The organism is Novosphingobium sp. BW1 (assembly GCF_008107685.1).
In the GTDB taxonomy this organism is placed as follows: domain Bacteria; phylum Pseudomonadota; class Alphaproteobacteria; order Sphingomonadales; family Sphingomonadaceae; genus Novosphingobium.
Window position 1 is genome coordinate 1 of sequence record NZ_VIRF01000049.1, and the last position, 41,350, is coordinate 41,350.

Annotated in this window: 34 protein-coding genes; 10 read left to right on the forward strand and 24 right to left on the reverse strand. The window is 66.1% G+C overall.

The genetic code is table 11. The annotated features are described in order from the left end of the window. Together FMM79_RS04380 and FMM79_RS04385 are read left to right on the forward strand one after the other, a co-directional pair. On the forward strand, positions 1 to 1,686 hold a 1,686-nt coding region (locus FMM79_RS04380; protein ID WP_371710803.1), incomplete at its 5' end, for a beta-3-deoxy-D-manno-oct-2-ulosonic acid transferase. Next, positions 1,683 to 2,885: a glycosyltransferase family 1 protein gene (locus FMM79_RS04385; protein WP_148626339.1), complete on the forward strand. Its 1,203-nt coding sequence runs from the start codon at positions 1,683 to 1,685 to the stop codon at positions 2,883 to 2,885. The genes FMM79_RS04380 and FMM79_RS04385, both read left to right, overlap by 4 nt. A 143-nt stretch (positions 2,886 to 3,028) precedes the next feature. Here FMM79_RS04385 and FMM79_RS04390 read toward each other — a convergent pair whose 3' ends face one another. After that, positions 3,029 to 3,643, reverse strand: a complete 615-nt coding sequence (locus FMM79_RS04390; protein WP_148626340.1) for a sterol desaturase family protein — start codon at positions 3,641 to 3,643, stop codon at positions 3,029 to 3,031. 105 nt (positions 3,644 to 3,748) lie between these two features. Between FMM79_RS04390 and FMM79_RS04395 the strand changes: the two genes are divergently transcribed. Next, the gene (locus FMM79_RS04395) at positions 3,749 to 4,519 is read left to right on the forward strand and encodes an SDR family oxidoreductase (protein ID WP_256376775.1); all 771 of its coding nucleotides are present in this window, start codon (positions 3,749 to 3,751) and stop codon (positions 4,517 to 4,519) included. On the opposite strand, the gene FMM79_RS04400 is transcribed toward FMM79_RS04395, so the two are convergent. Beyond that, on the reverse strand, positions 4,516 to 5,880 hold the full coding sequence (locus FMM79_RS04400; RefSeq protein WP_240338974.1) for a sulfatase-like hydrolase/transferase: 1,365 nt from the start codon (positions 5,878 to 5,880) through the stop codon (positions 4,516 to 4,518). The two genes, FMM79_RS04395 and FMM79_RS04400, sit on opposite strands and share 4 nt — an antisense overlap. Positions 5,881 to 6,197: 317 nt before the next feature. On the opposite strand from FMM79_RS04400, the gene FMM79_RS04405 reads away from it, so the two are divergent. After that, complete coding sequence (locus tag FMM79_RS04405; RefSeq protein WP_205466478.1) at positions 6,198 to 7,520, forward strand: capsular biosynthesis protein; 1,323 nt, start codon at positions 6,198 to 6,200, stop codon at positions 7,518 to 7,520. 204 nt (positions 7,521 to 7,724) lie between these two features. After that, positions 7,725 to 10,046, forward strand: a complete 2,322-nt coding sequence (locus tag FMM79_RS04410) for a TonB-dependent receptor (protein ID WP_148626342.1) — start codon at positions 7,725 to 7,727, stop codon at positions 10,044 to 10,046. Positions 10,047 to 10,138: 92 nt separating this feature from the next. On the opposite strand, the gene FMM79_RS04415 is transcribed toward FMM79_RS04410, so the two are convergent. The 12 genes from FMM79_RS04415 to FMM79_RS04470 all read right to left on the reverse strand — a co-directional run bounded on the left by FMM79_RS04415 (position 10,139) and on the right by FMM79_RS04470 (position 24,902). Further along, entirely contained in the window at positions 10,139 to 11,941 is a 1,803-nt protein-coding gene (locus FMM79_RS04415; RefSeq protein ID WP_162528442.1) for a hypothetical protein, read from the reverse strand. Between the two features lie 26 nt (positions 11,942 to 11,967). Continuing rightward, a complete protein-coding gene (locus FMM79_RS04420) occupies positions 11,968 to 12,387 on the reverse strand; it encodes a GtrA family protein (protein WP_148626344.1) in 420 nt (139 codons plus the stop codon). 42 nt (positions 12,388 to 12,429) lie between these two features. Further along, a complete protein-coding gene (locus tag FMM79_RS04425; RefSeq protein ID WP_148626345.1) occupies positions 12,430 to 14,013 on the reverse strand; it encodes an NAD(P)/FAD-dependent oxidoreductase in 1,584 nt (527 codons plus the stop codon). Between the two features lie 119 nt (positions 14,014 to 14,132). After that, entirely contained in the window at positions 14,133 to 15,251 is a 1,119-nt protein-coding gene (locus tag FMM79_RS04430) for a glycosyltransferase (RefSeq protein ID WP_240338975.1), read from the reverse strand. 74 nt (positions 15,252 to 15,325) lie between these two features. Further along, positions 15,326 to 16,198: a hypothetical protein gene (locus FMM79_RS04435; protein WP_148626346.1), complete on the reverse strand. Its 873-nt coding sequence runs from the start codon at positions 16,196 to 16,198 to the stop codon at positions 15,326 to 15,328. 10 nt (positions 16,199 to 16,208) lie between these two features. After that, on the reverse strand, positions 16,209 to 17,894 hold the full coding sequence (locus tag FMM79_RS04440) for a glycosyltransferase family 39 protein (protein ID WP_240338976.1): 1,686 nt from the start codon (positions 17,892 to 17,894) through the stop codon (positions 16,209 to 16,211). Continuing rightward, entirely contained in the window at positions 17,891 to 18,955 is a 1,065-nt protein-coding gene (locus FMM79_RS04445; RefSeq protein WP_371710808.1) for a glycosyltransferase family 2 protein, read from the reverse strand. The genes FMM79_RS04440 and FMM79_RS04445 overlap by 4 nt, the downstream gene beginning before the upstream one ends. A 217-nt stretch (positions 18,956 to 19,172) precedes the next feature. After that, positions 19,173 to 19,787, reverse strand: a complete 615-nt coding sequence (locus tag FMM79_RS04450; RefSeq protein WP_148626348.1) for an RES family NAD+ phosphorylase — start codon at positions 19,785 to 19,787, stop codon at positions 19,173 to 19,175. Further along, the gene (locus tag FMM79_RS04455) at positions 19,750 to 20,100 is read right to left on the reverse strand and encodes an antitoxin Xre/MbcA/ParS toxin-binding domain-containing protein (RefSeq protein WP_148626349.1); all 351 of its coding nucleotides are present in this window, start codon (positions 20,098 to 20,100) and stop codon (positions 19,750 to 19,752) included. Before FMM79_RS04455 ends, FMM79_RS04450 begins: the two co-directional genes overlap by 38 nt. A gap of 881 nt (positions 20,101 to 20,981) precedes the next feature. Further along, entirely contained in the window at positions 20,982 to 22,259 is a 1,278-nt protein-coding gene (locus FMM79_RS04460) for a replication initiator protein A (RefSeq protein ID WP_148626350.1), read from the reverse strand. Positions 22,260 to 22,437: 178 nt separating this feature from the next. After that, positions 22,438 to 23,592 carry a ParB/RepB/Spo0J family partition protein gene (locus tag FMM79_RS04465; RefSeq protein ID WP_148626351.1) on the reverse strand — a complete coding sequence of 385 codons (1,155 nt, stop codon included), beginning with the start codon at positions 23,590 to 23,592 and terminating at the stop codon, positions 22,438 to 22,440. Between the two features lie 116 nt (positions 23,593 to 23,708). Next, positions 23,709 to 24,902: an AAA family ATPase gene (locus FMM79_RS04470; RefSeq protein ID WP_148626352.1), complete on the reverse strand. Its 1,194-nt coding sequence runs from the start codon at positions 24,900 to 24,902 to the stop codon at positions 23,709 to 23,711. Positions 24,903 to 25,170: 268 nt separating this feature from the next. On the opposite strand from FMM79_RS04470, the gene FMM79_RS04475 reads away from it, so the two are divergent. The 3 genes from FMM79_RS04475 to FMM79_RS04485 all read left to right on the forward strand — a co-directional run bounded on the left by FMM79_RS04475 (position 25,171) and on the right by FMM79_RS04485 (position 26,987). Continuing rightward, entirely contained in the window at positions 25,171 to 25,488 is a 318-nt protein-coding gene (locus tag FMM79_RS04475; RefSeq protein ID WP_148626353.1) for a WGR domain-containing protein, read from the forward strand. A gap of 28 nt (positions 25,489 to 25,516) precedes the next feature. Further along, a complete protein-coding gene (locus tag FMM79_RS04480) occupies positions 25,517 to 26,131 on the forward strand; it encodes a TetR/AcrR family transcriptional regulator (protein ID WP_148626354.1) in 615 nt (204 codons plus the stop codon). A 436-nt stretch (positions 26,132 to 26,567) separates the two neighbouring features. Beyond that, positions 26,568 to 26,987, forward strand: a complete 420-nt coding sequence (locus FMM79_RS04485; protein WP_148626355.1) for a hypothetical protein — start codon at positions 26,568 to 26,570, stop codon at positions 26,985 to 26,987. Between the two features lie 74 nt (positions 26,988 to 27,061). On the opposite strand, the gene FMM79_RS04490 is transcribed toward FMM79_RS04485, so the two are convergent. From FMM79_RS04490 to FMM79_RS04505, 4 genes are all read right to left on the reverse strand, one after another. Next, a complete protein-coding gene (locus tag FMM79_RS04490) occupies positions 27,062 to 28,486 on the reverse strand; it encodes a UdgX family uracil-DNA binding protein (RefSeq protein ID WP_148626356.1) in 1,425 nt (474 codons plus the stop codon). Then, the gene (locus FMM79_RS04495; RefSeq protein ID WP_148626357.1) at positions 28,483 to 29,724 is read right to left on the reverse strand and encodes a putative DNA modification/repair radical SAM protein; all 1,242 of its coding nucleotides are present in this window, start codon (positions 29,722 to 29,724) and stop codon (positions 28,483 to 28,485) included. Before FMM79_RS04495 ends, FMM79_RS04490 begins: the two co-directional genes overlap by 4 nt. Before the next feature lie 96 nt (positions 29,725 to 29,820). Further along, on the reverse strand, positions 29,821 to 30,771 hold the full coding sequence (locus tag FMM79_RS04500) for a phytanoyl-CoA dioxygenase family protein (RefSeq protein WP_148626358.1): 951 nt from the start codon (positions 30,769 to 30,771) through the stop codon (positions 29,821 to 29,823). 84 nt (positions 30,772 to 30,855) lie between these two features. After that, positions 30,856 to 31,650, reverse strand: a complete 795-nt coding sequence (locus FMM79_RS04505) for an aspartyl/asparaginyl beta-hydroxylase domain-containing protein (protein ID WP_148626359.1) — start codon at positions 31,648 to 31,650, stop codon at positions 30,856 to 30,858. 267 nt (positions 31,651 to 31,917) lie between these two features. Between FMM79_RS04505 and FMM79_RS04510 the strand changes: the two genes are divergently transcribed. Then, complete coding sequence (locus FMM79_RS04510) at positions 31,918 to 32,982, forward strand: phytanoyl-CoA dioxygenase family protein (RefSeq protein ID WP_148626360.1); 1,065 nt, start codon at positions 31,918 to 31,920, stop codon at positions 32,980 to 32,982. Positions 32,983 to 33,000: 18 nt separating this feature from the next. Here the strand turns inward: FMM79_RS04510 and FMM79_RS04515 are convergent, their stop codons facing one another. Next, on the reverse strand, positions 33,001 to 33,534 hold the full coding sequence (locus tag FMM79_RS04515; RefSeq protein ID WP_148626361.1) for a hypothetical protein: 534 nt from the start codon (positions 33,532 to 33,534) through the stop codon (positions 33,001 to 33,003). Between the two features lie 11 nt (positions 33,535 to 33,545). Then, positions 33,546 to 33,893, reverse strand: a complete 348-nt coding sequence (locus FMM79_RS04520) for a hypothetical protein (protein ID WP_148626362.1) — start codon at positions 33,891 to 33,893, stop codon at positions 33,546 to 33,548. A 171-nt stretch (positions 33,894 to 34,064) separates the two neighbouring features. Between FMM79_RS04520 and FMM79_RS04525 the strand changes: the two genes are divergently transcribed. Beyond that, entirely contained in the window at positions 34,065 to 34,697 is a 633-nt protein-coding gene (locus tag FMM79_RS04525; protein ID WP_148626363.1) for an outer membrane protein, read from the forward strand. 118 nt (positions 34,698 to 34,815) lie between these two features. Here FMM79_RS04525 and FMM79_RS04530 read toward each other — a convergent pair whose 3' ends face one another. The 4 genes from FMM79_RS04530 to FMM79_RS04545 all read right to left on the reverse strand — a co-directional run. Further along, positions 34,816 to 36,684: an FUSC family protein gene (locus tag FMM79_RS04530; protein WP_148626364.1), complete on the reverse strand. Its 1,869-nt coding sequence runs from the start codon at positions 36,682 to 36,684 to the stop codon at positions 34,816 to 34,818. 31 nt (positions 36,685 to 36,715) lie between these two features. Beyond that, complete coding sequence (locus tag FMM79_RS04535; protein WP_148626365.1) at positions 36,716 to 38,230, reverse strand: HWE histidine kinase domain-containing protein; 1,515 nt, start codon at positions 38,228 to 38,230, stop codon at positions 36,716 to 36,718. A gap of 128 nt (positions 38,231 to 38,358) precedes the next feature. After that, the gene (locus FMM79_RS04540; RefSeq protein ID WP_240338978.1) at positions 38,359 to 39,702 is read right to left on the reverse strand and encodes a surface lipoprotein assembly modifier; all 1,344 of its coding nucleotides are present in this window, start codon (positions 39,700 to 39,702) and stop codon (positions 38,359 to 38,361) included. A gap of 15 nt (positions 39,703 to 39,717) precedes the next feature. Beyond that, the coding region (locus tag FMM79_RS04545) for a transferrin-binding protein-like solute binding protein (protein WP_205466480.1) at positions 39,718 to 41,350 on the reverse strand (1,633 nt) is incomplete at its 5' end.

Genomic DNA, 41,350 nt, shown 5'->3' on the forward strand with positions numbered 1-41,350 from the left:
GATGCCACGGCAACCCCGGCCCCGCCCGCGCTGTCCCACGTGGCATCGGGCGAGGCGCGCGCCCGGCTGTTCGAGAGCACCTGCTCTGCGCGGGTCGGCGGCGCGTTCTGGCTCCCTCCGGCCGGTCTCGAGCGCGCGCCCGGCGTAGTCCTGCGCCCGCGAGCGCTGTCCGATCTGCCCCGGCTCGCCCCCGAAGCGCGCACCGAGGCCGCCCGCACCCACGGCGCGCTGTGGGTCGCGGCCGACACCGCCCTGCACCCCGCGCTCGAAGCGCTTGCCAATGGCGCGCGCGCGCAATGGCGCGGCGAGGTAGATCCCTGGTCGGTCCTCCCCGGCGCCGGGCACCTGCACGCCCATGGCGACGACGATTGGATCGCGCTCGCCCGCATTGCCAGAGTTCCCGTCACCGTGCTGTCCCCCGGCCTCTTCGGCGTTCCGGGGGACAGCGACGAGGCACTCGACGCCCGTGCCGCGCAGCTCCTCTCGATCCCCTTGCGCGATCCTTTCGGCGACGGCGAACTCGCCACCGAAGCCGCCCTTGCCCTGCTGGCCGACTGGCGCCAGGTGATCGACGCGAACCGGGGCGTCAAGGGCCAGGCGCTGGTCGCCGCCTGCGGCATGGCCTGGTGGAAGCGCACCGAAATCCGCCGCTTCCTGTGGACGCCCGAGCATCGCCTACGCATCCTCTCCGATCCCCGCAAGGCGCTCGCTGCCGCGCACCGGGCGGGCGGCGCGCTCGCCATCTGGCCCTCGCGCGTGTCGGCCGCGCTGCTGGCCGAGGCCCGCGCCAAAGGCGTGCCGCTGGTGCGTGTGGAGGACGGCTTCGTACGCTCGGTGGGACTTGGCAGTAACCTCGTGCCGCCCTCCTCGATCGTCGTCGACCGGCGCGGCATCCATTTCGATCCGACCGGCCCCAGCGACCTCGAGGACATTCTCGCAACCCACCCCTTCCCGCCCGAAGTGCTAGAACGGGCCCGCGCGCTGTCGGACACGATCATCGCCGCTGGGATCAGCAAGTACGGCGCGGGCAAGGAAGGCACTGCCCTGCCCGAGCGTCAGGTGGGACGCCGCGTGGTGCTCGTCCCCGGCCAGGTCGAGGACGACATGTCGGTGCGCGCTGGCGGCCACGGCCTGGCCTCCAACCTCGAACTGCTGCGCCGCGTGCGCGCGGCCGAGCCCGACGCCGAGATCTGGTGGCGCCCCCATCCCGACGTCGATGCCGGGCACCGCGTCGGCGCGATCGACGACACTGCGGCCCGCCGATACGCCGACCACATCGTACGCGGCGGCAGCATGGCCGCCCTTCTCGATGCGGTGGACGCGGTCCATGTGCTGACCTCGCTCACCGGCTTCGAAGCACTGATGCGCGGGCGGGAGGTCACCTGCCACGGCACCCCCTTCTACGCCGGATGGGGCCTCACCCGCGACCTCGCCCCTACCCCTGAGCGGCGCGGGCGCACTCTCACGCACGATGAACTCGTCGCGGGCGTTCTCATCCTCTATCCACGCTATCTCGATCCCGTAACGGGCCTGCCCTGCCCGCCCGAAACACTCGTCGCGCGGATGGCGGGCAACCGCGCGGTCAACCGCCAGAGCTGGATCGCCCCGGTGCGCCGCGCGCAGGGGCGCGCGATGGCCGCCTTGCGCCGCCGCCTGCGCCATCGCACCGGGAGCCGGCGCCCTTGACCGATCTCATTCTCGACATCTCGCGCCTCATTTCGCGCGTCCGCCACGTCACGCCCTCAGGAGTGGACCGGGTAGAAATGGCCTATGCCCGCGGGCTCCTCGCCCACTACGGCGAGGAACTGAGCTTCGCCGCCGTCCACCCCGTCGGTGCCTATGGCCGGTTGCAGCGCGCGGCTGCACTCGCCTACCTCGACGAGCTGGAACGGCGCTGGGCCGAGGACCACGAGAGCGCGCGCCAACGCTCGCTCATCTCCGTCCTACCCTGGCTCAGGGCGCTGCGCCCCGTCCGCCCCGATCCCGCGCCGGACGGGGCGGGCGGGGTCTATGTCCAGGTCTCTCCCCACCACCTGACCCGGACCGAGCAGGTGCGGCGCATTCTTTCGCGCGAACGCACCCGGTTGCTGGCGCTGGTCCACGACCTCATCCCCATCGAATTTCCCGAGTACGCCCGGCCCGGCGGCGCCGCGCTGCACGCCCGGCGCATGACCACGCTCGCCCGCCACGCCGACGCCGTCATCGCCAACTCGGCCGCGACCGGCGCGTCTTTTGCCCGCTGGACTGAGCAGCAGGGCAAAGCCGTGCCCCCGATCCACGTCGCGCTGCTGGGCACCGAGCCCGTCGCACAGGCCCCCGCCCACACCTTTGCCGACGCCCGGCCCTACTTCCTGTGCCTGGGTACGATCGAGCCGCGCAAGAACCACCTTCTGCTGCTCCACCTCTGGCGCCAGATGGCCGAGACCCTTCCCGCCGAGCAGGTTCCCCGCCTCGTCGTGGTTGGCCGCAGAGGCTGGGAGAACGAGCAGATCCTCGATCTTCTGGAGCGCTGCGACGCGCTCAAACACCATGTCACCGAGATCAACGGCTGCCCCGATAGCGAACTGGCCGCGCTGCTGCGCGGCGCCCGCGCCCTGCTCATGCCCTCCTTTGCCGAGGGCTACGGCATGCCCATCGCCGAAGCGCTGAGCGTGGGCATGCCGGTTCTGGCCAGCGACATCGCGGCGCACCGCGAAGTGGGAGGTCCCGTCCCCGATTACCGCGACCCGCTCGACGGGCCGGGCTGGTGCGCGGCAATCCTCGATTACGCGGCGTCGGGGGAACGCTATCAGGCGCAGATGCAACGCCTGCCCGACTGGCACGCCCCCGACTGGAGCGCGCATATGGAGATCGCGCGCCGGGCCATCGAAAGCTTGCGCAGTTGAAGAAGGAATTAGCAGTCCCGAGGGCCATTGCCCTCGGGTTCCCCAAACGGTCTGACGCACCCTTCGCGCGCCGCCGTGGCTGTGGAAGGCAAGATCGCCCATTTGGGGGGCGAGGGGCGATCGCCCCTTAAGTCAATTCACCTCTAGCGCTTCAACGAGCGCACGTCGCTGCCGAAGACACGGTCCCAGAAGATCGCGGTGATGGCGTAGTTCGCGTGCTTGTCGATATGGTGGTGGCGCATGTGATGGCGCTTCAAGGCCTGGCCCAGGCGCCCGCGCATCGGCCACTGGTGGCAGGCGTAGTGCACGAGATCATAGGCCACGTAGCCCATCATGAAGCCCAGGAACGGCCAGGCGCTCGCCCGGCCCATGACCAGCGCGAAAACACCCCAGACGCACAGCGCAATGGGAATGCTCAGTATCGGAGGCATAAGATTGCGCAGCCGATCGTCGGGCTGTTCGTGATGGTTGCCGTGGATCAGGAAAACCACCCAGCGGATTGGCGCAATCTGCGTCTGCCAGTGGAACAGGTAGCGGTGCATCGCGTACTCGAACAGGCTCCACACGGCGAGGCCGAGCGCCACAAGGCCCAGCCCCGTCAGCGGGCCGACCGCCCCCCACCCGGCAAGTCCGATCAGCGGCAACAGCACCGCCCAGGTCAGGCCGAACCAGAATGCGGACACCACCGTAAGCCGCTCCAACCAGGCATTCTGGAAGAGACGCAGGCGTGTATGGTTTGAGACGGGACCTTTGTTCATTACGCCAAGTCTGGACAGAAGCGCAGTGTCGCTGTCAAGCGATAACAGCTTGTGTTCGGGCAGATTGCTATTGGACATACGGATAAGTTCAGAAGTGACAACAAATTGATTTATATATCTGATCCCAAAAGGATTTTTCTGACCGGCGCATCCGGGCACCTCGGGCGAGCCCTCGCCCGCTTGCACGCCGTGCCCGGCGTAGAACTCACCTTGTGGGGACGCGATACCGACAAACTTGAGGAAATCGCCCGGACCTGCCGCGAAGCCGGCGCCAAGGTGGGCATCCTCGCGCAGGATCTGGAGGATACATCGGCCTCGCTGGCCGCGCTGCGGGCCGCAGATGCACGGGCTCCCATCGACTTGGCCTACCTCGTCGCCGGGCTCGGCGACACCTGCGCGCCAGGGCAACTGGTCGAGCCGCCCGAGCAGGTCCTGCGCCTCGCCCAGGTCAACTTCGCCGCGCCCGCCGCCTTGGCAAGCGCGCTCGCCGCGCGCATGGCCGAGCGCGGCACAGGGCGCATCGTCCTGATCGGATCGGCGGCAGGCCACCATGCGCTGCCCTTCGCCGCATCCTATGCAGCCAGCAAGGCCGGACTGGCCCGCTTCGCGCAGGCGCTGCGCATTGCCGTGGCACCGCGCGGCGTCCAGGTAACGCTCGCAGTGCCAGGCTTCCTTGCGACACCCGGCCGGCGCGAGGCTTCGGGCGCTCCCCCCATGCTGCTGGAGGTGGACGAAGCCGCGCGGCGCATTGCGCAGGCTGCCCGTGAAGGACGGGGTACCTACGTAACCCCGTGGATCTTTCGCGTTCTCCACCTCGTCGACCGCACGCTGCCGGGCCCCGTGCGTGCGCGTCTGCTGCGCGCCATGGCGCCCTAGGTTCGGGCCCCGTCCTGTTCGCGCCCGAGCGCGCCTTCGAGGATCGCGTGATGCAGCGCCGCCGGGGTGATGTCACGGCGGCTGTTCGCTCCGGGCACGACCTGCCCCGAGGCATCGAAGCGCAGCACGACATAGGGCGTGTGGCGCGGCCCGCCCGGTTCGCTCGCGCCCGGAATGCTGGGCCGGTGATCGCCGAAGAAGACCAGCATCGCAGGGCGCTCCAGCGCGGCAAGTCCGTCGGTCAGTTCGCTGAGCATCGCATCGCTCTTGCCCACAAGCTCGCGATACCCCTCCACGAGATGCTCGGCCCGGTTGCCCTTGGCCGACGACCAGGGTCCGTGGTTCTCGATCGTGACCGCATAGAGAAAGGAGGCGCTCTGCGCACAGCGGGCCTGCGCCAGCAATTCACGGGTGATCGCGGCATCGCTGACATAGCGCCCTTCCCCCGGGCCCGGCGGATCGAAGTGCGCCTCGCCCACCAGCTCGGCGAAGCCACCCGCGGGCAGTATCCGGTCACGGCCATAGAAACGCATGTCGTGGGGGTGCACGAAAAGGCTGCGCCAGCGCTCGGGACCCAGACGCTGCGGTAGCGCGTAGGACGCCTCCCCCAGCGCGGTCAGGAAGGGATCGAAACGGCGAAACCCCAGCGCCTCTTCCTCGCGACCGAACAGGACGGCGTATTCAGTGCGCATGGTGTAGGCCCCGAACCCGCTGACCTGCAGATCGCCCCACTGCCAAGCCTGCGCGCGCGCCGCGGCAAGGCCGGGAAGCGCCATGGCCCGGTCCCCGAACAGCTCGGCCGGGTCGGCAAACGATTCGCATTGCACGGCCACGATGACCTCGGGCGCGGGCAAGTCCGGCGCGGGATGGTCCGGGTCGGCCTGCGCGGAGAGCCGTTTGGGCGCCGGGCACGGAGCCGGGTCGGCGCTGGCCCGCCAACGCAGCCAGTGCAGCAGCAAGGTGGGCAAAAGGCCATGGCGCGCAACGTCCGCGACCGCATCCGGCTCGGGCGCCAGTGCGCGGAACGAGGGCAAGCGCAGGATCGCCGCTAACGCCGCAAAGCTGCCCAGAGCCAGGCCCGCCCCCCACAGATGCACCGCCGGATCGGGCACGAAGAGCCAGGCCAGCGCCACCAGCAGCGCCGCGGCCACCAGCCCGATCGCCAGCTTCTGCCAAACCTTCAGCGCGGAGAGGTAGAACTGCGGATGGCGAAAGATCGCCCCGATCAACGCGAGGTCGGAGAACAGCAGCGGCTCACCCAGCATCGCCCGCTTCGCGTTCGAGGCCAGCGCCAGCAGCGCCTGCAACGCCAGGGCCAGCACCGCGGACACAAGGACACTCCCGCAGAGCGCCAGAAACATTCCGCAAACCATGGCGCTCAATAAGAGCAGCAGCGCGCTGCCTCGTGCCGAACGCCACGGTCGAGGGGGCGCCTCTCGACGCGGGCGTACCAGAGCGTCGAGCCAAAAAACAGCAGTCAAGAAAGCCGACCCGCCCAGAATCGGAGCTACATGAGTCATCTGGCGGCAGAGGAAAAAGTGTCGATCATCGTGGCCAAGCTGGTGCGATCTGTTTGACGCTTGGTCAAGGCCGCAGCGCACTGTCCCCGTCTAATTCGGTGAACCGTTTGTGACGGTTCTTGGTTTCACAAGATGAGAGGCGTAACGGAAGGGCAGACATGTATATCTCGACCCAGAAACAGGCCACGGATTGCGACGTGGCCGAGCACGCCCCCCGAGGACGGGACAGCGCGCAGGCGACCCCATCGCCCCCGGCCTCACCTTCCGAGCCGCGCAGCGTTCTCCTCCTGCAAGGGCTCATGGGCCCCCTCTTCCGCCGCCTCGGCCAGGAGCTGCTGCGCCAGGGACATGCCGTCCACAAGGTCAACTTCAACGGCGGCGATCGGCTGTTCTGGCGCCTGCCCGGCGGGATCGAATACCGCGGCTCGCTGAGCGACTGGCCCACGGCGCTGCGTACGATCCTTCAGGAAAAGGCCGTGACCGACGTCGTCCTGTTCGGCGACTGCCGCGTCCACCACCTTGCCGCGACCGCGGTCTGCCGCGAACTGGACATTCCCGTGCATGTCTTCGAGGAAGGCTACATCCGGCCCGACTGGGTGACGCTCGAACTGGGCGGGGTCAACGGCCACTCGCTGCTGCCACGCGATCCCGAATGGTACCGCGCGACTGCCGCCACGCTGCCGCCGGTACCCGAGCACAAACAGGTGCCCTCCTCGTTCCGCCGCCGCGCGCTCGAAGGGCTGCTCTACAACTGCGCCGACGTCTTCACCCGCCGGGCCTACCCGCACTGGACCAACCACCGCCCCTGGCACCCGGTGGTCGAGGGTATGGGCTGGCTGCGCAAGCTCCTGCGCGGCAAGGGCAAGCGCGCGCGCGCAACGGCGCTGATCGAACGGCTCGAAGCTGCTCCGACGCCCTACTTCCTGTTCCCGCTCCAGCTCGACAGCGACGCGCAGATCCGCCTGCACTCCCCCTTCGCAGGGGTCGCCGACGCGCTGCGCCTGGTGCTCGAATCCTTTGCCCGCAACGCGCCCGCCGAGGCCCGTCTCGTTGTCAAGGAGCATCCCCTTGACAACGGCGTGCGCAACTGGCGCGAGGAAACCGCCAGTCTTGCCGCGCTGTTCGGCATTGCCGACCGGGTCGACTACATGGGCTGGGGCGACATCGTGCCGGTGGCAGCCCGCGCGCGCGGCACGGTCACGATCAACAGCACCAGCGGCACGCTGGCGCTCGCGCTTGGCATCCCTGTGGTGGTGCTTGGCCATGCCGTCTACGACATCCCCGACATCACCTTCCAGGACGGGATCGACGCCTTCTGGACCAACCCGGTCGCCCCCGATCCCGAGACGTTCGCGGCCTTCCGCCGGGTGCTGATTGAACGCTGCCTGATACCGGGCGGGTTCTTTTCGGATGAGGCGCTGGACAAGGTGGTGCGCCACGCCGTCGCCCGCTTCGAAGGCAAGGGCCTGCTTCCCGAGTAAGCAGGCCTGCAAGGCCCACCGGCAACACGTTGTTCTGCCTAGATACTTGCCTAAAAGCGATTAATTAGCCTGTTAAGCTTCTTGCGTTTTACTATCACGCATTATAATCTTGTTGCTTACCCCCCTCGAATCGCCTAAATGCCGGACAGCGCCAAGTAGAGCGCAAAGGACACGCAAAGTGTCCGGTTCAAGGAGGGGTTCCTGATGACTATTTCCCGTGCATCCGCACGCCTGATGGCGCGCGCTAGCGTGATTTCCTGTTCCACGGCTCTGGCCCTCGCGGCGCAGCCGGTCCTCGCGCAGGACGAGGGGCAGAGCGCTCAGGTGCCTGAAACCGTCAGCTCGACCGAGATCATCGTCACCGCGCAGAAGCGCGCGCAGGCCCTCTCGGACGTCTCGCTCTCGGTCGCAGCGGTCAACACCGAACAGCTTGCCGCCAACAACACCGTCTCGCTCGAAGGCCTGCAGACACTGGTCCCCTCGATCAGCTTCGGCAACGACTTCAACTTCGCCAAACTCTTCATCCGCGGCATCGGCCTGTCGAGCTCGCTGCCCGGCGTCGACCCCTCGGTGGCGCTGCATGTCGACAGTGTGGTCGTCTCGCTGCCCCAGGCCCAGCTCGGCTCGATGTTCGATCTTGAACGCGTCGAAGTGCTGCGCGGCCCCCAGGGCACGCTCTACGGCCGCAACGCGACCGGCGGCGCGGTCAACCTGATCACCGCCAAGCCGACCGACTACCTCTCGGGCTATGTGCGCCAGACCATCGGCGGCGATGCCTTCCTGCTGCAGACCGACGCGGCGATCAGCGGCCCGATCACCGATGGCATCCTCGCCCGTCTCGCCGTCCAGCGTATCGACCGCGAGGGCTATGGCTACAACGAGTACACCGGCAACGACATCGACAACGCCAAGCAGTGGTCGGTGCGCGGCCATCTCATGCTGCAGCCCACCGAGAAGCTCTCGCTGCTGCTGACCGGCGAGCTGCACACCGAGGACGACCACGCGCTCGCCATCAAGTTCCGCGAGCTGTCCTTCCCGGGCACCACCGTGCCCAGCCTCACCGCGCTCGGCCAGCGCACCAACGCCGATGGCAGCCAGGCGAGCTTCGCCCGCAAGGTGCGCAACCTCAACACCAACTTCGATCCCATCAACGACCGCAAGCAGTACGCTTTCACCGGCATCCTGAACTACGATGCCAGCGACGTGATCTCGGTGAAGTCGCTGACCTCGTATCGCAATTTCCGCGCGTACTTCTTCCATGACTTCGACATGTCGAGTTACCTTGGCTACCCGCTCGCCGAAACCGGCCCGGTCCAGACCAGCGCCAACCACTGGCAGCCGGTGTGGCAGGACCAGTTCAGCGAGGAAATCCAGGCCAGCATCGAGACCGATCGTCTGCACGCCATCGTCGCGGCCTTCTACCTGAAGGAAAACATCCGGATCGAGAACCATATCGGCTTCGATGTGCTCACCAACTCCGACCCCTTCCGCGTCCAGTTCGATGGCAAGCTCGGGGTCGAGACCTGGGCGGTATTCGCCAACGCCACCTATGACCTCACCGACGAATTCTCGGTCAAGGTCGGCGGCCGCTATTCGTGGGAAAAACGCCACCTCGCCAACAACACCGGCATTGGCACCGCGGCGACCGGCTTCAATCTCGATGCGCTGCAGTGGGACACCAGCAAGTCGTGGACTGACTTCTCGCCCTCGGCCGGTTTCGAGTACCGCCCGAACGACGACGTGATGCTCTATTTCAACTGGTCGCGCGGCTTCAAGTCGGGCACCGCCGAGATCGGTTCGCGCCGCGTGCCCGGTGCCGAAACGCCCTTCGTCAACCCGGAGAAGGTCGAGGCCTTCGAGGGCGGCATCAAGTATTCGGCCGGAACGCTGCAGAGCAACCTCGCGGTGTTCTACCAGAAACTCAAGAACGGGCAGTTCCAGCGCTCCTTCCCGATCCCCAACCCGCCCTTCTTCGCCAGCACGCTCGACAACGCGGCCGCCTCGCGGGCCTATGGCGCGGAAGTCGAGTTCCGCTGGCAGGCGACCCCTGCCCTCATGCTCGATCTCTCGGGCGCCTACCTCAATTCCAAGTTCACCAACTTCTTCTCGACCGACCCGCTCGATCCCAACCTGTTTGGCCCCGGCGGCAGCCAGGTCGCCCCTTCGGACCTTTCGGGCAACTACACCCGCATGAGCCCAAAGTGGGTGTTCAACTTCAACCCGACCTACCGCATCCCGCTCGACGATGGCGCGAGCGTGCAACTGGGCACCAACATCGCCTACCGCGCCAAGCAGTACCACACCGAGTTCAACGACGACCGCCTGGCGCAGGATGGCTACACCATGGTCGATGCCAACGTGCGCTACCGCCACTCGGACGGGAAGCTCTCGGTCAACGCCTGGGTCAAGAACGTCTTCGACAAGCTGGTCTGGGGTGGCAGCTATGCTGTTGCGACAAGCCGCACCATCGGCGGCACGCTCATGCCCCCGCGCACCTACGGCGTGACCGTCGGCTACGAGTTCTGAGCTGACGCGAAAACATGGGAAGAGCGCGGCGGGGGGTATTCCTGGCCGCGCTCTTTGCATTCAGGGGCAAGGGGGGAACACGATGTGCCCCTTCAGCGGACCTGATAGAGACGCAGGCCCCCCAGGCGGGGATCGCGCACCGGCTCGAGCCAATCGATACGTTCCCCCTTCGAAAGGCGCGCCATCATGCCCTGCGGCGCGGCACCTGCGTAGGTTCGCGGCTCGGAGATGCCGGGGCAGAACAGGACGTAGTCGCTCCTGCGCGCCTCCACGATCTGGCGGGCCAGCGCCGGTGAGGCCATCCAGAAGCGTATCACGTCGTTCATCGCGATCTTGTTGCGGTGATGGCTGCTGGCAAGCACCGTGGCATCGGTCGAAAACAGCAGTGCGGGTCCGAGGTCGAGCGGCGCCATGATGTTACGTCCCCCTCCGCGCTGGTCGAGCAGGGCTCCAAGCGCGTGCAAACGCGTCGGCGCAAGGCAATCTTCCTCGCGCTCTGCCGTGCGCTCCCGGATCGCCTCGTGCGTGTCTTCGGACGGGATGAGGCTGTTCAAGAGGAGCAACGGGACGAAGGGAAGCAGGATGGCGCTCGTCGTCGCGAGGATGCGCAAGGGAGCGATGCTCAACTGACGTGCGCGCGAGAGAAGCCGGTCGACCACGTAGCTTGCAGGCGCAATGGCAAGGATCATCGCGACACCGTCGGCCCGCGCGACAAGCCAGGAAATCGCGACGGCAAGGCCGAGCAGCCCGCCATACATCGCCCAGTCGCCCCGCTCCTCGCGCCGCGTGCGCCACAGCAGCACCAGCCCCCAGACCGAGATCGGCAGAAGCGCCACCATGGTCACGATCCGGCTCCAGTCCTGGCGCCAGATGGGAAGACCCTCGGATATCTGTTCGTACCAGTAGCGATGGACGAGCGGCGGCAGGTCGTTGAAGGCCCCGGTTACACATTGCGGCGCCGGAACGGCCAGCAGAAGAGCACACACAGAGCCGCTGATCGCAAGACCTGCAAACCGTGTGAGAGGCCCGCGTGCCAGCGTGCGCGTAAGCCAGATCCCCAAAGCCGCAGCGGCGAAGGTGGCGAGATGATAGGCCGAGACGGCATCGCACCAGATCTCGAGCCCCTGCGGCAGACGGGTTGCGAGCCACAGCAAGCTCGTCGTCAGCGCCAAGGACAGCGCCGCGCTCTCAATGCGGGTGCCGTCCCTGTCGCCCTTGCGTTGAAGCAGCCAGCCCAGCCCCAGGGCCGTAAGCGTTCCGACCACCATTGGCAGGCCCTCGAGCGAAATGGTGAGCCAGATTGCTCCCGAAACGCCCGCGATTGTACCCCCGCGCCGCGCCACGGGCAGGAATACGCCCAGCATCATCGCGCCCGCGCAGACCATCTGCCAGGCATGGTGATCGACGCGGTAGACCTGGAATTGAAGGATCACGGACAGGGTGATCGGTACCATCAGGCACGCAAAGAAGGCCGCACGGCGTCCCAGCAGGCCGTCAACGAACCGGGCAACCACCGACAGCAGAACCAGCAGTGTCAGGAGCGGGACAATTGCCGCAGCCACGATTTCGGCCATCGCCATCCCCACAAATGGGCGCAGCATCTCGATGACAAAGGCAATCGGCAGATCGACCAGGCGCGACCAGTGCATGGGAGCACCCTCGGGCACATTCATGCGGTACTGCGTAACGTCGAACCAGCCCTGCCCATTGAGCCAGTCGCGCACCTCGACCATGCGGAGCAGATCGTCCGGGTCCTGGAAACGCATCTCCAGGACCCGTCGCCAGGACACCGTGCCCAGCACGAGAAGACTGAAAAGCCAGGTCGGCAGGGCAACGCGGGCAAAGAGGCCCGACCGCTCCTGCGCACGCAGGGCCATGCCTTCAGCTTGCGGCATCACGCTCAAACTCTCATTCCCCTGGTTCAGATCGCGCGCGGGATCGGGCGAAACACGACATGCTTGCGCAAGAGCCATGTCAACTGGAAGCTCAGGACGATCGCGGCGAGCTTGGACAGCCGGGCGTCCCAACCCGCCAGACCGCAAAGCCAGACCGTGGCCCCGGTGACGCCCAGCCCCACCAGCGCTGAGACCAGGAAACCGGACTGCTGGCGTAATCGCCCTGCCCCCTTTGCCGCCAGTCTGTCGGCAAAGATCATCCGGCTCGAAGCCAGCCAATGGGCAAGGATACCTGCGGCATAGCCAAGTACGGCAGCCAGCGTTGCAGACACCGCCAGCTTCAACAAGACGAGGAACACGCCCATGTCGACCGCCAGCGCGGCAAGACTGACCAGAGCGTAGCGCACGAAGCGGCTGCGTCCCAGGCGCCGGACCTGCGTCCTCATCGTGTCAGGCGCTCCCCCTGCCATGTCCCCGAATCCGCACCCTCAGGCCGCGCGGTTGATCGAGCGCGGAACGGCCCGTTCGGAATTGAGCGCGGCAGCGCGGTCAGGCGCGATCGTGGCTTTGCCCTTGGCGCGAAGAAGATCCTCGATCGGCGTGCGTTCGCCCTCTTCGCCGCTCTCATGGTATTCGGCATCCTCATTGACGCTCCACACGTCGTGGATGCGCTCGCCCGCGACGATGTTCTCGACCGAGAGGATCGCGGTCATCATCGCGTGATCCTGATTGTTGTAGCGGTGCATGCCGTTGCGCCCGACCATGTGCAGCGTCGGGTAACGCGCTTCGAGTTCGCCGCGCATGGCCGCAACGTTCTCGGCGTAGCTGTCGTCGTAGACCGGGTAGGCCTTTTCCTGGCGCACCACGCAGCCGCCCACGACCGTCTCGGGATCGACGAGGCCCAGGATCTGCATTTCCTTCTTGGCGAGTTCGACCAGTTCCTCGTCACTCGAGGACCACAGGCCATCGCCTTCAAAACAGAAGTACTCAAGACCCACGCAGGCGAGCGAGGGGTCGGGCACCATCTCGGGCGACCAGCTGCGGAAATTCTGGATGCGCCCGACCTGGACCTGCGAATCGTGGATGTAGATCCAATTGTCGGGGAAGAGGTCGTCCGAACGGATCATCAGGGCCACGGTCAGGAAGTCGCGGTACTTGAGCGCAGAGGCTTCCATGCTCGTTTCCGGCAGCGGGTGGAGGCGCGAGGCGAGCTCGCGCATGGGAGCCGAGCTGATGACGTGGCGGGCGTGGATCGCGGTCTCGCTTCCGTTCGCGCGGGTTGCGGTCACGCGCCAGGTCCCCGCCTCGTCCTGCGAAAGCTGCTTGAGCGAATGGCCCATGAGGACGGTGTTGCCCCCGGCCACCACGTGATCGCGCGCCGCGTCCCACATCATGCCGGGGCCAAGGCGCGGATAGCGAAAGGTCTCAAGCAGAGTCTTGGCCTGCCCGTTGGAGCCATCGTTGGGCCGCTTGTTGAGCCCAAGTGAACGCTTCAGGCCATCAAGCACCGCCTTGCCCAGGCTCAGGCCCTTAATGCGCTGGGCCGCCCAGTCCGCCGACATTTTATCGCAGGGCATCCCCCAGACCTTCTCGGTGTAGGTCTTGAAGAAGATCAAATAGAGTTTCCACCCGAACTGGCTGGTGGTCCAGTCCTCGAAGCTGCGGATGGTCTTGTTCGGGAAAAGCCTGGCCTTGGCGTAGCTTGCCATGCACAGGGTCGAGCGCCAGATGCCCAGGTTCCACAGCGCCTCGAACGCACGCAGCGGATAGCTGTAGAACTTGCCCTCGTAGTAGATGCGGCTCATGCGCGGGCGCTGGATGAAGTCATCGGGCAGGATCTCGTTCCACAGGTCCACCACTTCCTGGCTCTTGGAGAAGAAGCGGTGCCCGCCGATGTCGAAACGGAACCCCTCGTATTCGACGGTGCGGCTGATGCCGCCCACGTCCTTTTCGTCCCGCTCGATCACGGTGACGTCATAGCCGAGCTTGGTGAGCTGATAGGCCGCCGTCAAACCCGCCGGCCCTGCCCCGATGACCGCCACATCGACAGTCGACTTCGCATCCTGACTCATAACGTCCTCTGTGCCGCAATCCATGGTGCGACCCTGCGAGATTATCCTTAATTTATCCTTAAATAGCGCAGTGCTCCGGAAATATCCCTGCAGGCGTCGGCACACCTCGCCACGCCAGATCACGGCCCGGCAGCATGCCCTTGGAGCAGGCTGCGCAGGCAGGACGCCAGTTGCCGCGCGACCAGTTTCTCGTCGACAGCGGGCATCTTCGCGGCGTGCGCCGCGACGTGCGGCCCGCGCACAGGATCGCGCAAGTCGCGGGCAAGCGCTACCACCTCCTCGGCGAGCGCGCGCGGGTCGGCCGGGCGAACGAGCCTGATGGCCGCCCCGGGCTCCACGAGCTCACGCGCGGCGGGACTGTCGCGCGTGATCAGCGCACGCCCCGAAGCAAGGATCTGGAACATCTTGTTGGGAATGACCCGCCCCGCCTTTCCTTCGCCGGCGAAAATGCCAAGGCAGATGTCGGACGTCGCGATCAGGTCGGGCAGCTCGGTGTAGTCGACCCAGTCGATTCGGCGCAGGTTCCGAAGTCCCTGCCGGGCAATGCGGGCATCAATTGCCGCGGCTTCCTGTCCCGTGCCCACGATCGTGAAACGGCATGCGAGACCGTCGCCCCTGGGGGGCGATGCCTCAATGAGATCGATCGCATCGATCAGCGTTTCGAGCCCATGAAGGGCGATGAATTGTCCGTAGAACAGCACCTCGACGGGTCCGCTGCGCGCGGGCATGGGAGTTGGGCGGAACAGCGCGGTTTCCGCGCCCACCCAGACCGAGGACAGCTTGTTCGGCGGCGCTTTGTAGAGATCGCGAACGTACGCTGCATGGGCGCGGGTATCCATCAGGACCTTGTCGGCGAGGCGGACCGAAGCACGCTCGAAATGGTAGAGTGCCCGCGCCCGCCAGCTTCCCTCCGGGAGGAGTTTGCGATCGATGACGATGGTGTCGTAAAGCGAGATGAACATGTCCCAGCAGATGCGTGCACCGCGCAGCCGTGCGAATGGCAAGAGCAGAACCACATCGAGATTGCCGAGGTAGGGCACAAGGACGATATCGTGGCGCGGCATGCGCAGATACGCGAAGATCAGAAGCGGATAGCTGGCCAGCCAGGCCCAGGCGATCCGCAACCTTGCCCAGAGGCCCCGCACGGTGCTCTTGTCCTCGATACCCTGCCAGGGGTTGCGATTGACCAGCGTCAGGTCCGGATCGATCCGCCGCGCCGCATCGATAAGCAGGCGCACGCGCGGTTTTCCTGTGTCATAGGTCCCCCAGATCGCAAGCCGCATCGGCCTCGCAGGGCCATCGTTCGAGGCTGTCACGGCAAGGGCCTCCGATCACGTACCACCCAGACCAGGGCGATCAGCCCGCTCAGCAGAACCTGCACGATGCGATCCACCCCCACCGCCAGAAAGGCCGCAGCTCCCGACAGGGTCAGGCTTGAAGCGGCAAGGGCGGCCAGCGCCTCGCTGACGCCCAGGCCTGCGGGCACGATGGCCGCCGCCGAGCCCGCGATGGTGGCCAGAACGAAGGGCATCGTCTCCACCAGGGCAAAGACAACCCCCAGAACCGCAAAGGCCAGCTTGAGCCGCAAGGCCAGAAGCGCCAGACCGCTGACGCGGTAGAGCAGCATCGTGGCGGCAAAACGCGCCCCTGCAAGCGTCGCTAACCAGGCCAGCGCGAGAATGCCCCCACCTGCTCCCAGCCCCAAAAGCGCCCAGCCTGCAACGGCATTCAGGCGCACGACGGCAAGTCCCGCGCCAAGGGCCCCTGCCGCGATCCACAGGACCGCCGCCAGCAGGACCAGTGCCGATCCGCGCCCCAGGCCGACCCCCGCCTTGACCAGGCCGCCCGTGCGCACGATCGCCCCGCCCGGAATAGGTAACAGTTCCGCGATCGTCGCCATCGCGCTGGTGCCGAGCGCCATGGAAAACGGGATCGAAGTTCCCCCCGCGCGGGCCATCAGTTTCAACCCGAGCGCGCTGTAGCCCAGCGAGACCGGCGCCAGAACCGCGAGCAATACAAGCGCCCGGGGATCGAGCGCGCGCAGCGACAGCCCCATCCGGCTTGCCGCCCAGATGCAGCCCCCCACGAACAGGCACAGCGCCAACACCAGCACGGGGCGCCCTACGTGCCGTGAGCGGCTCCACCAGGCATCGAGGGCCGCGATGTCAGGGATCCGGCGTATCACCACGCGCAGCTCAGAACGGCATGAAATAGGGCTTCGACGGCGGCGGCGAGGCCGGCACATCGAGCCTGTCGCCCCAGACGAGGCGCACGCCCGGCGTGTCGGAGGCAAGCCTGTGCACGCCGCGCGTCAGGCGCACGACATCGTCGCGGGCAAGCTCGCGCCCATCGAGGCGCAGCGCGCCGCCGCGCACGGTATAGGTGCCGGGCACGTGTACGTGCCAGTCCTGCGGACCTGCACCGGCCGCGACATCCCGCCCCGCGAGCCAGAACGGCCCCCAGAAATGGATATAGCTTTCGCGGATGGCGGCAAGGTCCTGCGGGAGGAGAGCGGCCACCTTGCCCTGCGTGGTGACCGCCTCCTCCAGCGCCGCGTCGTTGGTAACGAACAGCGGGACAGGACCACGTTCCATGGCCTCCACCATGGTCTCCGGATGTCCGTTCAGGTACTTCGCAATGCCCCAGGGGGTCATGAAGATGTTTTCCTTGGGAAAGGCGCCCAGCATCGCGCAGCTGTCAAAATAGGCGACCCCATCGGGAAACAGGCGCATGGCCTCCTTCTGGATCTGGCGCTGGCGGGCGAGCGTGCTCTCCGGCTCGGTCGCAAGAACAAACGCAGCACAGGCCAGCATTGCGCCTGCCATCAGCGGTGCGCCGTAGCGCCGGACCAGCAAAGCCAGCACGGGACTGGCGGCCACGGCGACCGGCGGCATCATGAAAACATAGTAGTAAGGCGCTGTATTCTGATAGAAAAATAGGGTCGTAAGCGGAAGCCAAAAGCCGGTGAGAGCAATCTTCCGTGCCGTGGGGCGTTCGCTCCACCAGATCGCGAAGGGAGCAAGAAAGGCCGGGATTGCCAGCAGTGGAGAACTGATCGCGAACCACACGATGAAGCGGCGGTAGCCGAAGGGATCGCTCAGCGTGAACATGCTGCTCCCCGCATTCGACACCAGACTTTCGGCTTCGTGTGCACTGCCTTGGGCCAGGCTCGCGGCATGGAGCAGATAGACCAGGCCCGCGCACACGACCACGCCCACAGCCAGCGCGGCAAGCTTGAAGAGATCCTCGCGGCGATGTCCCCTTTCCGTCCAGACCAGCCAGGCGATGCCTGCGAATACCGGTGCGTAAAGGACGGTCTTGATCGTCAGCACCGTCGATATGCCCGCAAGAATGGCAGCAAGCGCCAGTCGCATGGGGGCCATGTGGGCACGGGCAAAGATCCAGGCCGAGCCCATCAGCAGGGCCGCGGCCGGTGGATCGAAGCGGAACGAAGTCCCGTGCCGGAAGATGAAGCTCGCGCTCAGATAGGCCAGGGCGCACAGGAGGCCTGTCGTCCTGTCGGTGAACCGCCCTGCGAGCCCGGCAATGCAGGCCAGCGTCACCAGTTCACAGCCAAGCATGAACAGGCGGATGAGGATGACATGATCGACCCCTGCCCCAGGCAACGCCGTCACCCAGACAAAGGCCTGCGTATAAAGCGTCTGGAGAGGGAGGCTGAGCGTGCCGTTAGCCAGTTTGACGACCTGGCTGTAGTGAAAGAATTCATCCCAGTTGATGGCCCGCAGGACGACAAGCGGCAGTTGAAGTATCAGGGTCAGGACCAGGGCCCCGAGCACCCATTTCCAGCTGCGTTCATACACAGCCGAAGCTACGATGGAGGACGCGGGCATACGCGGCGCGCGCGCAATGTCCACGCTCACGCCCTCTTGCGCTCGGGCGTGAAGGGGTGATCTTCCAGAGGACCGTGCACCGGCGGCATGGCGAGGGTCTCCTCGATGCGGCGCAGATGGATCAGGTTCAATTCGATAAGCTTGCGGTTCGCTGCGATGAGATCGGCAAGGACGCCCATCACCGAAACCACCGCGCCCAGGACAAGCAGGGCCCCACCCAGCACGAGCGACTGGACGTGCCCATCACCGTCGCCTGAGAAGAAGGCGACGAGGAAGCGCAGGATTGGGATCAGTCCGACAAGGATGATCGCAAGTCCGCTTCCAACAAACACTCGTAGCGGGTTGTAGGTCGTATAGGCGCGGGCCATCGTGATGCCGGTGTTCGCGATGAAGTAGGGAATCGATTTGAACAGCCGGGATGGACGCAGCGTGGCGTTGGTTGCAACAGGCACACTGTGGATCGCGAGACGCTTGCGACCGGCCTGAATCAGCATATCCGTCGTGTAGCTGAATTCGGTAGTGATGTTGATGGACTTGGCTGCATCCCGGCTGATCGCGCGAAATCCGCTGACGGCATCGCGTACTCGGGTTTGTGACAGACGCTGGACGATCGCGCTTCCCAGGATCTGCAGGCTGCGCTTCACAGGGCCGAAATGCGCGTTCTTGGCAACGTCGCGGTCGCCTATAACGATATCGGCCTCGCCATTCAGCACCGGCAGGACGATCTTGATGATATCCTCGCCCGCGTACTGGCCGTCGGCGTCGGTGTTGACGATGATGTCGGCCCCGGCACGCAGAGCGGCGTCGATGCCGGATCGAAAAGCCGCGGCAAGGCCGCGGTTGGCGCGATGATGCACGATGTGATGCACTCCTGCAGCCCTTGCGATCTGGGCGGTATCATCGAGGCTGCCATCATCGATCACGAGGATTTCGATCACGTCTATTCCGGGAATGGCGCGCGGCAGGGCGGCCAGGGTGCGGGGCAAGTCTGAGGCCTCGTTGTAACACGGAATCTGTATGATCAGTTTCGTCACGCACCCACCCTTGTCATGCCTTCTGGAAAACAGATGACCTGTTCCGTGCAAAGGCACTTGCCATGAAGCGAGTTAACGAAGTGTAAGCCATAAAATCGAAGTCGCTCTGCCGTTCTTCGCATATGTCCCCGGACATGAGGGCATTCTGTCCTTGCAGATCCTTCGCAAGTCCCTTCGCCGATTGCCAGGTGGGGGGCCATCGCGTGGAATCGCTCCCGATGCAATCGTTTGCTTTGCTACATGGTCTCCGATCGTTATGAGACTTGAGAATAGCTTATCGGGCTCTGGCGGGTTCCTCGAGCACTTTCTCGGGATCGAGCAAGGTGAGGGCCGCGCCCTTCCCTTCGGGATGTTCCGGCCCATTTCCGGTCGCGTGCCAGTCCCACAGCACAACACACGTACCACCACGATTTTGCGCAGAGGGTACAAGTGCGCCCTGGGCTCCGGCGGCGATGAGCTGGCGGGTGAGGGCCCAGCTTGGCGGTATCCTGTTACGCGTCGCCATCGCCTTCCAGGCGGCGGTGCACGCGTGTTCAACCATTTCGTTGCAGGCACCGCCCTTGCCATCGGTAAGATCGACCAAGGCGCTGGCGAGGAGGCGATAAGGGGCCAGGGTCCCAGGTTTAGGCAGGCCTTGGTAGAATTCGGCAACCGCCGTTGCGGGGTCGCAGGCAAGGTAGAGTGCTGGAATACCTCTTGCATTCCAGCGTCCGCCATAAAGCCGCGCCCCTTCTCCGGAACAGGGGGCGCGTTGAAAACGAATCGTGAGCATGCGCCACAAGGCTATCTCGCGCGCGAGCAGGGGATAAGATGGGTTTTGGGAAGTCACGTGATCGGTGGAGGCGAACGGTTCAGGAATAGACGCCTTCGCTATGCCGTTCGAGGTCATCGAGAACCTCCTGGGCGAGACCATCCTCGACAAGCTCTTCGGGTGTCTTGCCCCAGCCCGGGAGTGGTTGGTGCTTGAACCAGATGATGGCCCGATCCTCATCACCCGTGAGCGAGGCGGCCCTGGTGATGATACGGGCAATCTGACCTAGCTTTTCCTGCACGGCCGGACTGGCTGGGCGCGAGGTCATCGTGTTGCGGTTGAGATGCGCGAGCTTCGAGAGACGAGTCATCGGCAAGCGCAGGCGTTCGGCCATAAGCCGTGGGGCAATGAGATCGCCATCCCGAATGTCGTCAAGAAAAGCTGCAAGCATGGGGGCACTCCTTGCTCGAATATATGCACTCGCATGTGTTTGGGCAAGAACGTGGGATGGTCTGCGTTCACGGGCTTGTCTCTCGGTCGGGCGCCCTCCCCCTTTTCATCTAATCCGCATGAGACTTCGGAGAAGTTAGAGGGGTTAAGGAAACAGGTTAGATAAGGTTAGACAGGCTCCTTGTGAGGTTTGCACGGCGTTGCTCCATGAGTCGCGTTCACCCGGTTGTTCCTGATGTGTCGGACTGGCGTTCCCGGCGTGTCGAGAGTGGCGTTCCCGATAGGTCGAAGCTGTGTTCCCGAAGGGTCGAAAGCGGCCTCTGATGTGTTCCTGGAGTGTCGATGCTGCGAATCGGGGCCTCCAATTTGAAACTCTTTTTCGAAGAGGTGTTCGAAGGTCGTTCAATTCGTCGGCCAAGGCCGAGGCAAGCTTCGAGCCAAGGCAGGAATGACCAGGTGGACGCGACACTTCGGGAACGCACGCAACGCTACCTTTCGGTTGGCGATGTGATGGGAGATTGGCAACCATCCGCCGCTGGCGGATACTACTCTCGTCATCAGGACTGGAATCGGTCGCAATGGAATTCGGGAAGCGCGTTCGCAGGCGATCCGAGCTGCGACATCGACATGGGGGCGTCAGGGTGGCCCGAGCGGTTGGGATGTGGCGGAAGGGGGGCGTGCCGAATGCTCGCTTGCTTGCCATTCTACCCGTTTGTGAAAGTGACGGGCCTTTGGTGAACGGGGCAGGGGCCCCTGCTGGACGCCGAGCGTATCGGAGGAAAGGTGGGTGGAAAGCGCATTGCCGCCCGGCGATGCCTTCGCTGGACGTTCCCGAGGAGACGATGTGTGGGAGGGGGCTCATGATCGAGGAGCCCCCTGCCCTCACCCGCGCAGCTGGTTCTTGTGCTTGGCGTGGTGGCGCCGGACCCAGCCCACGAAGGCGCGCTGCCAGTTGGCCGGAGTGCGTTCCGGGTCGGCGGCGACCCACCTCTCGAAATCGGCGTGAAGGGCGTGCAGGTCCCAGCCCGGACATTCGCCGCGCAGGGTGTCGATCGTCTCATCGGTCATGAAGCCGCGCGTTGCGTTATCGGAGAGGCCGGTGATGGTGGATCGGATAAGGCGCGAGGCGTCGAAGACCTCGGCCGTCTCGCGGGTGTGTTTCCTGGAGGAAACTTGCCCTGAGCCTTGCGACGAAACCGGGACAGAGGCCTTGGCCGGGCGTGCGGCGTCCGTTTCTTTCGTGTCCGCCGTTGTGGCAGGGGTAGAAGCGGGGCCGGGGGCGACATGCCGCGCCGGGGAGGGCTGGAGGTCGCCGGCGCCGTTTTTGTCGTCGACGCGGGTCATGCGCAGCATGGCTTCGCCATCGCGCGCGGTCTCGACGGCGAGGGCATAGCCGGGAAGCTCGTTCTTCTCGGCCAGCTTGAGCATCTCGAACTTGAAACGGCGGTACTGGCCTTCCGCGCCGGACTTCTCGAAGAGGACGGGCATGGTGATGGCAAAGCCGGTCTCGCCAGCCCCGCCTGCATGCTTGCGCGCCACGCGGTAGAGCCAGCGCTCGCGCCCGCCCGTGATGTCGAAATAGGCGCGGTCGATGGACAGCACGCCGCCCTTCATCATCACGCCCTCCCAGAACCAGTTGGACAATTCCAGGGTCATGCCGCGTGAGCGCTCGGTCTTTTCATCGACCAGCTGGGTCCAGCCATCGAGCCAGGAGAAAGTTGCCTCGCGCCGGTTCTCGGCACGGATGTTGGTCTTGATCGTCGTCGCGACAAGCCGGTCGAGGGCCTGTCCCAGCAGTTCGTAGGCGCGGCCGGTGGTCGGACGCCCAATCGCGCGCAGGAGATCATAGGGCATGATGTGGAGCTTGCGGGGTACATCGTTGCGGCCTCGGCGCTGCATGTCGGCCAGGACGCTCGCGCAGTAGATAAGGATGTCCGCGTCCCAGATCGTGGCCATGCCGTACTCGGGACTGGCGGAGACGTGGACGCGCACCTGTCCGTCGGGACTTGTGTAGTCGATCGGTTTGACCCGCTTGGACTTGGCGAGACTGAAGAAGGGCCGCTCCATCATTTCGCGCTGGTCGCGCAAGGGGAGGTCGGCGATGTAGGGAAGGAACAGGTCGAACTGTTCGCTGACGGGGGCCTTGGGCGCGCGGGTCATCGACGGGGGCCTTGTGCGCTGGAGGGATGGGGGGAGTTGCACGAAAAGGACGGCGTGAAGGGACACGTCACGGGCTTGGTCCGGGCAGGAGAGGGGGAAGCGCGCCGGACTGCCCGGACCGCCCTCGTCTGCACCAAAAAGTTTCCTGGAGGAAACATCGCGTCCCGTTTCCTTCGCCTCAGCTGACCGAGATGCCGTTCTTGCGCAGAACGTCGAGCACTTCCTTGAGCGCGTCGGCCAGCTGATCGTCGCCGGCTCCGCTGGCCATCGGCAGCTGGATCGTCACACCCTGCCGGGTCACGTCCTTCACCGCGAGGATCGTGCGCCCATAGGGGCCGAAAACTTCCATGCGAAAATCCTTTGCTGCCAGCGGTTGCCCGCTATCGGCGAGGTCGCTCGCGGCCAGCAGCCGCTTGAGCGTGACCGGACCGGGCAGGCCTGCGCGACCTTCCGAGCGGGCCTTGGCGTTCTGCGCGGCGATGGCCTTGGCTTCCTTGCGGATAGCGCGGGCGCGGGCCTTGTCGTCCAAGGCTCCGGCCAGGCGATAGGCAGGGTTCAGCGTCAGCTCGGCCGGATCCGCGAAGGCGGCGAGGACCTCGTCGGGGATGGTTGCGGCCTTCAGCATCTTGGAGAGCCAGCCCTTGGACAGCTTGAGCCGCTCGGCCATGCGCACGGCCTTGCCGCCATAGTGGATGGGGAGGGCCTCGGCGTAGTTGCGCGCACGCTCGATGTCGGTGATGTCCCGGCGGGCGCGGTTCTCGATGTCGGCGAGGCGGAAGGCGGCCTCGTCATCAAGCTCGGCGACCTGGGCCAGCAGCTTCATGTCAGGATAGGAATGGGCGCGTAGCCACGAGATCGCAAAGTGGCGTCGGGTGCCCGCGATCAGCTCGTAGTCGTGGTCGGGATCGCCCGTGACATGGCGCACGACGGCGGGGACCTTCTGGCCCCCTTCGGCAAGGATCGAATCGATGAGGTCGCGGCAGCTATCTTCGGAGAGCCGGGCCTGGTTACGCGCATTGCCATCCCATACCCGCACGCGGGCCGGGTCGAGCAGGAGCTGAGTGACCTGGCGCACTTCGCCGCTCGCCACGCGGGCGAGCGCATTCTCACGGCCAAGCAAGGAAAGGCCGGCGCGGGTGCTGGAGCGCGGGGCCGGAGAGATCGCTTCGCCTTCAGCCGGGGCCACAGGATCGGGTGTATCGGACGGCGGAGCCTGCCCGTGCTCATGCGCTGAAGGTGCAGGGGAGGGTGTGTGCGCGTCGGCTTTGGTCTCGGTGGTGTCGTCCTCGCCCGAGAGCAGGCTGGCGAGGTAATCGGATTGCTTGCGGGCCATGGGACTACCTCCGGGCGTAGGTCAGGGCAGGGAAGGGCGAGCGGGTGAGGTCGAACATATGGTGAACAGTAGCCCTGTAGGAAACCGTTTTCTGCAAAGCGGCGATGAAATTTGCGTCACCCATTGACCACGGCCTCCGGGCTGGCGGGGGCCGCCAGACCCCATCCCCGGCGCACGAGCGCGGCGACCTGGGCCATGGCTTCGTCCAGATTGGCGCGGCAACGCTTGTGCGTGCGGACAGAGCCGATCGGGCGTTCCAGTTCGTAAACGGTCATCATGCGCAGCGCCGCGTGGCTGATCTCCGCGCTCTCCAGGATGGAGACGGGAAGGAGGGCGGGGCCGAAGGTCTGCTCCATGATCTGGCGCACCATCGCGTGGCTGGGATCGTTGCCATCGAACTTGGAGCACAAGAGGCGCACGAAGTCATAGTCGACGGTAAGGCCAGCCTGGGAGAGCTGGCCAGTCACCTGATCCATCATCGAGAGGAACTGGACGGTTGAGCAGAAGTCGGGCGTCGTCGCGGCGAGCGGCACGATCAGCGCGTTGGCCGCCTGCATCACGGCGAGGCTGATGGTGCCGAGCGCCGGGGGCGGATCGAGGATCACCACGTCGTAATCGCGGGCGAGGTCCTCGAGGCCCTGCTTAAGCTTGCGAAAGCGCGAGGCGAGCACCGAGCCCCCGTCCGCGCCGCTTGCGGCCAGCTCGTACTCAACGTCGAACAGTTCGAGGTTGGACGGGATCAGGTCGACGTTGGGCCAGGGGGTCTTCTGGACCGCGTAGAGCAAATCGGTCTGGGTGGGGTCGATCGAGAGGTAGGGATAGAGCGTCTGCTCGCGCGTGATGTTGAAGTGCGGGTTAAAGCCGAACAGCGTGGTCGTGGTCGCCTGGCTGTCGCAGTCCACCACGAGGACGCGGTAGCCCTGGATTGCGAAATAGTGGGCCAAGTGGGTGGTGACCGTGGACTTGCCCACGCCCCCCTTGAAGTTCTGCACCGCGATCATCGCGGGGCGGTCGAGCGGCGCGCGGGCAGGGCTTGCGCCCAGCACCTCGCGCATGTGCTGGAGCGCCTCGATCGAATAGCCGGGACGACGTCCGTTCTCGGTCGGCGGGGGAGGGGGAAGACGTCCGTCGTCCTCGGCCATGCGGATGCGGTTGGTAGAACAGCCCAGCAGTTGCGCCGCCTCGGCAATGCCGAAACGGATGTTGAGCCCCTTGCGGCTGTCGGGCAGGAACGCCTGCTTGCGCAGACGCTCGATCATCCGCTCCCCGGCTTGGGCCATTTCGGAGAGGCGTTCGACTTCTGAATGCATTTGACCCTCTGACAGTTCTTTTGAACGTTCGCAGAGGGGTATTCGGAAAATTTCGTTCAGTCTAGGTTTCGGCGCGCGAAAGCGTGCAATTTCCGGCCCATTCGGGCCGCACAATCGCATACGAGCGGCAAATCGAAGGAAGAAGGGCTGACAAGGCGCACGTATGGCTTCACGACACGGCGCTGATCGCCTGCGTGAATCAGGCGGGACACGATTGATTCGATTTTTGCGTTGGACGCGCGCGCAGGCGTGCCCTCAACTTGCGGCGATGGATATCGAACGCACTCTTGACCGGCTGCTCGCGCCCGAAGGCGGGTCTCTTGCGCTGGAGGCCCGCGCGCCGGAGCGCGGGCTCGCGCGGTCCTGGCGCATGGTGGTCGATCGTGACCTTTTCGGGCGCATCTGCCTTGTCTGGAGCTGGGGCCGGATTGGAACCCGGGGGCAGGGCAAGAGCCTGTCTTTTGCCGATCCACAGGCCGCGCGTGGGCCTTTGCGCGCCCTGTTGCAGCGAAGGCTTCGCGCGCCGCAGCGCATCGCAGTGGCCTATCGATCGGTTGAGGCGGGCCAGCATCTTCACTGGATTTAGCGGGTCGGGCCCCTATATACCGATTGGTATGAAATGTTCGCAAAGCCCTGCCAAGTCGCGCGGTCGACCCCGGGAATTCGATCCCGAGGTGGCTCTGGGCTCGGCGCTCCAGGTGTTCTGGAAGCATGGCTACGAAGGCGCCTCGCTGGCCGAACTGACCGAGGCGATGGGCATCACGAAGCCCAGCCTCTATGCCTGCTTCGGCAACAAGGAAGCGCTCTTCAAGAAGGCGCTCGACCTCTACGAGCGCGACAAGCTGGCCTATATCCGCGCTGCGCTCGAAGCGCCTACCGCGCGCGGGGTGGCCGAGCGCCTGTTGCTCGGCTCGCTCGACACCTATTGCGGTTCGGCCGAACGCCAGGGATGCCTGGGCGTCATCAGCCTGCTGTCCTGCACCAATGAAGACACCTCGATTCGAGACCACATGATCGCGCGGCGCCAGTCTTCGGATGCTGCACTCGTTACGCGGTTCGAGGAGGCGAAGGCCCAAGGCGACCTGCCCGAAGGCAGCGATCCCGTAGGCCTGGCCCAGTGCCTTTCCACGGTGCTGCAGGGCCTCGCCGTCAAGGCCCAGGGCGGAACCTCCCGCGGCGAACTGAAAGGTGTCATTGAGGCTTTCCTGGCGATGTGGCCGGGGCTTTAAGCGCGGGGGACGCGATTTTCTGAAAATCGGCGGCTGTTCATGGCCTTCAATCCGGCGCGTTACGCTTTCTATACCATGTGGTATATAAAAATCGGTTGACCGTACACCCTGGCTTAATATATACCGGACGGTACACAAAGAGTCCGCTCGACGTGCACTGCAACAGGGGAAGAGCCGATGTACCCAGTCCACCATCGCCAAAGCTCGGGCTAAGGCCCCCGGCACGAACCCGGCGTGCCCCTTCGTGGCTCGCACGAATTCATTTCCGATATCCGGCCCAAGCGGCTGTCGCCTCTTCGCGGTGACGGGTCTCTCGGTCTGATCGACGTCCCCCACTCCCGGCCTCCCTCGCGCCGTGGAGGGCCCTGACGCGCGCCTGTCCCCCCCGCCTTACCCACCAGGCGCGCGTCGGGCTTTCATTCCAGGAGCACTCACCATGGCTTTCCTCGATTGCCGGGATGCGGCGCTGCACGCGCTGCCCAATTTCGCAGAGCTTGATCCGGACGGAGCCCACCGGGCCGATCTTGCATCCCACTTCGACGCCATGGAGCTGCGCGTGGTGCAACTGGCGCATGGCGATACACTGGAGAGCTTGCGCCCGCAGCGCCCGCGCGGGCGGCTCGCCCGCCTTGTGCTGGGGCCAAGGCCCCCTCCGCGTCAGCTCGCCAATCCTCGTCTCGAAGCCCTGCGCCGCCTGGTCGTCCAAGCCTGGCACAAGGGTTTTCTCCTTCCCGCATCGGTCCTGCACGAAGCCGAGGCAGCGGGCTTCAGCGACACTCAGATCGGCGTGCTCGTCGACAGCATAGGCCGTGCGCGCAGTTGTCCGGCCGGTCTCCCGGGTTCCTCCCGGGCGTAGCCTTGCGGCGTCTCGCGGCCGGGGCCGGGCCAGATCCCGTCGATCCGATCGCTCCCCGGCGGTCTGCGTGGACCTCAGGCAGGCGTGTGCAGGCGATTTTCTCGTGCAAGGTGGGCTGACACCAGGGCGAGATCCGCTTTGAAGCGTTCGGTCTCGCGCGTGCTGGCAGCGCCGTTGAGGCGCAGGAGGTAGCTGGGATGGACGGTCAGCCACATCGGCGTGCCATCGGGGAGGGGGATGGGGCAGCCGCGTTCCCGGCCGATGGACGGGGTACGCCCGAGAAGAGCCCGCCCCGCACTGGCCCCTAGCGCGAGAATCGCACGCGGGCGCACCAGCGCGCGCTCGGCTTCCAGCCACCAGCGGCAGTGGTCGATCTCGTTCGCGGTGGGGTTCTGGTGCAGGAGGCGCCTGCCCTGGCGCTCGAACTTGAAGTGCTTGACCGCGTTGGTGACGTAGGCCTGCGCACGCGCGATCCCTGCGCGCGTGAGATGGGCATTGAGCAGTTCGCCCGCAGGGCCGACGAACGGGCGGCCCGTGCGCTCTTCGGTATCGCCCGGCTGTTCGCCCAGAATCAGCAGCGGCGGATCGAGCGGGCCTTCGCCCAGAACGGGGGCGGTGCCGTTGCACCCGATCGGGCAGCGGCGGCACTGTGCGATACCGTCTGCCAGAGCCTCGCGGGTCGTGGGGGCGGGTTCGTCGGCAGGCGGGGCGCCGGTTGCGATCATCGCCGCCTCGCGCTGTTGCGCCCCGGCGATGAGCGCGGGGATCTGCGCGGCTTCGGGCAGGTTCTTCCAGTAGCGGCGCGGCATTTCTTTGACCATGGCTCCGACCTTGAGGCGCGCCGGGTTGAAGATCGAGCGGTAATAACCCAACCACAGGTCTTCGGTCGCATCGTGGGCAGGCACGTCCTCGCGCCGTGCCGGAGGGGCTTCGTTCAGGCTTTTCCCGTCCCAGTGCAGGGTCAGGCGCGGGGTCAGGATCGACCAGCGCTGGCTGGCGAAACGGTCACGGAAGAAGGCCGCGTTGGCGCGCTCGATCCGGTGATCGGGCTCGAACCAGGCGAGGTAACGGGGCGGGCCCGTGTCCTCGGGCATCGCGCGAAAGCGCAGGAAGGCGCGCATCTTGTGAATGTCGCGCCGAACCTGCCGGACAAGGCGGTGGAGCGCGCCGGCATCGGGATCGGCGGGATCGCCCAGCAGGCGGGGCTCATCCTGCAGCCGCCACAGGATGCGGTAGAGGAGGTCAAGCCGCGCGCCGTCGCGGTGGAGTATGGCAAGATGCGCCTGATCAAGAAACGCCCGGTTGGCGCGGACAGTCCGGGCCGAAGTTGCCGGTGCGGGTGAGAAGGTATGGGCAGGGGGCGCCGCGAACAGGTCCTCGCTCTCGGCTGCGTCGCGCCAGGACACCTCGTGCGGGGCATGGCCTTGGGAGACAAGGCGCCGAGCTTCATCGCGCCACGCCTCGAAGTCGTCGGGTTCCTGCAGAGTAGCCACGATCATGCGAAGAGTTCGAGTTGTTTGGGCTTGGGGGCAAGCTGCGCGCGCAGGTCCGCGCGATCGAGCAGGGTGACCGGGCGCCAGTCGGTGGTTGTTACGAACGGGCGCAGCTTGCGCACCGAGACGGTGAGGCGCGCGACATCCTCCAGGCGCAGCGTGCGGTGGCGGCGCGCGGCAAGGATCGCGTCGACCGCCTTGGTGCCCAGGCCCGGCACGCGCAGCAGCATCTCGCGCGGGGCGCGGTTGAGATCGACCGGAAAGACCTCGCGGCTTTCCAGCGCCCAGGCCAGCTTGGGGTCGATGTCGAGCGGGAGCATGCCCTCCGGCCCCGCCGCGCGGCGCACATCGCTGGTGGAAAAGCCGTAGAAGCGGATCAGCCAGTCGGACTGGTAGAGGCGGTGTTCGCGCAGCAGCGGCGGACGTTTCAGGGGAAGCACGGCGCTTGAACTGGGGATCGGACTGAACGCCGAATAGTAGACCCGGCGCAGACCGAAACCGCGGTAGAGCGTGCTGGCGCGTTCGACGATCTGGGTGTCGTTTGTCCCATCGGCTCCCACGACCATCTGTGTCGACTGGCCGGCCGGGGCGAAGCGCGGGGCGGAGCGGTAGCGCGCACTGGCATCCTTGCCTGCAACGATCGCGTCGCGCACGGTGCCCATGGCGCCCTCGATCTGCCGGGTCTTCTTGTCGGGCGCGAGGCGGGCCAGGCCCTGCTCGGTCGGCAGTTCGACGTTGATGGAGACGCGGTCTGCCCAGCGTCCCGCGCGTTCCACCAGTTCGGCTTCGGCCTCGGGGATGGTCTTCAGGTGGATGTAACCGCGAAAATCATGGTCCTCGCGCAGGCTGCGCGCGACTTCGATCAGCTGCTCCATCGTATGGCTGGCGGTGCGCACGATGCCCGAGGACAGGAACAGCCCCTCGATGTAGTTGCGGCGGTAGAAGGAGAGGGTGAGGTCCACGACCTCGCGCGGGGTGAAGCGCGCGCGGCGCACGTTCGAGCTCTTGCGATTGACGCAGTAATGGCAGTCGAAGATGCAGTGGTTGGTCAGCAGCAGCTTGAGCAGCGAGATGCACCGCCCGTCCGGCGCATAGGCGTGGCAGATGCCCATGCCCGCGGTCGAGCCGAGCCCCTTGCCGTCCCGGCTGTCACGCTTGGCAGTGCCGGACGAGGCGCAGGAGGCATCGTACTTGGCGGCATCGGCGAGAATTTCGAGGCGTTCGAGGACGGAAAGTTGCGACATATCGTTCTTGATATGTTCTTCTTTTGCCGTCTGCAAGACGCTTGCGATGATCCGAGGGGAAAGGGGGGCTGGCCAGCTCTGGGAGCCCGAGGGTGCCTAGCTGGCCAGGGCCTGTCCAAGCTTGCCGATGAGACGGCGCAGGCCCTTGCGTCGGCGCGGCATTTTCACCATTTCGCCCAGGTAGGTACTGGTGCGGATAACGCCGTCGTGGATGCCCACCGGCTCGCGCAGGTGCAGGCGCCCCACCGCCTCGTCCGAATAGGCCGGGGTGTAATAGATGCAATCCTCGAAGTAGTAGTGCGTCACCTGCGACCATCGCGTGCGGCGGGGGTCGGTCTGCAGGCTGCCGCCATGGAGGAGGTTGGCGCTCCAGATCAGGGCCTGGCCCTTGCGGGCGAGGAAGGGCTCGGGGCGGAGCCCGTCGGCTTTGGCCAGCGCGTCCCACGCCCGTTCGTAGGGAGCCTGGGCGCTCTCGGGAATAGTGCCGAACCCGCGGCGGGCGATCATCGCGTTGGTCATGATCGGCCAGCGGTGCGAGCCGGGAAGGTAGAACACAGGCCCGTTCTCGGGCGTGATGTCCTCCATCGCCAGCCAGACCCCGCACATGAAGCGCTCGGGCAGGCTGGAGAAATGGACCGCGTCCGAATGCGCGCCCTGCTGGGTTCCGACCGGAAAGTTCAGGGTCTGGAACGGGAAGGCGGGGCGGCCATAAAGCGTGCCCAGAAGATCCAGGATGGCCGGGTTCGCGGCGATGGCACGCACATCGTCATGGAAAGTCCAGGCATCCTGGATACGTCGCTCGCCCTGGGTCTTGTCGCTGTCGGGATCGGACAGCTCCATGCCCGCGTAGCGCGGCCCCAGGTCCGCCTGAATACGCGCGATCCGCGCGTCGATCTCGGTATCGGGAAAATCCAGGACGGCAAACCCGCGCGTGTGCAGATCCTCGGCGATGCGCCGTTCCCCGGCGGTCAGCCCCAGGCCTTCCACCTCCTGCGCGAAGAGGGGGGATTCGATGAGAGGAATGCCCGGAAGCGGAGTGTCGTTCACGGGCAGGGCCTTTCTCCTTGAATAAACGGCCAAATAGCCAATAAAGTCGCGTTTCCCAGTTGTATAGATATCCCGCAGGAGCCGCTAAAGGGGCGCTCGTTCGGACGCCGACACCGTGGTCTTGCTCCCCGCGCGATCAATCGCCTTGCGGATATCCTGCACGAAGCGGGAGTGGCGCACGCCCTTGAGGAAGATCTCCTGGATCAGGTTTCCGCGCCAGCGGCAGGGCCGCTTGATCTGGACGAGGAGGATATAGCGGTCCTCCCCGGTCTCGTTCCAGACCTCGTGGTTGAACATGTCGTCGAACAGGAACGACTTGCCATCGTCCCAGTGGAGGACGTGGAGAGTCTCGCCTTCCTCGATGTGCATGCGGCACTTTTCGCGCTCGGCCGGGGCCTTGAGCGGAAGGTGCCAGGTCAGCATACCCTTGGTCATGCCCCAGTGGCGGGGGATATGGCCGCCCGCTTCGAGCACCGAGAAGTTGGCGGTGACAAGGCCGGGAATGCGTTCCAGCAGGGCAGCGGTAACGGGCGCGCGCGCGGCGTTGGCCTTCATGGTGTAGCCATAGCCCTTGAGGAAGAAGGCCCGCCAGCGCCGGTCGGCCGCGATGCGCCCATGGTCGAACGAGATCTCGCCGAGCGAGGGAATGTCCTCGGCGCGAATGCGCAGAGCCTCATCGCGGATCGCCTCCCAGTTCGCTTCCATCTCGGCGATCCAGGGGAAGCTGGCCGTGTCCTGAATGGCCGTGTCCGGGATCTTGGAATGGCGCAGGATGGTGCGGTCGATGGCCGGGCGCAGTTCCTTGCCGATCTGGAACAGGGACTTGTTGACGAACGGGACCTTCCACCCGCGTGCATTAAGAGTATCGTTCCAGCTCAATTACTTGCTCCGACAGATGCTAGCCTGTTTCGATCAGCCTCTATAGGCTTCCTACGCGAAATTGCACGGTATTGAGAGCGTCCGAAGCCGCATCTTCGCCACGGCGGCGTGACGAACCGTGGCATCCGGGCGATGAATACCTCGAAGTGGTCCAGACACACGTCCAATCCTCTTGCCATTGCCGGGAGGACGAGCGAAACGCACAGGCAGGGCGCCCCCGCCCGTGCAGCGATGCCGGGGGCGCGAGAGACGCTGACGGATACCACGATGACGATCTTTGCCCGGGCCCGGGCTATTCTGCTTGCTCCTTTCTGGACGCTGCAACTGGCGACCTCGGCCAAGAGCTTTCTCGACCATCCGCTGATCGGTTCGCCGCGGCTCAACCGCCTGGGGCTGCACCGTGCCCGCGTGCGCGCGGCCGATATCCTGTGCCGCTGGCGGCGTCGGCGTCTGGCGCGGCACGTTCCGGCCGACTGGCGTGCCGCGTTCGACCGCGATGGCTTCGTAGCGATCGAGAACGTGGTGCCCGTGGCCGAGTTTGCCGCCCTGCGCCGCGCGCTGCTGTCCTACGAGGCGCCCGCGCGCGAAATGCGCCAGGGCGATGCGATCACCCGGCGCATCGCGATCGACCCGCAGATGCTGGAGGCCATCCCCGCGCTGCGGACGCTTCTGTCAAGGCGGGATCTGCGCGCCCTGTTCCACTACGTGGCGAGCTTTCGCACTGAACCGCTGCACTACATCCAGACCATTGTGAGCCATTGCGGAGAGGGCGGCCCCGACCCGCAGGAGACGATCCACGCCGACAGCTTTCACGCCTCGATGAAGGCCTGGCTCTTTCTCAATCCGGTGCGCGCCGAGGATGGTCCTTTCACCTATGTACGCGGTTCGCATCGTTACACGCCTGCCCGGCTCGACTGGGAGTATCACCGAAGTCTGCGCGATCCTGTGAGCATCGACCGGCTGTCGGCCCGCGGTTCGCCGCGCGCGGGGCCCGAGGATCTGGCCAAGATGGGCTACGGCGCGCCCGAAGGGCTGGCCGTTCCCGCCAACACGCTGGTGGTGGCCGATACCGGCGGCTTCCATGCCCGCGGTGCGGCGCAGCAGGCGGGCGAGCGGGTCGAGATATGGTCCTATTCGCGGCGCAATCCCTTCCTGCCCTGGCTGGGCGGGGACGCGCTCAGCCTGCCCGGCCTCGCCGAGCGGCGGGTGGGCTGGCTGTGGTCCTTCCGGGACCGTTTCGCCGCGCGCATCGGCCAGCCCTGGCAGCCGGTCGGCACGCGCCGCGCCATCGACGCACGGGTCGAAGAAGAGGGCGCGAACGGCGCGGCCTGAACCGCGGGTTCGGCTCGCTCAGCTCTCGGCGGCGATCAGGCGGTAGGCCTGTGCCATCCGGGCATTCAGAGTCTCGGCATCGAGCACAGCCTCTGGCCGGTAGGTCAGTCCGGTGCGCTTCGTGCGCGACCAGTGATCGACGTAGAGCGCCTTGCCTTCGCCGAAGACGCGGTGGACGTGACGCGACAGCTCGGCCGGGTCGCTGGCGGAATAGGCGAGGCGGAACAGCGCGATGTCGGCCACGTGGGGCCCGACCATGACCCAGCTGTGCGCTTCAAGCAGTGGCACGCCTTCGACAAGCAGCGCGCCGGTGACGACGTGGACGGGCGCGTCTGGCATGCGCTTTTCCAGGCTGACCGCGAGCGCCGCGCTCAGCGGCGGGGCGGGATCGTCCAGCGTGGGAAAGACCTTGAGCAGGTCGAGCCCTGTGCGCGAAAGGGTCGCCCCGTCGGCGTCGTCGAGGGTGTAGGCCTTGAAGGCACGCGCCGCATCCCAGCCATGGTGGGCGGCGATGTGGCGGGCAAGCTGGGCGAGGTCCTTGATGTGCGGCATGGTCCGCGCCCTTAGTCGCCGGACAGCGGGGATGCCAGCGAAACCGTGCGGCGGCGAGCCTGCGCGCGCTTGCGCCGCTCCATCACGGCCGCCAGCGGCAGGGTGACGACCAGCGGGCCGATCCAGTCCGCCCACTGGTCCGCTTTGGGCCAGACCCGTCCGTCGAAGGCACCCCACCAGGGCATGTTCGCGCGCAGGCCTCCCCCGAATTCCTCGATCCAGCGGTATTCGGCCTGAGCCAGTTCGCGGCCCATGAAATAGCCGCACGCCAGCGCCGCGCCAGCCCACCAGTTGCGGCAGCACAGGCCGATGCAAAGTTGGATCGCCAGCGCGAAGAGGGCGTGTTCTATAAGCGACATGGCAGCATTCCCGAGGACCGAACGGCAAGACCCCCGCTTTAGCGCAGGATCATCAGGATATCGATGCACCTGCCTCGGTTCATCGAAGAAGTGCCCTGTATCCGGGAACTTAGTGCAGCAATAGGAGGTTGGCGCCGGGCGATCCTTTCACGCATCTATCCGGGATATGACATGACCAAGACACTTTCGCTTGCCCTCGCTGCCGCAACCGCCATTGCCGCGCCCGCGCTTCTGACGGCCTCGCCCGCCATGGCCCAGACCGAGGCCGCGACGACCGGAGGAGGCACCCAGTTCCGCGGCATCCGCGTGGAAGGCAATATCGGTGGCGACCGCTTCCAGTCGGAAGGCAATCACGACGACAGCTTCGGCTACGGCGGCACGGTTGGCTTCGACGGCATCATTGCCGAGCGCTTCGTGATCGGCGCGGAGGGCAGCTACTGGACTGGTGACGATTCGGAGAACTGCACCGCGCTGCCCGACACCAACTCGATCTGCCACAAGGCCTTCCAGGAATGGGGCGCGGCGATCCGTGCAGGCTATCTGGTAACGCCTGATCTCCTCGTCTTCGGCAAGGGCGGTTACGTCAACGGCGAACAGCGCCGCCGCATCGACAACGCCGCAGGTACCCAGCTGGTCTACGACCATTACAACGCCGATGGCTATCAGGTCGGCGGCGGCGTCGAATACGATGTGGTCAAGGGCGACACTCCGATCTACGCCAACCTGCAGTACGTCTATTCGAACTACCACGGCAACAGCTCGCGCCAGCGCGTGATGGCCGGTGTGGGCGTGCGTTTCCGCTAAGGTCTCTCAAAGATATGGCTCCGGGGGCGGTCGCCCCCGGGCTCGCCACATTGCCCACTTTGCCCATTTTACGGTCAAGGGGCGATGGCCCCTTGGAAGATATTTTCCTGTTGTCCGCCTAGATGCCCGGCCTTTCGGTCCCGAGCTGGATCAGCCGGGCCATCGCGGCCCGCCCTGCGATCGTCCGCAGCTCCAGCTGTACCTGTCCCAGATTCTCATGGACGCCGGCACGGCGCACCAGGTTACCCAGTTCGTGGCGGGCGAGTTCGGCTTCGACGCTGGCGAGGCCAGCGGCGCGGCGGCGGATCTCGATCTCGGTTTCGTCGGCATCGTCTTCGACCGCGTCGAGATAGGCGCGATTGGCCGCAATCCCGGCGCGCAGGCGTTCTTCCAGCGGTACGCCAAGATCGGGCCAAAGCGCGAGGACAGCGAGCAGCGCGGCCAAGCTCCCCACGATGTTGTCGAGAATGCGCGCCCAGGCGATCCCGCTCCCTGGCTGCAGTATCTCGGTCACGATCACGAACAGCATGGTGAGGAACAGCACGAAGAGCGTGTAGTTCACCGCGCGCAGCGCAATCGCGATGGCCGCCAGTAAGGTTGCCAGAAGCGAGAGCGAGAGCTCGTCGCCACCGTTCAGGTAGACCACCCCCATGGCCGCGCCGCCGCCCAGCGCCGTGCCGGCAATGCGCTCCAGCGCGCGCGTCCACGTCACGCGCGATCCGCCCTGCAGGACCACGATCACCGCAAGTGCAGCCCAGTAGGGATAGCCCAGAGCAAAGCCGCGCGCGACGAGGTAGACGACCACGAGCGCGGCGGTGAGGCGCAGCGCCCGTCGGAGCGGGACGCTGCGGGACAAGGGATTGGCCGGTGTCGCCTCCCGCCGGCCAGGTGCCGTCAGGGGCAGAGCCAGGGCATGCTCAAAGGCCAGAAGGCCGCCGCGCAAGAGGGCACTCGGGCAGGCCGCCCGGCTGCGGCCAAGGCGCCGTGCGGTCCAGTCGAGCACGGCCTGCGCGTCCTCCACCCGCCCGTTCGCGGCCCGGCGATAGGCGACCTGCCAGGCCCGCAGCGCGGTGCGGCAGGCGCGCGCGGTCCGCTGGCGCTCATGGGCAGGTTCGCGGCCGTCGATGAAGGCCTGGTCAAGCGCGATAAGCGCGGCGAAGAGCTGCTCTCCGGCCTCCGGCGCGCGCTGCTGGCGCGCAATGTCATCTCGTGGGGCGAACTGGTGCAGAAGGCCGCGCAGCCGCTCTATGGCGAGGCGCACCGCGCGCCGGTGCTGACCGTGTTCGCTGTGCCACTGCGCATCGCGGTGCGTCTGTCCGCCCAGGTTCGCCAGCTCGCCCGCCATGTCCTGCAGGCGCAGCAGCACCGAGAGATGCGCGCGTTCGAGCGGCTTTCGCGCGTCGCGCCGCCAGATCACGTTGATGAGCAGCCAGGCCCAGGTTGCCCCGGCCAGAAAAGCCAGGGCCTGCACCAGAGCGAGTGCCGGGGCTTGCGCAAAGCCGACTGCGACCACCGCGACAACGGCCAGCAGCGTGGCAAAGAGCCCCTCGCGCGCGACGAAGGGGCTGACCATGACGATGGCAAAGACGAGCGCGGGACCGGTCAGCACCGGCAGGCCGGGAAGCGCGTGGGCCAGAGAGGCGCCCGCGAAGGTGACCAGCGTTCCGCACAGCGTGAAGGCGCCGAGCGTGCGGCGGTGCAGGCGGTCCGGGCCGCTGGGATCGCACAGACAGGTCCAGAACGCGGCGAACACGGACCAAGAGAGCAGCTTTTCCCCAAGCGCGACGGCCAGCGCCAGCGGCAGCGCTACCGCGAGCGCCGCCCGAGCGCCTTCGGCTGCGCTGAAATGTTCCGGGACAAGCCCATAGGAGCGCAGCTCCAGACGTCGGGCCAGCGCGCGCAGCGTGCCCCCCGCGCGCGCGGCCGGAGGGCGAGGCTGGCGGACATCAGGGCCCGCGGGAGAGCGGGGCGTTGTCGGCGCGGTCATGGTTGGTGTCCGTCGTCGCGGGGTAGGCGTGTCATCGCCCGAGGGCTAACCCGCCAGGGCGGGTTTGAGAAGGGCGCGTCAGGCCGGGGAGGTTCGTGTATAGCTTGCCGCTTGCGCGGGGGGGGGCGACAGGGACCATGAAGCCCATCGTGCAGTGCACGCCGGTGGGCAGGTAGTCGATCACGACCGAGCCCCCGTATTCGGCGGCCATGCTGCCTTCGATGAGGCGGGTGCCAAAGCCCTTGTGCGCCGGGATCTCGACCACAGGGCCATCCTCCTCGCTCCATTCCAGTGTCATCGCGTGCGGGGCCTCGGGCGCGCGCTGCCAGCGGATGCGGACCCGGCCGCGATCGTTCGAGAGCGCGCCGTACTTGATCGCGTTGGTGGTCAACTCGTGCAGCGTCATCGAGAGGGCAACCGTCAGGCGCGGGCTGAGCCAGGCTTCGGGGCCTTCGACCTCGATACGGGCGGGATCGCCGCAGGGCGCCGTGGCCTCGCGGATGACCTCGCTCAGTGCGCTCGACTGCCAGGCGGCCTCGGTCAGCAGATTGTGGGCGCGGGCCAGCGCGCGCAGGCGGGTGTCGAAGGCCTCCCTGGCGGCCCCCGCGCCCGGAATGTGGCGAAACGACTGGTGGGCAAGGCTCTGGACGATGGCGAGGGTGTTTTTCACGCGGTGGTTGAGTTCGTTGATGAGCAGGTCCTGTTGGCGTGCTGCAAGCACCGTTTCGGTCACGTCCTGGCCCTGCACCAGGATCGTCGAAACCTTGTCCTGCGAGACGATCGGCTGATAGATGAAGTCGATGTAGCGGCGCACCGGCGCGCCATCGGGGCCACTCTCGAAGACGATTTCCTGCGCATGTCCGATGTAGGGTTGCCCCCCGCGCCGGACATTGTCGAGAATGTCGACAAAGCCCTGGCGCACGACTTCGGGAAGGGCCTCGGCAACGGTCTTGCCCAGAAGGTTCTGGCGTCCGACGAGCTCGCAGTAGGCGGCATTGGCGATTTCGAAGACGTGGTGCGGACCGCTCAGCAAGCAGACGAATCCGGGCGCCTGTTCGAACGTGGCCGTCATGCGCTTCATCTGCGTTTGCAGATCGAGGTTGCGGGTCTGCACGGCTTCGGCGCGGCGCACCAGATCGAATTCGTCGCGCATGGTGCGCAAGTTGTGCATTTCGGTGACGTCGACGGTGTGTTGCATGAATACCGACACCTCGCCGTTCTCATTGAGGATCGGGGTGTGCGTGGCGCTCCAGTACCGGGGTTCCATGGAGCCATCGGGGCGCGCGATATCGTAGCGGATCAGCGCGATCTCATCAGGCTTCTTCTCCTTGAGTACGCGTGCGAAGGAAGAGACGAGCAGTTCGTGGCTTTCGCTGCCCGGCTCGCTCGGGAAGGCGTCCAGCACGTTGGTGCCGACAAGGTCTTCCTCGCTACGCATCGTGCTGCGCCGATAGGCCGCATTGGTCCACACGATCGTCAGGTCCGGGTCAAGGACCATGTAGGGATTGGGCGAGAGCGCGAGGAGCGCTTTGAAATCGATGTTCATGCGCTGGAACTCGCGTGGCTGGCAGGGACGGGGTACCGGCGTGGGGGGCACCCCGTGCTTTGTCAATCGGATGAAGGAGGATCGCGCGGGGACAGGCCTTGTTCCCGTGGACTGGGCCTGCCCCGGAACTAGAAGCTGCTGGTGACCCCGAACTCGCTGGTGAGGCGCCGGTAATCGTAGAGGACGACGTTGGACGCATTGCGCTCGTAGCCGACGCGCACATAGGGGGCAATGCCGTGCACCGTGAGCGCCCGGAAGGTCGCCCCGGCGCGTGCGTTCACAAACCACTCGCGGCGCCGCCCGCCAAAGAGCGCCAGGGCCGCGTCGCCCTCCGTGCGCTGCGCCATGGCCGAGGCGTAGAGGGTCGTGTGCCCGGCCTCGCGCCATCCCAGCAGGCGAAGGCCCCCCGCCGCGCTGGCATAGCCCGGGTCGCGTGCGGTCTGGCGCGAGGCGGTGAGCGTGGCGCTGATGCCGCCGCGCGCCGACAGCGCACGCTCGACACCTACGCTGGCTATATAGAGCGCCCCGTCCTGCAGCTCGTTGCGTGGAAAATCGGTTCGTGCCGCGCCCAGCGAGGTCGTCACCTGGGCGCGGCGACCCAGGACGTGAATCCACTCGAGCGTCACCATGTCGCTTTGCATATAGGCCTTCTGGCCGTACCAGCGCCAGCTGTGCCCGATCGAGGGAATGAAGCGGTCGTGCTGGCGCTGCACTTCCAGGCCGATCAGCCCTGTCGTGGTGATATCGTTAAAGGCGCTCTTGCCGTAGAGGGTGGCGAGGGTGTTCACGCGCGGGACAATGCTGAAACCCTGACCTATCGGAACCTTCCAGTAGCCATCGCCGGACAGGCGCAGGCCCAGGCCCGACTGCGCGCGCGCGTCCTCGGACAAGGTGAGGGGGGCAATGACCGTATCGAGCGTGCGCACCTCGGTCGCGCGGTTGACGTTGGTGTCGGGGGCAAGGGCGAGTTCAAGGCGCAGCCCGGCGCGCTTGTGCGAGCGCAGGGCCGCGTCGAACTGCCCCACCGCGCGGGCGACCTCTTCGGGCAGGCCCGTGGCCTGAACCTGGCGCAGCTCCCGCCGCGCGGCACCCTCGTTACCCATCGCGGCGAGCACCCGGGCGAGTTCGAGCCGGACCCGTGAGGCCTCGGGCTGCTCGTCGAGCAGCGCCCGGAACGCGATGGCCGCCTCCCGGTATCGCTCCAGCGAGGCGAGCAAGAGCCCCTTGCGAAAGCGCGCTTCGGCGCGCACGTCCGCGTTCTGGTCCTGGTTCAGCGCCTCGTAGAGGCGGAGGGCCTCGTCGGGGTGGCCAGCCTTTTCCATCCGTTTTGCAATGCCGAAGACCTCGATTGCGGAGAGGTCGCGCGCGCGAACCGGCGCGGCCACCGCCACGTCGGCCGGCGCCATGTCGGCCGTAGGGGCACCGGGCAGGGGAGGTGCAGCGGCCAGCGCCGCCGCCAGGACAACCAGCACGTCAGATGTCCGCGGTTACCTGCGCGTGGCGGCGAAGGCGCCCTGGACATTGGTGCCGGCCATGGGATTGCCGTCGGGGGCATTGAAGACGAAGGTTCCCGCCACTTCCCCGCCGTCGGGACCGTAGAAATGGCCCGAGATGGCGCTGCCCAGGCTGCCCCCGGCCTGGAAATCGCCCGTGAACATGCTCGCGCGGCTGTTGATCGTGCCCGAGAACGCGATCGAGCCGAAATCGGCCGGCGCGTTGGTGACGGTTTCGACGCCGTTCAGCGCGAGCGCGCCCGTGAACGTGTCGGAGCCAAAGTCCACGTCCATGCGCGAGGTGCCGCTGACATCGTAGCGGGCGCTGTTCGACATGCCCGTGCCATAGGCCACGCCCTCATAGCTGGCCGAGCCGGTGCGATTGTCGAGTGCGTAGCTCGGGGTCTGGAAGCCATAGGCGAACCATTCATGGGCCGGTCCGTTGTAGCTGGCCGGAAGCGAGCCCTGCCAGTGCCCGAAGCTGGCATAGGTCAGGGCCAACTCGGAATTGGCCGCGCCGGTCTGGTAGAGTTCCAGCGTGACGTCCTGCGTGCCGTAGTACGCGTTGTCGAAGGTCTTCTGGTAGGTCCGGAAATTGGCGCGCCCGTCGACCTTGTCCGAGATCGTGAACTGCCCGCCGCTCTGGTCCGAGGAATAGCCGTGGAAGAGGAAGGTCTCGCTGTTCTGCCAGGTCAGGCTGCCGCGTGCATATTGGGAGATCTGCGTGATGAAACGCTGCTCCTGGGTCATGTTGGCAAAGGACAGGTTGGCGGGCGTCAGCGCGCCGTCCTGCTGGCCGACGATCGAGCCCGTCACCGACATGCCATCCGCGTTCTGGCCGCTGAAGCTGGCGCCCAGTTCCTGTCCGTCCGGTCCGTAAAGACTGCCGTTCAGTTCGCTGGTGACGGTCCCGTCCATGCCCCCGAAGACGGCCGTGCCGGTCAGCGAGGCATCCTGGGACGAAATCTGCCCCACGGTCGTGAGCTCGATCCCGCCACCCGAGATATGGGAACCGCTCACGAGGCCGTATTCGTTGAGGTAGCTATGGCCGCTGAAGATGCCTTGCGCGAAATCGAAGTCGATCTGGCCACTGCCCATGAAAGCCTTCGGCTCTTCGCCCGGAGCCGTGGAAGCCCCGAAGGCCTGCGTCGCGTAGGCCGCGCTGCCGCTGCGCGGTGTCGCCGCCGCGCGGGTCGGCAAGCCGTAGGTGAAGCTGGTCAGATCGGACGACTGGAGCGATCCCTCGACGCGGTTATCCTGAAGCAGGCCCATGCGGACGTAATTCGTCGTGAGCTCACCAGCATAGCCCTTGGAGATCAAGGTCAGCCGCGTATCGTCAACACGGTAGACCGTATCGTTCTCGCTGGTCGACTGGATGTCGGACGGGAGGAACGTGCGCACGACGTCATTGGCCGAGATGGTATAGCCATTGGTGTCCGCATCATAGGCAATGGCAAGGCTCACCGGCTCGGGGCGGCTGCTGATCCCGGTGCCAGTCGTCATGTCCCAGGCCACTGCAATTGCGGCGGCGTCGTTCGCAAAGCTCTGGTCATAGCGCAGATCGGCGAGGGACGAATTGGTCGGCGTCGGTGCGGGGGGCACGCTACCGATGGCCCCGCCGCCACCC

Bases quoted from the DNA above. Each gene is read 5' to 3' on its own strand.
- FMM79_RS04535 (WP_148626365.1), bottom strand. From the start codon at position 38,230: ATGAACATCGATTTCAAAGCGCTCCTCGCGCTCTCGCCCAATCCCTAC.
- FMM79_RS04425 (WP_148626345.1), bottom strand. From the start codon at position 14,013: ATGAGTCAGGATGCGAAGTCGACTGTCGATGTGGCGGTCATCGGGGCA.
- FMM79_RS04465 (WP_148626351.1), bottom strand. From the start codon at position 23,592: ATGGCCCGCAAGCAATCCGATTACCTCGCCAGCCTGCTCTCGGGCGAG.
- FMM79_RS04410 (WP_148626342.1), top strand. From the start codon at position 7,725: ATGACTATTTCCCGTGCATCCGCACGCCTGATGGCGCGCGCTAGCGTG.
- FMM79_RS04455 (WP_148626349.1), bottom strand. From the start codon at position 20,100: ATGCTTGCAGCTTTTCTTGACGACATTCGGGATGGCGATCTCATTGCC.
- FMM79_RS04415 (WP_162528442.1), bottom strand. From the start codon at position 11,941: ATGCCGCAAGCTGAAGGCATGGCCCTGCGTGCGCAGGAGCGGTCGGGC.
- FMM79_RS04510 (WP_148626360.1), top strand. From the start codon at position 31,918: ATGACGATCTTTGCCCGGGCCCGGGCTATTCTGCTTGCTCCTTTCTGG.
- FMM79_RS04400 (WP_240338974.1), bottom strand. From the start codon at position 5,880: ATGTTTCTGGCGCTCTGCGGGAGTGTCCTTGTGTCCGCGGTGCTGGCC.
- FMM79_RS04480 (WP_148626354.1), top strand. From the start codon at position 25,517: ATGAAATGTTCGCAAAGCCCTGCCAAGTCGCGCGGTCGACCCCGGGAA.
- FMM79_RS04420 (WP_148626344.1), bottom strand. From the start codon at position 12,387: ATGAGGACGCAGGTCCGGCGCCTGGGACGCAGCCGCTTCGTGCGCTAC.
- FMM79_RS04475 (WP_148626353.1), top strand. From the start codon at position 25,171: ATGGATATCGAACGCACTCTTGACCGGCTGCTCGCGCCCGAAGGCGGG.
- FMM79_RS04530 (WP_148626364.1), bottom strand. From the start codon at position 36,684: ATGACCGCGCCGACAACGCCCCGCTCTCCCGCGGGCCCTGATGTCCGC.
- FMM79_RS04525 (WP_148626363.1), top strand. From the start codon at position 34,065: ATGACCAAGACACTTTCGCTTGCCCTCGCTGCCGCAACCGCCATTGCC.
- FMM79_RS04485 (WP_148626355.1), top strand. From the start codon at position 26,568: ATGGCTTTCCTCGATTGCCGGGATGCGGCGCTGCACGCGCTGCCCAAT.
- FMM79_RS04405 (WP_205466478.1), top strand. From the start codon at position 6,198: ATGTATATCTCGACCCAGAAACAGGCCACGGATTGCGACGTGGCCGAG.
- FMM79_RS04470 (WP_148626352.1), bottom strand. From the start codon at position 24,902: ATGCATTCAGAAGTCGAACGCCTCTCCGAAATGGCCCAAGCCGGGGAG.
- FMM79_RS04515 (WP_148626361.1), bottom strand. From the start codon at position 33,534: ATGCCGCACATCAAGGACCTCGCCCAGCTTGCCCGCCACATCGCCGCC.
- FMM79_RS04490 (WP_148626356.1), bottom strand. From the start codon at position 28,486: ATGATCGTGGCTACTCTGCAGGAACCCGACGACTTCGAGGCGTGGCGC.
- FMM79_RS04460 (WP_148626350.1), bottom strand. From the start codon at position 22,259: ATGACCCGCGCGCCCAAGGCCCCCGTCAGCGAACAGTTCGACCTGTTC.
- FMM79_RS04390 (WP_148626340.1), bottom strand. From the start codon at position 3,643: ATGAACAAAGGTCCCGTCTCAAACCATACACGCCTGCGTCTCTTCCAG.
- FMM79_RS04520 (WP_148626362.1), bottom strand. From the start codon at position 33,893: ATGTCGCTTATAGAACACGCCCTCTTCGCGCTGGCGATCCAACTTTGC.
- FMM79_RS04450 (WP_148626348.1), bottom strand. From the start codon at position 19,787: ATGACCTCGAACGGCATAGCGAAGGCGTCTATTCCTGAACCGTTCGCC.
- FMM79_RS04495 (WP_148626357.1), bottom strand. From the start codon at position 29,724: ATGTCGCAACTTTCCGTCCTCGAACGCCTCGAAATTCTCGCCGATGCC.